General features: G+C 33.6%; 41 protein-coding genes and 2 tRNA genes. 21 read left to right on the plus strand and 22 right to left on the minus strand.

Going from position 1 to position 46,966, the window contains the following annotated elements:
- Positions 1-283: 283 nt before the first annotated feature.
- Positions 284-760: a hypothetical protein gene (locus A3SG_RS0104790; protein ID WP_016988884.1), complete on the minus strand. Its 477-nt coding sequence runs from the start codon at positions 758-760 to the stop codon at positions 284-286.
- Positions 761-1,405: 645 nt separating this feature from the next.
- On the opposite strand from A3SG_RS0104790, the gene A3SG_RS0104795 reads away from it, so the two are divergent.
- Positions 1,406-1,804 carry a DUF2452 domain-containing protein gene (locus A3SG_RS0104795; protein WP_016988886.1) on the plus strand — a complete coding sequence of 133 codons (399 nt, stop codon included), beginning with the start codon at positions 1,406-1,408 and terminating at the stop codon, positions 1,802-1,804.
- Between the two features lie 575 nt (positions 1,805-2,379).
- Here the strand turns inward: A3SG_RS0104795 and A3SG_RS0104810 are convergent.
- Positions 2,380-2,451: transfer RNA gene (locus tag A3SG_RS0104810), tRNA-Arg, on the minus strand.
- 217 nt (positions 2,452-2,668) lie between these two features.
- On the opposite strand from A3SG_RS0104810, the gene A3SG_RS0104815 reads away from it, so the two are divergent.
- The 5 genes from A3SG_RS0104815 to A3SG_RS0104830 are packed head-to-tail and all read left to right on the plus strand — an operon-like array spanning position 2,669 to position 8,157.
- Positions 2,669-3,715, plus strand: coding sequence for a cysteine desulfurase family protein (locus A3SG_RS0104815; RefSeq protein ID WP_016988889.1), 1,047 nt, complete (start codon positions 2,669-2,671; stop codon positions 3,713-3,715).
- Complete coding sequence (locus tag A3SG_RS20705; RefSeq protein ID WP_016988890.1) at positions 3,715-4,179, plus strand: hypothetical protein; 465 nt, start codon at positions 3,715-3,717, stop codon at positions 4,177-4,179. The genes A3SG_RS0104815 and A3SG_RS20705 overlap by 1 nt, the downstream gene beginning before the upstream one ends.
- Positions 4,154-5,332, plus strand: coding sequence for a DEAD/DEAH box helicase (locus A3SG_RS19145; RefSeq protein WP_016988891.1), 1,179 nt, complete (start codon positions 4,154-4,156; stop codon positions 5,330-5,332). Before A3SG_RS20705 ends, A3SG_RS19145 begins: the two co-directional genes overlap by 26 nt.
- Positions 5,333-5,356: 24 nt before the next feature.
- Positions 5,357-7,192: an ATP-binding protein gene (locus A3SG_RS0104825; protein ID WP_016988892.1), complete on the plus strand. Its 1,836-nt coding sequence runs from the start codon at positions 5,357-5,359 to the stop codon at positions 7,190-7,192.
- An 11-nt stretch (positions 7,193-7,203) separates the two neighbouring features.
- Positions 7,204-8,157, plus strand: coding sequence for a hypothetical protein (locus tag A3SG_RS0104830; RefSeq protein WP_016988893.1), 954 nt, complete (start codon positions 7,204-7,206; stop codon positions 8,155-8,157).
- Positions 8,158-8,297: 140 nt separating this feature from the next.
- Here A3SG_RS0104830 and A3SG_RS0104840 read toward each other — a convergent pair whose 3' ends face one another.
- The 14 genes from A3SG_RS0104840 to A3SG_RS0104900 form a co-directional block, all read right to left on the minus strand.
- Entirely contained in the window at positions 8,298-9,422 is a 1,125-nt protein-coding gene (locus tag A3SG_RS0104840; protein WP_016988895.1) for a phosphoadenosine phosphosulfate reductase family protein, read from the minus strand.
- 5 nt (positions 9,423-9,427) lie between these two features.
- Positions 9,428-12,640: a hypothetical protein gene (locus tag A3SG_RS0104845; RefSeq protein ID WP_016988896.1), complete on the minus strand. Its 3,213-nt coding sequence runs from the start codon at positions 12,638-12,640 to the stop codon at positions 9,428-9,430.
- Positions 12,630-13,514: a DUF4007 family protein gene (locus A3SG_RS0104850; RefSeq protein ID WP_016988897.1), complete on the minus strand. Its 885-nt coding sequence runs from the start codon at positions 13,512-13,514 to the stop codon at positions 12,630-12,632. Before A3SG_RS0104850 ends, A3SG_RS0104845 begins: the two co-directional genes overlap by 11 nt.
- A 425-nt stretch (positions 13,515-13,939) precedes the next feature.
- Entirely contained in the window at positions 13,940-14,401 is a 462-nt protein-coding gene (locus tag A3SG_RS19150) for an NUMOD1 domain-containing DNA-binding protein (RefSeq protein ID WP_016988898.1), read from the minus strand.
- A 69-nt stretch (positions 14,402-14,470) separates the two neighbouring features.
- Positions 14,471-14,584, minus strand: a complete 114-nt coding sequence (locus A3SG_RS22220) for a GIY-YIG nuclease family protein (protein WP_016988899.1) — start codon at positions 14,582-14,584, stop codon at positions 14,471-14,473.
- The gene (locus A3SG_RS0104860; protein ID WP_016988900.1) at positions 14,574-16,010 is read right to left on the minus strand and encodes a primase-helicase family protein; all 1,437 of its coding nucleotides are present in this window, start codon (positions 16,008-16,010) and stop codon (positions 14,574-14,576) included. Before A3SG_RS0104860 ends, A3SG_RS22220 begins: the two co-directional genes overlap by 11 nt.
- 136 nt (positions 16,011-16,146) lie before the next feature.
- Positions 16,147-16,956 (minus strand): hypothetical protein, encoded by an 810-nt coding sequence (locus tag A3SG_RS0104865; RefSeq protein ID WP_016988901.1) that lies wholly within the window; start codon positions 16,954-16,956, stop codon positions 16,147-16,149.
- A 158-nt stretch (positions 16,957-17,114) separates the two neighbouring features.
- Entirely contained in the window at positions 17,115-17,378 is a 264-nt protein-coding gene (locus A3SG_RS19155) for a hypothetical protein (protein ID WP_016988902.1), read from the minus strand.
- A gap of 57 nt (positions 17,379-17,435) precedes the next feature.
- Positions 17,436-18,419, minus strand: coding sequence for a DUF3871 family protein (locus tag A3SG_RS0104875; protein ID WP_016988903.1), 984 nt, complete (start codon positions 18,417-18,419; stop codon positions 17,436-17,438).
- A complete protein-coding gene (locus tag A3SG_RS0104880; protein ID WP_016988904.1) occupies positions 18,403-19,293 on the minus strand; it encodes an AAA family ATPase in 891 nt (296 codons plus the stop codon). Before A3SG_RS0104880 ends, A3SG_RS0104875 begins: the two co-directional genes overlap by 17 nt.
- A gap of 110 nt (positions 19,294-19,403) precedes the next feature.
- The gene (locus tag A3SG_RS0104885; protein ID WP_157485303.1) at positions 19,404-19,748 is read right to left on the minus strand and encodes a hypothetical protein; all 345 of its coding nucleotides are present in this window, start codon (positions 19,746-19,748) and stop codon (positions 19,404-19,406) included.
- Positions 19,749-19,853: 105 nt separating this feature from the next.
- Entirely contained in the window at positions 19,854-20,648 is a 795-nt protein-coding gene (locus tag A3SG_RS0104890) for a hypothetical protein (RefSeq protein WP_016988906.1), read from the minus strand.
- A gap of 19 nt (positions 20,649-20,667) precedes the next feature.
- A complete protein-coding gene (locus A3SG_RS0104895; protein ID WP_016988907.1) occupies positions 20,668-20,988 on the minus strand; it encodes a hypothetical protein in 321 nt (106 codons plus the stop codon).
- Positions 20,989-21,082: 94 nt separating this feature from the next.
- Entirely contained in the window at positions 21,083-21,460 is a 378-nt protein-coding gene (locus tag A3SG_RS0104900) for a hypothetical protein (RefSeq protein ID WP_016988908.1), read from the minus strand.
- A 378-nt stretch (positions 21,461-21,838) separates the two neighbouring features.
- Between A3SG_RS0104900 and A3SG_RS0104905 the strand changes: the two genes are divergently transcribed.
- Positions 21,839-22,084: a helix-turn-helix domain-containing protein gene (locus tag A3SG_RS0104905; RefSeq protein ID WP_016988909.1), complete on the plus strand. Its 246-nt coding sequence runs from the start codon at positions 21,839-21,841 to the stop codon at positions 22,082-22,084.
- A 37-nt stretch (positions 22,085-22,121) separates the two neighbouring features.
- Here A3SG_RS0104905 and A3SG_RS0104910 read toward each other — a convergent pair whose 3' ends face one another.
- The 3 genes from A3SG_RS0104910 to rseP all read right to left on the minus strand — a co-directional run bounded on the left by A3SG_RS0104910 (position 22,122) and on the right by rseP (position 25,074).
- Positions 22,122-23,327 carry a site-specific integrase gene (locus tag A3SG_RS0104910; protein WP_016988910.1) on the minus strand — a complete coding sequence of 402 codons (1,206 nt, stop codon included), beginning with the start codon at positions 23,325-23,327 and terminating at the stop codon, positions 22,122-22,124.
- Positions 23,328-23,552: 225 nt separating this feature from the next.
- A tRNA-Asn gene (locus A3SG_RS0104915) sits at positions 23,553-23,626 on the minus strand.
- 104 nt (positions 23,627-23,730) lie between these two features.
- Complete coding sequence (rseP, locus tag A3SG_RS0104920) at positions 23,731-25,074, minus strand: RIP metalloprotease RseP (protein WP_016988911.1); 1,344 nt, start codon at positions 25,072-25,074, stop codon at positions 23,731-23,733.
- 202 nt (positions 25,075-25,276) lie between these two features.
- On the opposite strand from rseP, the gene A3SG_RS0104925 reads away from it, so the two are divergent.
- The 8 genes from A3SG_RS0104925 (at position 25,277) to A3SG_RS0104965 (ending at position 36,677) form a co-directional block, all read left to right on the plus strand.
- A complete protein-coding gene (locus tag A3SG_RS0104925; RefSeq protein ID WP_029596616.1) occupies positions 25,277-26,347 on the plus strand; it encodes an NADH:flavin oxidoreductase/NADH oxidase in 1,071 nt (356 codons plus the stop codon).
- A gap of 430 nt (positions 26,348-26,777) precedes the next feature.
- Entirely contained in the window at positions 26,778-27,818 is a 1,041-nt protein-coding gene (locus A3SG_RS0104930; protein WP_016988913.1) for a Gfo/Idh/MocA family oxidoreductase, read from the plus strand.
- 1,128 nt (positions 27,819-28,946) lie between these two features.
- Entirely contained in the window at positions 28,947-29,699 is a 753-nt protein-coding gene (locus tag A3SG_RS0104940) for a hypothetical protein (protein WP_016988915.1), read from the plus strand.
- A 27-nt stretch (positions 29,700-29,726) separates the two neighbouring features.
- Positions 29,727-31,409: an SWIM zinc finger domain-containing protein gene (locus A3SG_RS0104945; RefSeq protein WP_016988916.1), complete on the plus strand. Its 1,683-nt coding sequence runs from the start codon at positions 29,727-29,729 to the stop codon at positions 31,407-31,409.
- Positions 31,410-31,922: 513 nt separating this feature from the next.
- Positions 31,923-33,350, plus strand: a complete 1,428-nt coding sequence (locus A3SG_RS22885) for a carboxypeptidase-like regulatory domain-containing protein (RefSeq protein ID WP_016988918.1) — start codon at positions 31,923-31,925, stop codon at positions 33,348-33,350.
- A gap of 51 nt (positions 33,351-33,401) precedes the next feature.
- On the plus strand, positions 33,402-34,760 hold the full coding sequence (locus tag A3SG_RS22890; RefSeq protein WP_316945178.1) for a hypothetical protein: 1,359 nt from the start codon (positions 33,402-33,404) through the stop codon (positions 34,758-34,760).
- Positions 34,761-34,778: 18 nt separating this feature from the next.
- Positions 34,779-36,131, plus strand: coding sequence for a DUF5689 domain-containing protein (locus A3SG_RS0104960; protein WP_016988920.1), 1,353 nt, complete (start codon positions 34,779-34,781; stop codon positions 36,129-36,131).
- 84 nt (positions 36,132-36,215) lie between these two features.
- Positions 36,216-36,677 (plus strand): FKBP-type peptidyl-prolyl cis-trans isomerase, encoded by a 462-nt coding sequence (locus A3SG_RS0104965; RefSeq protein WP_016988921.1) that lies wholly within the window; start codon positions 36,216-36,218, stop codon positions 36,675-36,677.
- A gap of 201 nt (positions 36,678-36,878) precedes the next feature.
- Here the strand turns inward: A3SG_RS0104965 and A3SG_RS0104970 are convergent, their stop codons facing one another.
- The 3 genes from A3SG_RS0104970 to A3SG_RS21100 form a co-directional block, all read right to left on the minus strand.
- On the minus strand, positions 36,879-38,996 hold the full coding sequence (locus tag A3SG_RS0104970) for a glycoside hydrolase family 97 protein (RefSeq protein WP_016988922.1): 2,118 nt from the start codon (positions 38,994-38,996) through the stop codon (positions 36,879-36,881).
- Between the two features lie 272 nt (positions 38,997-39,268).
- Positions 39,269-40,222, minus strand: coding sequence for a DUF6377 domain-containing protein (locus tag A3SG_RS21095; protein ID WP_157485305.1), 954 nt, complete (start codon positions 40,220-40,222; stop codon positions 39,269-39,271).
- A complete protein-coding gene (locus A3SG_RS21100; RefSeq protein ID WP_157485307.1) occupies positions 40,140-40,904 on the minus strand; it encodes a hypothetical protein in 765 nt (254 codons plus the stop codon). Before A3SG_RS21100 ends, A3SG_RS21095 begins: the two co-directional genes overlap by 83 nt.
- 266 nt (positions 40,905-41,170) lie before the next feature.
- On the opposite strand from A3SG_RS21100, the gene hflX reads away from it, so the two are divergent.
- The 6 genes from hflX (at position 41,171) to A3SG_RS22225 (ending at position 46,742) form a co-directional block, all read left to right on the plus strand.
- Positions 41,171-42,421 carry a GTPase HflX gene (gene hflX, locus A3SG_RS0104980; RefSeq protein WP_016988923.1) on the plus strand — a complete coding sequence of 417 codons (1,251 nt, stop codon included), beginning with the start codon at positions 41,171-41,173 and terminating at the stop codon, positions 42,419-42,421.
- Positions 42,422-42,923: 502 nt separating this feature from the next.
- Entirely contained in the window at positions 42,924-44,372 is a 1,449-nt protein-coding gene (locus A3SG_RS0104985; RefSeq protein ID WP_016988924.1) for a hypothetical protein, read from the plus strand.
- 13 nt (positions 44,373-44,385) lie between these two features.
- Positions 44,386-44,706 carry a hypothetical protein gene (locus A3SG_RS0104990; RefSeq protein ID WP_016988925.1) on the plus strand — a complete coding sequence of 107 codons (321 nt, stop codon included), beginning with the start codon at positions 44,386-44,388 and terminating at the stop codon, positions 44,704-44,706.
- Between the two features lie 19 nt (positions 44,707-44,725).
- A complete protein-coding gene (locus tag A3SG_RS0104995; RefSeq protein WP_157485309.1) occupies positions 44,726-44,986 on the plus strand; it encodes a hypothetical protein in 261 nt (86 codons plus the stop codon).
- A 530-nt stretch (positions 44,987-45,516) separates the two neighbouring features.
- A complete protein-coding gene (locus tag A3SG_RS0105000; protein ID WP_016988927.1) occupies positions 45,517-46,071 on the plus strand; it encodes a hypothetical protein in 555 nt (184 codons plus the stop codon).
- A 308-nt stretch (positions 46,072-46,379) separates the two neighbouring features.
- Entirely contained in the window at positions 46,380-46,742 is a 363-nt protein-coding gene (locus A3SG_RS22225; protein WP_050979820.1) for a hypothetical protein, read from the plus strand.
- Positions 46,743-46,966: the final 224 nt, after the last annotated feature.

A 46,966-nucleotide genomic window follows, 5' to 3' on the forward strand; every position in this document is an offset into this window, starting at 1 on the left:
GAAAAGAGTAAAAAATAAAAAAAGGGGAACAAAAAAACCATCGGTAAGGATGGTTTTTGGTTAGATGCAGATTGTTTGTATTGTTATGTTGCTAGGAACAGGAAATGATCCCTTTTGATTTTTTTGCGGCAAGTAGCAACGGTATGATTTTTTAGTCATGCATCGTGTCAAGGGATTTTGATGTAATAAAGTAGCTCTGAGGGAGTAATTATTAGCCGATTATACAGCATGACAAAAGCAATGAACATCCATTTGTTAGTTGCTCGTTCAAAGAGACGTTGATCTAAAGTTTAACGAACCATTTATAATTAATCATAGCCCATCCTTCATAAGTTTCTTTCCTATTTACATAGGGATATTCATGTTTCCAACCGTCAATAAGTAAGCTTCCATCGTCTTTGAGTTCATATGTTTGTACTGGTTCATCTGAGAGATTACTTTGAATAGTTTCAACATTTTCCTTTGTCAATTCACATCTTGGACAGGTGATGATAGTTCCATCATCAAAATAAGCACGTAGGTCCACATTTGAATAGTGCAAAAACCGTAATTTTCTTATCTTTAGATTTTTCTTGTATTTTTTGTTAACTATTGGAGGTATTTGTGGATCTACATCGGCTGCTTTTATATCCGAATTGTATTGGGTTGTATCTGCTTTCTCTGTAGGAAGTTCTTGTCCTTGAGGTTGCTGTTCCTTTGATTTATTATTGCAACTGAAAAGGGTTAAAGAAAGTACAATAATTATTAGTAGTCTTTTCATTTTGTTTTTTTATTTAATCGCATCATGTTTAAAATCACTGTGTTTCGGTTATTGGGTCCGTTAAACGGATCCAATCTATCCAAAATCGAGTATTTTTTAGCCATAAACGAGCTTAATTTAATATTAGGCAAGATATTGATTATTTAATCAACAACAGCAATAGGTATTCCCTCTTTTAGCGCTATTTCAATTTCTATATCTTAGCACTAATTTGCTTAAGCACTATTTTTTTATACGCCTCTTGTGTGACAATCCTATTTGGGTAAACTAACAACGCTAAAATGATTTCCATTGGCATACAATGACAGAGAGGTACGGTTACGGTATAGTTAGCCTTTTTAAAGAAAACGGGAGGTCATTTCTTGTTCTACAGTAATGCTGGTGCGGTTTTTAAGGTAGTACTTAAACTTCTAAATATAGGTCGATAAGGACATCCGATTGCTTGTGAACTAAATCAATGTCTTTTTTGTGGCTGATGTAATTGGGTTTTAATCAATACATTATTTCTTTAAATAAATTAATTTCCCAAAAGAGAACTGATTATTTTTGTTTAACTTTGCTTAATAAATGTTAAACAACTAATTATTTTCTTTTTATTAATAATTTGTGGTAGTCATTTAATAATAAATTTTAAAAGCAAATAGCATGGAAAGTAAAAAACCAGACAATGTTGTATATTCAGATGACGAAGGATTTAATGCAAGTGTATTGCCATATGGAACTAATGTAGGGGCACCGGTGATTAGAATGGATGATGTTGTCTCGTGGAAGAGTAGAGGAATTAGCAATGTAAACAAACAGTTTGAAAGTAAGTTTAACGAGCTAAAAATACAGTATCAAAATCTAATGGAAGAATACGAATGGAATGAATTAGTTTATAATTCGAAATTTTCATTTGAGCCGGTTATTGGCGAAATCTATCATTTATATAGAGACGCTGCTGGGCTAAACTTTCTTTCGTTGATAGGGCCGCAAGAATGGAATAAAGAACACATAGGTACTTTTAAATTAAATAGCGAAAAAAAATGGATATTATTCAATTAAAAAAATGTGGTACGACAGCAAATAATAAGCTGTTAGTTCTAATTATTAAAAGCCAGTTAAATAAAAAAAGCACAAAGTCAGGAATGCAGACCAGTGCAAAATGTTGCATTTTACAAAGCGCATTTAAAATTGCTGGGAAAGTATTGATTAAAAAATTAGAACGATCTTATAAGTAATGAGCCTGGGTAGTTCTTGTTTGCGGTTGCTTAGTCAATCTTGTATTGTTATACCAAAAGGGTTTAGGTTTTAGTCCAGAGTGTTTTTATTTACTGCTGATGTACTATGAAAATTGTACAATATAATTGGATTATATTGAATATACAATTGGTAGTACTAAACAAGAAAGAGAGCGACTGTGGTAAGTTCTATGATGGCTCAATGGCTGTGCAAAATTATAAATTAAGGATGCCTATAGTCTCAGACTATGGGCTTTTTTTGTTCTTTAAGTATATGGATTGCGCTTTTTAACAAGAAGAGCTAGTTATACTAAAGAACGCAGCATATTTAAATTTAAACCGGATTAGTAAATCACTATTGCACACCAAAAGAAGGAGTGCTTATTTCTACTGGTTTCGTAGCCCCGCCGAGAATCGAACTCGGATCAAAAGTTTAGGAAACTCCCATTCTATCCGTTGAACTACGGGGCTAAAACTAAAGAAAGCCTTTACATTGCTGTAAAGGCTTTCTGGATTTTGCTCCCTCTCTTGGGCTCGAACCAAGGAGTGTGACTAGCAGTTAAATCAATACTTTACGTTATTTTACTTTTTTATGTTACCGAATTGTATGCCTTTTTTAATATTTTTCCTATCTTTAAAATTTAATTTTTACTTACTAAAAATAAATTTACAATATTTTTAATAATATATGATTACTTATCTAGATACTGCTTCTACAACTAAAGTAGATGAAAGGGTTTTAAATGAAATGACGCCTTATTTTACTGAAATATTTGGTAATGCTTCTAGCAACCATGATTTTGGTAAAAAAGCTAAAAATGCAATTGATCTTTCCAGAAAACAAGTAGCAAAATTGATTAACTCGAATGAAAATGATATAATTTTTACTTCAGGAGCGACAGAATCGATTAATATGGCATTAAAAGGGTTTGTTGATGCAAATTATTCTAAAGGGAATCATATCATTACTGTAAAAACTGAACACAAAGCAGTTCTTGCAACATGTAATTATTTAGAGGAACGTGGTGTTGAAGTTACTTACCTTGATGTTAATAAAAACGGTTTACTTTCATTAGAGGAACTAAAAAAAGCTTTAAGACCTAATACATTATTGATATGTGTCATGCTTGTTAATAATGAGACTGGAGTAATACAACCAATAGATGATATTGTTGCAGTTGCTAAAGAAAATAATATTACTTTTTTCTGTGATGCCACTCAAGCAATTGGTAAAATATCTGTTGACGTTAATAAAAACAATATTGATATGTTGTGTTTTAGTGGTCATAAATTAAATGGACCAAAAGGAATCGGAGTGCTTTATAAAAAAAAGGAAATACAGTTAACCCCATTAATACACGGCGGAGGGCAAGAAAACGGCCTACGATCAGGAACCTATAACACTCCCTTAATTGTGGGTTTAGGAAAAGCGTGCGAATTAGCTACAGTTGAATTTGAGGAAAAGATTAATGACATACTTAAAGCTAGAAATGAATTTGAAAATGCAATTGAAGAAAAGCAGATTGGACTAGTTTGTTTTAAGGAAACCAATCGTGTACCGCATATTTCATGTATCAAATTAAACAATGAGGATGCTGAAAAGTTTCTTTTAATGAATAGTGATGTCTTTATTGCATCAAATGGTTCTGCTTGCAATACAGCACTAATCGAAGTCTCTCACGTCTACAAAGAAATATTCGATGAGCCTAACAAAATAATTAGAATTAGTTTTTAATGGAAATACAATTAGAAAAGATAATATCAAGACTTGATATTGAAGCATACCAAGATATATTAGGTAAAGAAGTTATAGGCACATTAGGTCTATTGGGTGCGAATTATTTATATGACGAAGGCCTATACAAAATTTTAAAAAATACGTTTTCAAACGAAGAATTATTAAAAAAAAGTACTTCACGGAATTATTTTATTGACGCATTAAGAAAGGAAGAGATAGAGATACTTAAACAAAATCTTAATTTGGACATCAACGATAATTATTGGAATCAAGTAAAGAGTATTGATTTCAAAGGCGAAAACTTATCTATATTATTTGATTTTTTTGGAGAAAACCTATCTATAGATAGTGAAATACTGTGGATTCAAGAAGCAAATATTTTACCTAGATACCCATTATACCCTTACCAAAGAGAGGTTTTAAAAAAAATCAAGAATGTTCTTTCAACTAGAAAAAAATAGAGTTTTATTGCATATGCCTACCGGTTCAGGAAAAACCAGAACTTCTATCAATTACATATGCAACCATTTTATAGAAAACGATAATTCAAATGTCGTATGGTTTGCGAATACTGTTGAATTGTTAGAGCAAGCCTACAGCGAATTTGTAAAAGCATGGGTTAATCTTGGTAATAGAGAAATTAAAGTTGTAAAATATTGGGGGAAATCAACAATTGACTTATCAAAATTAAAAGGTTGTTTCATTGTCGCTGGATTAGACAAAACATATAATGCCCTTCTAAAAGATGTCGGTAAAATGAGTGATTTTTCAAATAATTGTTCACTTGTAATAATGGACGAAGCTCATCAAGCAGTTGCGCCAACTTACTCATTATTAATTAATGCAATGCTAATTGTTAATAATGCATCATTAATTGGATTATCCGCAACTCCAGGCAGAACTTGGAATGATCCCGAAGAGGATTTAAAATTAGCTAATTTTTTCTTTAAGCAAAAAGCTAAAATTATTATAGAAGGATATGAGAACCCTGTCGATTATCTTATAGAAAAAAAATATTTAGCGCGAACAATTAATACCCCACTTCTTCATAAGTCTGGGATTCATTTAACGACTCAAGACTTAAACTATCTCAAAGTTAATTATGTGTTATCAAACGATATTCTGAAAAGAATATCATTGGACAGATTGAGGAATTTAGCTATCATAACTAAAATAAAGCTATTAGTAAAAACACATCAAAGAATTATTCTTTTTGCAATTACTAAATCACATGCTATTGTTTTGAACAGTTTACTTACAGCAATTGACATACAATCGAGTGTCGTAACATCCGACACTATGCCTAATGAAAGGACTAAAATTATTGATAATTTTAAAGTTTCAAGAAAAGATAATCCTGAATCTTTAATTCTATGTAATTATGGCATATTAACAACGGGATTTGATGCTCCTGAAACCAGCTGTGCTGTTATTGCTAGACCAACTGATTCTTTAGTATTATATAGTCAAATGGTTGGTAGAGCAATCAGAGGTGAAGAATCAGGAGGAAATCAAGAAGCAGAGATTGTGACAGTTATTGATGAAGATTTGCCAGGATTTGGCAATGTAGCCGATGCTTTTACTAATTGGGACGATGTTTGGGAAGAAATTTAAATAATGATAAAAAAATAAAAAAATATGAGTAATTCTATAGTACCTGTAAATTTAGTAGTCAAATCGATGCGTGATAATGGCTATAAAAACACCGCATATGCCATTGCAGAATTGATTGATAATTCAATCCAATTTGGAGCAAAAAAAGTTGATTTAATCTGCTTGGAAAAAGATATATTATTAGGCTCTAGAAATGTTTCTAGAATCCACGAAATAGCTGTACTTGACAATGGTGATGGGATGGATAAAGACACTCTTAGAAAAGCGCTTCAATTTGGGAATGGTACAAATTTAGATAAAAGCTCTCAAACACATATTGGAAAATTTGGAATGGGACTTCCCTCATCTTCAATTTCTCAAGCTTTAAGAGTTGATGTTTGGACTTGGCAAAATGACAGCAAAAAAGCCTTTTATTCATATCTCGACGTTAACGAAATAATTAATGGTGTATTGACTGAAGTACCTGAACCTATTGACATGGAAGTTCCGTCAAAATGGTCTAAGATAAGCGGTGAATTTGGAGATTCAGGAACTTTGGTGGTATGGTCTCAATTAGATAGATGTCTTTGGAGAACTGGAAAAACTATAATTGATCATTCTGAATTTATTGTTGGTAGAATGTATCGCAAATTTATAAATTCTGGAAAATGCATTATTAATGCTATTGTAGTAAATGACAATAATTATACAAAACCAGAAATACACAAAGCTTTCTTAGCAAATGACCCTCTGTACTTAATGCAAAACACTAGTGTTTCACAAGTATTAAAAGAATTAAATCTAAACGATCCTATGTTTGTAAAACATGGTGGAGATGACGGATATCAAAAATCCTATACCATAAATTTAGATGGTGAAAAGCATAATGTTTTTGTTAGATATTCTATTGCTACTGAACAAACAAGAAGAGGGATTAATGCTGGTTCAAATAAACATGGAAGTCATGCTAGGGAAAATGTTGGAGTATCAGTTATAAGAGCTGGGAGAGAATTAGAATTAGATACAAGTTGGACTAATAGATATGATTCAAGAGAAAGATGGTGGGGAGTTGAAATCGATTTTCCACCAGCTTTAGATGATGTTTTTGGAGTAACCAATAATAAACAATATGCAAATAATTTTAAAGAGTTAGGTAGCTTAGATATTGAAAACTTAGTAAAAGAAAGAGGGCAAACTATATCAGAATTTAAGCAAGAGCTAATAGATGATAATGACCCTAAAGTTCATTTGATTGAAATCGCTGTAGACATAAAAAATCAAATAAAATCCCTTAGAGGCATTTTAGTAGCTCAAGCATCAAGATTAGAGAAAGCTGATAAAACTACAAGACATGAGCAGACAGAAAATGAGGCGGAAAAACACGCTACTGAAGTAACAGAGCATAGAAAAGAAGAAGGTTATACCGGTGAAAGTGAAACTAAAGCTGAAGGTAAGAGTGAAAATGAAAAATTAGAAGAAATTTTATCCGAATTAGTTGGTGATGATGTTCCTGAGGCTAAAGAATATGCTGATGAAATTCACAACTCAAAAATACTATATCAATTCGTTAATGCTAATTTAGAGTCAAGAGCTTTTTTCTCTGTAAGTCCAGTTGGAGGTAAAATAATTATTAAATTAAATACTAACCATCCAGCCTATCAACAATTTGTAGAAATTTTGAATGATGATGTTGAAGTAGATTCAGAAAAAGAAGATTTAATTCGAAGACTTCGTTTAGCAAAAGATGGAATGAAACTATTACTGATGGCTTGGGCAAGATATGAAGATGAACAACCAGATGGTAAATTAAAAGAAAGTGTAAAAGACGCTAGAATGGATTGGGGGAAAATGGCAGCAGAATTTATGCGTATAGATGATTAAATAATAAATAAATGTTACACAAAAGCGGTATAAATCTATTTTCTAGTACATCTGATTTTTTTAATAACGAAGAATTAGTAATTCTTTTTTCTGCCTATATCAAAACGGATATTATTAAGCAATTAAATTCAAATCATAATATCAAACAGATTATTGTGCGTTGGGAAATTGAGGATTTAGTAAAGGGAGTTTCAGATATAGATTTATATCTCTATTGTAAAGACAATAATATTCAATTATTTAGGAATACTCGAATACATTTAAAAACAGCCTGGAATTTTGATTGTAAAATTTTATTTGGTTCAGCTAACTATACCAACAGAGGGGTAGGAGAATCAAATAATTACAACTATGAACTATCTGGTACTAATGAAAATATTTCTTTTAGTGACAAAATCTATTTGAATACTATAATTAAATCTAGTAGAATAGTAGATGATAATTATTATAATCAACTCAAAAAAATAGTTGATTCTGTTGAGAAAACTCCAAAAAACGTTTATCCAGAACTTGAAGAAAATATAATTGAAACTAACTCTTTTTTATTATCCGAATTACCTATGAGTTTATCGCCTGACGACTTATATGATGTTGCCATTCGTTCGGAAGATTATGATAGTCTAAACCATAACTGTGCTGCTCATGATATTGCTTTATATCAAATAGATGTTTTTCAAGATTACTCTTCTTTTAAACTTCAGCTGAAAGATAATTTTAACTTTCACCCATTTATATTAGCATTGAAAGATCACATAAAGGCACAAAGTTCTAAATCTTTAAATTATGGTCGTATTGTGCAGTGGATTAGAGAAAATACTACAACAGTTCCTACCCCTAGAAGTTGGGAAATAAAAGAACAGCAGATTGTAAATATTCTATATACATGGATTTGTTGCTTAGATGAAGAATATACTTGGGATGTTCCAGGAAATAGAAGTGAAGTGATTTATTATTATGGAAAATAAAAAAGGGGGTTTTAATTGGCTGACATCTAAAGAAACAAAATCCCTTTTAAAAATAAGTGATTGCAAATTAATGCACTTACGTTTAAAAGGGGAAATTGAGTTTAAAAAAGAAGGTAAATCTTTTTTGTATAACATAAAATCTAAATAAAACAGCTAGCGCATCCCTCCCCTTCTGAAGCTAAGATTTCATCTTGCCAACTAGTAGTCGTTTTAGCGTTTAATTTGTTACGAGTCATTCTTAAATAATGTTCTTTTTTAATTGCATTTACACGCTCAGGTTTTTTTAATTCACCTAAAGGTTCTTCCATCCAATTATATCCTTCTTTTTCGTAAACTATTGCTTCTTCATACAAATCTGCATGTTGTTCTAATAACCAAACCCATTCTATTTTTTGTTGATAAAAACAGAAGAAACAGCCAGAACGACTACGAGAGTAAGTACCTGTTTTGACTTCTCCATCAATCTCAACGCTATATTCTATAGGCTTATAATAAGCAGGAATACCTACTCCGCTCTCATCAAGGATTCTAAAGACATCATCAATTCCAATATTTTCTTCATTGTCAATCAATGAAAAACTCTCCAATTTACCAATAGGGTAATCGGTTGTTTTAAGCCATTCAAACACTACTCTGTTGAACAGTTTAATATCAGCATCAAGTAAAGCGTTTAATTTTTGTTTCTGCGTAAAACGCATTGAAATTGGCTGACCCACATAATCTAAAATCAGCGTTAGATTAATTGGATTAAATTCCTTGTATTTAGTTATGATAAATTCAAGATTTGAATTGGATAAAAACTTTTTAATTACATCTTCACTCCAAATATTTTTCCTAAAAGGGAATATGGATTGAATATTTTCTCTTTTAGAAATATAACCCTCCCTGTTTTCATCACCACGAATTCCAACATAGGAAATCGTTGGCGTGTCACCAATTTCATTTTCAAAAGGTTCTAACTTCATCTTTCCAGTACACCAACGAGCTGTTGCTGATGGTAAATAACCACCGTACATGGCAAGGAAATGGTCAAAAGGATTCTTCTCTGGAGAATTAACTTCATCAATTGACTTATATAGCTTTATATTTTTACCCAATACAGAATTTAACTTACCAATTAATTCATAAGTTTCATTCAATTCTTTCCCTGTATCGCAGGTGTAATATTCCACATTTATATCAGGATGTTTTTGGCTCATATAAATTGCCAAAGCGGCACTATCTTTTCCGCCAGAAATTCCTAAAACATGTTTGATTGCGTTCATGTTTATTATTTTTTATTTATTTCTAATGTAAGTAATTCAAACAGCAGTTGCTTTCTAACACTAACATCTAAACTACCTATTTTTTTAGAAAATTCTTCTTTCACTTTAGAGTATTCTCCATTTAATTTAGAATCTAGTACAATTTTTTCAGTAAAAAGGTCTCCTCTTTCATCAACAAACTCAATAGATACTAATTTATCCGTATTCAATTTATTAAATTCATGAATATTTGAAGCTTTAATTAACCCAAAGACAAATGCTTTGATGTTATTCATTAAAAGTATTTCTTCTTCATCAATCATTTTATCGATTGATTTACCCAAAGCCACATCAGCAATCGATTTTAACCATGACATTCTATCATCTAAAGGAGAAAAAACTCTTTTAAAAAATATATTTTGCTCTGTACTTAATAGATTAGCATCAATACTACTCAACTTAGACGTAATTGATTTTTTATAATCTATGAAGGAAAGCCCTTTACAATCTAGAGATTCCGTTATGGTAACTTCTATTCTATCCATTAACGCATCATAACAACTTCTCAATTCTCTTATGGCATCTTGAATATGAATTGTATAGTTTTTCAAAACCTCTTCATCCTCTTTTAATGATAAGCTATGAAAACCTAATGCATTTGGAAACTGATTAAACAATGCGTCCTCCGGGTCTTTAGCAGTTTTAATTGCTTCTCTTAATTTTATTGATTTGTCCGATAACTTTTTTGTTGAAATAGAATAGTCATTTAATCCTCTATAAAATCGTAAGAAATTACCAAATATGGACAAGAAAGTACTTTTAGCTCCATTTACATCATCACTCACATTGACTAACTCTTTATACCCTTCTAAAAGATTAATATTTAGACCTGAAACATCGTAGCTCTTTATAGAGTAATTTGAGGGTGACTTGTGAATTAAGTCTAACACATCATCTGAAATAAAAGGCACGAAACCATTAGTCTCATGGAATAAAGCATAGTCCTCTTTTTTAATAATTAAAAATAATGGAATCCAAAATTCAACAAAACCTTTTTTTAATTTGAACGGTTTAGTTTTAAGTATTTCATATAATTCACCGAGGTTTCGTTTAGAGGATTTGGCAGAATTTAAAAATGACAAACATTCCTCCCAAAGGGGTAAAAATGATAAATCAATTGGTAAATCATATCCATAAATACCATTATTAAGACGATGTATGCCTGTGTTTTTAAGCAAGCTTAGATATATAGATTTTTCAGGTGGAAATTTAGTATTGTCAAAACCTAGCATAGCATCGTTTTCAAATTCTAATATTTTTCGCATTAGAAATTTACGAGCAGTATTGATTTGTGGGCTAAGGTTTTCTCTATTAAAAAGTTCATTTTTTAAATTTGGAGCACTTGTAAATTCAAGATCGCAAATTTCTGATAATAAATGATTTAAATCTTTTTTAGAACAAATGGTTTTTTGAACACCTAAATAAAACCATAAATTTTCCTCAGTCTCAGTATAAAGATTTTGAAGTACAAACCAATGTAATTTATTCACATGATGCTGCAATTCTTCCATTAGTAGTTTAGAAGCATTTACATCCGAGGTGAATTTCTTTAATAAGAGTTTGTATTTATTTATGGTAAATATTTCGTTGTAAATTTCATCTGAATTTTCGTAAAGCACAAATAGATTACTTTCCGATTTTTTAGAGGCTTCTTTTACTTCTATATCTTTAATTTTAGCATTAAAAATCAGGTTTATATAACCATCTAAAGATCCCTCAGCATATTTTATTTCTTTAATATCATTAAGAATTCTGTATTCAAAATAACGAGGTGTTCCCGTCTCGAAAGAATGCCTTTTAGCATTTTCTAGTGGAAAGGTTATTATTTTGGCCAACTCTTCTGCTATGGAAAAATCGGCTTCTATTTCTTTAGTAATATCTGTTAACTCTTGTTCAATGTCAATATCAGTACCTTCAAGAAAATTAAGCTTATTACTATGTTTGTAGAATCGTATGATTCCAGATTTCTCCAACTTATCGATAGCTTTAGTTATGACTTCGGAATGAATTTTCGTTGTAGACTCTAAATAGTTAACAGCAAATTCTTTGTTGAATTTACCTCCAGATTTTCCGAAAATATTGACTAAACAAATTGTTTTAATTATTTGTGATGCAATTGGATAATCTTCTGAAAAGTTTAATTCTGCTCTTTCTAATGCTCTCATTGAAGAAAGCCATTGTGGTCTATGTGGATTATTATAGTTTTGAATATCACTCGATAGAGTATTTATCAAGTAATCATAAACACAACTTACATTAAAATATAAAGCATCATCATTTTTCTCTAAATTATTAAAATCATTTAAAAAAGTAAATAATGACCTTTCATTTTGCCCATAACGTTGTAATGCTTGAACCAAAACGTTGGCTGATAGCCAATCCAAAGGAAATAGTTTTTCAGACAATCCTAAATTACTGTTTTGGCTAAAGTTCACCAAATTCGATTTAATAATATCTTCATTGAGTTTGTAAAACCCTTCTTTTAAATTTTCAGGTATTTCAATTTTTTCTAGTTGGCTACTAGCGAAAAACAATAACTGTTCAACAGGCTCATTGAATAGCAAATCAATAAATCTCCCTTTAATTTTTTCCCATTCTTGCCTGTCGATATTGTCTAATGAAGACGAATAGGAAACAAAATTTTGATGAAGTGTAATAATGAAATGAGTGTTTTTTTCGGTGTCATTCACCCATTCAGAAACTAATTGCAATAAATACAAATCGTTATTTGCCTTATTCTTATTGATGTGCTCTAAAAATTTTCCAAACTCATCAATTATAATAACATATCCATTTTTCTTTTTTTCAGCAGCTTTTCGTTTCTTTTCGAGTGCTTCTAATATTTCTCTAGATGTTGTATTTGTGTCTAATCCAAGAACTTTTTGAAAAGCAAAAGTTAAGCTGGTTGCGTCACCCAAAATCTTCAAAAATTGATACGACTTGTTTTTTTCATTTAGTTTTGCGCTAAAAAACATCTTTTCTTTAAGCAAATTCTTCTCTAAAGCCCATAAAAAGGTTGACTTACCCGTACCATAGTTTCCAATTACAGTAAACGATTTATTGGAATTGTTATTTGTGCTAAAAATTCTTTCAAATATTTTTGTAGCATTTGGAGTTACAACATATTTCAAATTTTTAGATTGATCGCGCAATATGTTAGTTGATATATTAAACTCCATAATAATAGTTTTGTAATAATTGTAATTTGAAATTTTCGTTATTTGCTTTCAATTGAATCTGCCTGATTCCTGCATCTTCATTGAAAACAAATTCGGAATATTTAGAACATAATTTTTCAATTATGACTTCTAATCCTTCATTTGTTAAAACGAAAAAAGACCCAAGTGTTTGTCTAATTTCTTTAAATTCTATTGCAGTTTCGTTATCATATAAATCAAACAAACAATATCCAAAAATTTCTAATGGGAAATTATTTCTATTTTCTTTGTTTAGCTTATAGGTTATAACACCATTTTCTCTATTTAAAGCGGATATTAGGTTCAACTCTATTAATGGAGAATTGAAATCATCCTCCAAAGATTTTGAACCTCTAATTCCAGCAAAATAACTTTGAATAAACACTTTAAAATCACTGATTAATGTGTTTTCGCTCGTTTCTCTATTTGAAGTTTCAGCAATTTTTAATTTGATGAAGTTTAAAATTTGTCTTTCGTCAAATTCATAACTAATTCTTTCTTTAGAATAGTCCGAGAAAATTAATTTATAAATACTAGCAATATCCGTACGGCAAATTAAATATTGTAGCAACCATAAAGTCCCTTCGTTCTCTAAATATCTATCATAACCATTTTCTTCAGAAAAAATAATTTCAGCGAGATCTGTAGTGTTTTTATCGTCGTCAATGAGCCCAAAAGCTCTCAACCAATATTGAATTGCTTGAACCATATTTTTACCAACACCTAAATTTAAGATTGCTTCTTCAAGATTATTAAAACCATTAAGTTCTTCGTTGTCAATAAGTTCAATGCCTTTTAATAGCCATTGTTGCCTGCAGTGAAAGGTGTCATGCCCTGAAAATTTTAAATTTTTCATAAATCGAATTTGATTCTGCAATTTACTAAATTATCAATGGATGAAGTCACCCAATATTAAAAATAGGTATTTTTTTTCAAAACAATGACTGTCAGTATGTTATGAAAAATCAACTAATATTTATTTTGATTTTAATACTTTTAAGTAAACTTTAATAATATATTAATTGATTTTCCTAGTATTTCAATACAAGTTTATTGAAAGAACTTTTTTCTTGCTGCTTCTTACATTAAGATAAATCGGTCCAATATAATAGTTATTATAAATTTTAGATCCATTTCTTACGCTATATATTCATATTGCCTTAAAAATTTCACTTTAGATTGAAAATCTTTGAAGACAAATCAACGAGTAACTATGAGAAAGAATAAATTGGTTTTTAATGTAAAAAAAGGCGGTTTTTGCACCGCCTTTGATTTCAATATTTAAGAGTAATTCCAGATAAACCCACCACTTTTTTCTCGTTCACCTCTACAACATCGAGTAATACAGGTTTTAGAGATTCCAGTTTTTCTGGATGCCTCAGATGCTGATTTAAAATTTTCAATAAATTCAAAATTTAAAGAATATTGATTGACAGGTTTAACCCGTAAATCTGTTTTTGGAGTAATCTTTTCTAGTTGTCTGTAAGACCAGAAACTGCCATCATACATCGTTGAATTTAAACAGGCATTTGAAATTCGTTGTTTGTCTATTCCTAACGTTTCTTTAATTTCAGTTAAACTGTTATACGTTTCAATTAGATTTCCATTTTCATCGTATTGGTAAACTATCTTTTGAAAACCTCCGCCAGAATCTCCATTATAGCCTTCCTCTTGCGCCTTAAATTCGTAGATGTACTTTTTTTCCTTTTCTGCTAATTCATTTGGATCAATGGCTGTGTCCAATTGTTCCCAAGTGAAAGCCTCGGGACCATAAGTCCCGATTGCTTCTTGAAAATATCCGCCAACTTTTTTCTAAGCTTTTTGGATGTGGTCTTGCTTTCGCTCTTCTAAAGATTTGGTAGTTGCACCGATGTAAATCTCACCAGTTTGAGTGTTTTCAGCTTTATAAATTATACTATATTTCATTGTGCCCTTTATTAGAGGTTAAAGTAAAATTATAGTATCCGCCAGAGGAAGTAGATGAGTATGTAACACCTTTTTTTGCCGCATATATTTGTAACCATTTCGTTATTTGATGCGATGATGTAGTTGCCATTTCCGGGTACAAGCTCTTAAAGTTGCTGAAAAGAGCTCTTTTATTCAATGTAGTATCGTTTTGAACATAACTATCTGCAAAAGCAACAAACTGTTCAGCCATTCCATCTGAAAATTTATTTTGTAATAAGTTGATGTGCGGTACTTGATACAAACCTTGTTGCAGGTATGTCTTACAACAATCCATCATGAAATGATAAAACCTACTCCACTCTGATTCATCCCATTGTGTCCCAAAAAAACGATTGCCAAATTCTACTTCTGGTGTGAAATCTTGGTCATAATAATTACTCAATTCAAATTCATGTCTTCTCCTAATATCAGAGCTTCCTCCAGGACCTAAGACTTGAAAATTTGATGAAACTAAAATTTTTGGTGATTCTTCTGCTTTTAGAGTACTCTCGTTTTGCCCTTTTTTTTCAATTACAAATCCAGAAGTTGCCATAGAGTATAATAATTCTAGTGAAAATTTACGGTCTACATCATCAAAACATACAATATCAGTGGTGTTATTGATTCTTTGATTGTTAAACCTTGAATCCCTTTTCATGTTTTTCCCATCCATTAAAACGGTTTCAACACAATGGGAGAGTGCCTTAGACAGTAGGCTTTTACCTGTTCCGCCGTTAGTCTGTCCACCCATTGTTGCATTTTCATCCAAAAAAATAACAACTTTAGTTACAGCAGGATTGTTGTATCGGTGCAATAAATAGCCAAGTGTTGCTTTAAGAACTTTAAACCTCTCTGGATCTTCCTTTGATAATTTGTGACAAAAGTCCTCAAAATGTCCATTTTTAAAATTGACTAGATTAAATTCTTTTTGAACTATCCTATTAGCCCATATTTTGTGAGGAAGTTTTTCATAAGGCACTAATTCTATATTAGTTTCAGTAACTTTTACTGCTGTGTTTTTGAAATAAAGCCAAGCACAATCCTTTGGATCCTTGTCACTGATTCCTTTTACTTTAGGGAGCAATTCATATTTTTTTTTGTTTAAGTAGCTACCTATACCTCTTACAAAAGCTTCTAAGACCTCCGGTTCTTTTATAGAGATCAGATAGTTTCTAATAAAACACGATAAATCGCCTTCACTCACGTCACTTACAATATTGTCAACAATCCTCACTAACCTTGTCACACCTCCAATATTCATGTTGGCAAAACCATTTTTACCTAAAAACTTGATTAACTCAAAGTGAATAATCTTAGTAACGCCATTGTCATTGTGGTAAAACCCCGCGGGTTTTTTTAACTTTTGTTTTCCAACATCAGTTTTTAATTTTTTTTCCTTTACCATACATCTCTTCTTTACTTAAGCCCTTTTAATTAGTTCGTTGTTCGTAGGGCGATAACGATATCAACAGGGCAAAGATATTGGGAGAGAGAAATGTGGATGGGTAATAAAATTTATACCCAAGACAAACAAATAAGTTTTATTCAAGATTAAATAAGTCTCTCATACAAAAAATTTCCTCTAGAGATTGTAGTGTGTTTTCAGCAGACTTACTGTATTTATCACTCAGTAACTCATCTGCTGCTTTTTTAGATTTTTTTATTTCTTTGAATTTCAGTTTTTTATCATCATAGTATGTAAAGAAGGCTTCAATTAAGCGGTGTAAATGTAACGGGTTTATTTCTCCGATTATTTTATTACTATGAAGTAAAGTGAATAAAACTACTACTTGATTTTTTGGTAGTTTAAACGGAATTTTTACTGGTATATCTAAAGTTTCTGCAAGATGCACGGTATTAATATACTCATAAAGCTTTTCAAGCTCTTTTATGATTTTAAATTTAAATGATGAATCTAGATAGCACGAATTGTTTAAATCATCAATTAATTTTGCTAAAGTTTTAAGTTTATTACTGCAGAATCTTTGGATTGCAGTTGTTTCGTATATTGCTTTAGCTTTGATTTCTTTTTCAAATGATTGTTTTAAATAATCTAACTGATTTTTCATCTTTGGATACAGATAATCATCATAGAAGTTCATTGAATACTCTACATCAACAGTATTGCTTTTTCCACTGTACGACTCTCCATAACTAACTAACTCAAAATCATCGATAGTTTCTTTTTCAAAAATTACATTAATACGATTTATTGAATCATCAATTATCACACTTTCACTACCTTTAGTATATCGAATAGATTGATAAACAATATCTTGCAGTAAAAATTCTCTTTTTAGCTTATAAAATCTTTCTTCGTTTAATATTTGTTTGAATGAGATTCTGTCCATGTCTGTCTAATGTTATTTATTAAATGCGGTAGAATTGATTACTACCGCATTCAAAAGTAATAATTGCAATTGCTTTTTCATTGGTTTTATTGATAAAGGAGAAGCCAACGTAAAAGATTGGGTATTCAAAATACAGCATAACTCCTTGCTTAATATAGTTACTCTGTAATGTCCTCAATAAGGATGTCAAAAGAGTGGTAATGGTAAGCATTACCATTTATTATAAAAATTGTTTTTAATGCTGTTGTCACTTTAACCTCATTAACCCAGACTAATTGCCCTTTTCTTAGTAGTCCAACGTGGGACAATACTTTGACTCTAAAAGGGCAAAAAAGTAATCTGAGTGCATTATAGTAGGTGATTACATAAAGTTCTTTAGGTGAACTGAATTTTAGTACATCTGCTAATTCATGGTCTTCCATAATTTCTTCTTTCTCTACCTCCCGTTAAGTGTTCCTTGCTAAACAAAAGAGCTATTGTTAATAATGGAGGAACCAATTGGGATTGTTGTTTTGGATCGATTTACCTAGGTCATTGATTAGTTCGTATGCGTTGACATTTCTTTGTAAGTTGTTATCGATGTAAGATGATTTGTTTGCTTCTGTAAATAAGTTGTACAGATTCCAGAAACTTATCGAACCATCAGGACTTCTTGAGAAGTTGGGACACTGGTAATAGTCTTTCACAATATTGTTTATTTGACTGTCATTCAATGAAATTGGGAAGATTGATTTCTGTGTGTGTTTGTCTAAGTGCGTAAACATTCTGAATTTTCCAATTAGATGCGCAAATTGCATTTCAGACAACTTGTATTCAATCATTCGCTCCAACATTTTAAGGTGATGGTCTCTCTTGTAATTAGAGAAAAGTTCAATCATCTTGTCTTCTAACTCATGTATAGATGATATCCTTATTTCATTCGAAAAGCCATCTGTACTAATACACAGGTTGGTGCATACCTTATTCTTGAAGCCAATAAAGACTTTGAATTTCTCCATCGATTTTTTGCTATAAAGGTTTTCCTGATTATAGGATCTAACTCCACCAATGCTCAATGTAAGCTCATTTCCGTTAACAATTTGCTTTGTCGAGGGTAAGTCTATCATGAAGGCACATCGTTCGTAATAAATGGTTTTTTCGTGTTCTTCAAGGTCTTTTGCAGGTTTGCCGATTGCTGAAGGAATTCTTCCTTTTACTACGTGGCTTACTCTAATATCTGGCGATTTCTGAAGTACACCAGGCAGTAATTTTTGAATTATTTGTTGGCATTTATCTACAAACTGGAAATGACTGATTGTTGACTCGTTATCCTTTGAGAATACAGGGATTATACAATCTTTTTCCAAATGTTCTAAACTCACTATTTCTGTGTTGGCCTCAATAAAGCTGCTTGATGGTTTATTTATTATCTCGTTTTCATCTACTAGATGTTCGTTGATGCTACTATTAAGTACTAATTCCATGGGTTTCTTCAATTAATGGTTTTACAATTTCTTTTTCATCGACTAGGTGACTAGCGATGTTTTCTATCTGATTTTTTCTATTGATAATGGCATTGTGGATCTGCTTTTGAAGCGAAGGATATTTTGAATATACATGCTTCAATCCTTCAATGTTCTCACACGCATTGATTTCAGACATAGCGATTTCAATTGAAACCCCCAGATTACACCATTCAATAAGCTTCTTACCTGTGGATGAATTAATGACGAATTCAGGTTTCCCAGAAAATAAACCAGTTCTATCTTTAGAAGCGGTTACAAGATGATTGTCATTGATAAGCTCAAAATTGACTGTCAGCTCATATTCAAATCCGTCTCTTGTAATTTCCTTAGTTCCTAGCTTCATCACTTTAGTCTTACCATTACCATCTTTATCAAGACTATAATCCGTTTTGCGTCGTACGGTAGTAATGACATGGCAGTTTGAATTCAATATTTTATCGATAAAAGCTTGATGTCGCGGAGTTATTTTTGCCCAATCTTGAAATCTTCCTCCAAGCTGTTCGTGTAGTTCTAAGCATCCTCCTTTACCAGACCATTCGTGTGTGATGCTGTCAATTATAACTACTTCAATTTCTTCTTTTTCACAAACCTCTATGGCTTGAATATAACGCTCTGGAGCGTATGGCTCATTCAATGACAATACATTGAAATCTCCTAAATGAGAGTAGAGACTGGCACTGTTGTTTTCCGTATCAATTATAGCTATTTTAGTCCAATCGTTAGTGATTCCGTAAGCTAATAGTAAGGCTGAATACGACTTGCCAAAGCCACTTGCTCCACTTAAACCCAGTCTTAATTTCACTTGGTTTCTTTCTGCTTTTTGTAGTTTCATACTAATGTTATTTAATGTTGTTATTGGTCGTTATTCGACATAATAAATTATTGTTATAAAAAAAAAGGAACTCCTTTTGAGAGTTCCTTAATTACTTATATTGAGGTGTTTTAGTACACCATTTCGTTTTTTAGCACGTTGCTATCGACGATACTTTCTTCTTCTGAAAGGTATTCGTATCGGTGAGACATTTTGATTATTTCACCTGTTTCCCGAACGGTAAATTCGTAGGGATCTACTGTTACCTTTTTTATCGTTCCGGGCATTTGAGTACCTACAAGTGCTTTACAGGTTGGCTCATTAAACGTGCACGGTACTTTAGTTGCTCGCGCTGTAAAGTAAGTCTTTCCAGTTTCCTTACTTTTTACTGATTCGATTCCTCCTTGCACTTCAAGAGCATAGAAGCTTTCCCCATTCTCTCTTTGATATTGTTTGTAATCTACAATTGTTACCATAGTCTTTATAATTTTAAGATTAAACATTGACGGGCATATCCCAAAATATAAAAAGAGTAGGGGGTGAAGTGTGGTTTAGTAAGTGTATGGCTTAAAAATTTTTTTTTAAAAATTACTATTGTAAATACTATCTTTCTTTGAGTTTTCTTTATTGAGTTCCCTGCGTTCAGTATTTTGTCTCGTTACCTCTTTTTTTAGTCTCTCGTTCTCTCTTTTATCTTCGAGTTTACCGTCTTTGATTCTTTTTTGTAGGTCTGAAAGTTCATGATAAACGATCATTGTTTGAATGAACTCCTGAGAATGGTCACATAGCATGTTACAAGGAACGCTTACTTTACCTGAATGAACCAACTTGTTAAGATTATTTGATTCAGTCAATTCAATTACTATTCCGTCTTTTATCCAAGTTGCTCCATGATCCGTTACACTATTAAACTGTTCTTCTTTATCTTCATATTCACACATTGGTCTTCCATATCTTCCTTGCAGAATTTTGTAATAGGCTTCGTAGTAATATTTAGGGTCGTACGAATTGGAATTTTTATTGAATTTCAATACATGTCGAAGGTGTATTATTTTTAATTGATTGTTTTCCATTACATGAGTGATTTTAAAATCACACCCTTTCTCCAAAGTTAGGTAAAGGGTGTCTTTATTGATTTTCATTTTGCTCTCTCTAATGTTTTTTCTTGTAACGCTATCAAATTCGGCTTCTGTCATATTTAAATGATAATTCATAAAAAGAATTTGATTTTTCTTTGGGGTAGATTTACTATTTAAAGTTATTTCAGTTATTTCATCATAATAATCTACAAAGGAGGCTAGTTTTTCATTTTCATTTTCATTTTGTTTGCAGCATGCTAGAGTTATTATCAGGAAAAATAAGATTGTGTTTTTCATTATGATGTGATTTAAAATTTTAAAATGGCATTACACTTAAAGTTACTTGATTGTTGTTTTCTTTAACTAAGAGTGAAAGGAGGGGAGATTTATGGGTTTTATCATAAAAATTGTAATTAAGCTGTTCTGTATCTGCGTCCAAAGTTGGCTGCTCTATTTTCAATAGAAGTTCTCCTTCTGAACATTCATGAGCTTGATTAATCATTCCTTTAAAAAATTGGTAAAAATCCTTTTTATTAGGTGCTTCTGTCTCTACCTCCGCTAACATTAGAAAAGGCAAAAATGATTCTGGATCGTTATTGATGCATGATGAAATCAATTGCGTCTTAATTTTTTGCATTGATGTTGTCTCTTTCTTGTTGTTGTCAAATCATTATTAGCCATCATTAAAGATTAGTTATCTTATTTAATTGTGTTAGCTAATTCTTTTGCTGTTAGTCGTGAAATACAAGGTTCATGACATTGACTCCATCTGAAGTAGTTAGAATCATAAAAGGTTTTCCAGATAAATCTAGACTAAGAATTGCTTTGCTCTCATCTACTCTATCGATCAACGCATAACGCACTGAATCTTGAAAGTGATCTATGTGGTCGCACGTGAATATTTTTGGCGAATTTCCGTTATTAAAGTTTATAGAAACTGTTGCATTAGGTTCTGAATGCTTTGGTAATTTTACCAAAATATCTGAATCTAGGGACTTACCGTCTATTAGGTTCATTTGGCTGAACCTAAACTCATAAGTTTCAGTATTAGTCTGAGCGTTTGCAACTAATGACAGTAAGATCGCTAGCAAGAAGAATGTTTTTTTCATGATTTTTATTGTTAAATAATAATTCCTTTAGAAAGTGAATTATATTAAAATAAACCTAACTCACTTAATTAGTAGTATTTTACGGTTTCTTTTAAATGGATGTGTTATTTATTTAAGAATGGTCATTTACTAACAAAGAAACATTTATTACTTTCTGCTCACAATACCCACTTTAAGTGATTTGTTTGCAAAATAACTCCTTTTCAAAATTACTTCGTTACGGGTTTCCTCATTCTGTAAAATAAATCGTTATTCTTTTAGATTAGTGTATTGTATCACTCACGGATTTTATATCACTACACAAATCTAACTTAATTTTCGACTTATAAGTCGATAGCTGAAGAGAATTTTGATTTAGTCATTTGTTTTCTTTGTTCGATGCAGAAGCATCTAGAACAGATAGAACATGAATTAGTCAAAAGGATCTACAAAGAGTTCCTTGTAAAATTCGATGGGAATAAATCTGAGTTTGCCAGAGCAGCATTATGTTCAGAAACTACCGTAAGAAGAGTATTTAGAAACGAACAAAGAATGACTGTTGATTTATTATTGAGATTCTGTTTAGCTTTGGGTATAGAAGTAAATGAACTTTTTGAAGGGGTAAACATTTTAAATGAAAAATGAGCCTAAAACTTGTTAGATGCGTTAGACTCATTCTATACTATTTTAATTTGTCCTTAAGATTAGCCATCGCTTCACTAACTTTCTTCTGCACTACCTTTCCGTAACTTTCCTGTGTAATAAGCATATTAGAATGACCCAGTAGTTCTGATACAATTTCCATTGGAACGTCATTATAAAGTAATACAGTTGAAGCAAATGTTTTTCTGGCAATGTGGTGCGTCAATCTTTTTTCAATTCCAGTTATAGCTGAAATTTCCTTGAGATAAGAATTGAATTTTTGATTACTTATTGGAGGGAATATGCGATTACTATCGGTTGAGTATTTCTCAATGATTTCTTGAGCTTTTGGTAGAATTGGAATTGAGATTTGACGTTGCGTTTTCTCTCTCTTCATCTGAATCCAGTTCATGTCATCAAACCCTTTCTGAATGTTCTGCTTCTCAAGATTTGCCATTTCATTATAGGCTAGTCCTGTGTAACAGCAGAAAATAAATAAGTCTTGAATGGTGCTTAATCTCTTTTGTTTTAAAACTGCTTCCTCAAGGGTTTTAAGTTCTTCTGTAGTAAGGAATATAACTGTTTTGCGGACTGTTTTAGATTTGTGAAGTATAAATGGGTCTCTATCTAGATAACCTTCTGAAATCGCTTGTTTAATAGGTGTTCTAAGTCTTTGAATGGTTTTGTTGATGGTGATTTGCACCTGATTTTTCTCTGTCTTTAAATAGTAATCAAAATCGTCTAGAAATTGCAAACTCAACTCATCCATTGGGAAATCTCCCTTTTTAAACTTCCATTTTATAAATGACTCTAGATGGTTACCCACGTAAACAAATTTGTTGTAGGTACTGTCTTTGATTTCTAGTCCTACTAACTTTTTTATTTTGATTAGATACTGTTTGTAGTAGGAAAGGACAAATTCCTTCTTTTTGATTTCCACACCAATGAATGTATTGTAGATGTTGTCAAGAGTGCAATCACCACCTTGAAGTTGAAATACTAAAATAATGTTGTTTATCTTAATTTGAACTTGTTCAATCTGAGCATTAATAAATTTGTAGTTTGTGTCTTGTACGCTTGCTTTTTGAAGCTTGTTTTCCCAATAGTTTGGATTTACGAATAGTCCAGTAGAGAATTGTTTTCGCTCCTTGTTAAGAGTGATTCTACAATAAAGGGGACATAGTCCTTTAGAGTTTGTCTTTACGCCACTTATTACGAATAAGATGGTTACTTTTTTTTGGTTCATTTCCAATTGTGTTTGAGTTAAACAATTGGCATTACAATCAGTAAAATGGGGGTCACCTTTAAAATTTAGATGGTCACCTTATGGTCACCCTTTTTTTTCCTAAAATAAGTTGGCAAGTTGTCAAATGACAAAACCCACTATTCTCAGTATAACTCTGTGAAGTACTGATTCCATTCACTTTATTCCAAAAAAAAAGCCCGACATTGCTGTCAGGCTTTTAAAAAGCTCCCTCTCTTGGGCTCGAACCAAGGACCCTCTGATTAACAGTCAGATGCTCTAACCAACTGAGCTAAGAAGGAAACTGAGCAATAAAATTGTAACGTTTGTTACAGTTGTAAAGCGGTGCAAAGATAGGCTATCATTTGATTTGTGCAAACAAAAATTAAACTTTTTTTAATTTTTTTTACTTCCCTACAATTGCTTTGTAAATATCGTTTCCGTTAGCAAATAACAACAGCGATATAAGTAATACGAAACCAACCATTTGTGCGTTTTCAAGGAACTTGTCACTTGGTTTCTTACCGCTGATAATTTCATATAATAAAAACATAACATGACCTCCATCGAGTGCAGGAATAGGCAATAAGTTCATAACCCCAAGCATAATTGATAATAAAGCCGTGATAGTCCAGAACGTTTCCCAACTCCATGTACTTGGAAAAATATCAAATATGGCTTTAAAACCACCCACTTGTTTGTAGGCTCCCGTACTTGGACTGAAAATCATTTTTAGTTGTTTTCCGTATCCTACCACTTGGTTTTTTCCTTTCATGATTCCTACTGGAATCGATTCTAAGAAACCAAATTCTTCTTGGCTCACTTTGTAATATCCTAATTTTTCCATGGAAGCAAAACTCAAACCGGCAAGTTGAACGCCTAACATTCCGTCGTTGTTTACCGCAACCTGGATTTGCTCTTCTTTTTGATCGCGCAATACCATTGCAGAAATGGTTTTTCCTTTGTTGTTTTCTAATATAGCTTTTGCCTGATCTATGTACTTCGCAGCTTGACCATTAAGGGTAACCACAACATCTTTGGCTTGTAATTCTTCATTGGTAGACTCGTCAGTAACCGCACCAATGACAAATGGCCTTCTGATGTCCAGTAAGGTTCCTTTTTCATATTTAGACAATTGATCGATAAAATCAATAGGCATTTTTATGGTTTGCTGGGTTCCGTTTCTTTCGATAAGGATTGCTTTTCCCAAAACAACTTTCATGTTGATGTCATTGTCAAACTTCATTATTTTTGTACCATCAACCGAAATGATCTTATCACCCGTTTTGAAACCGGCGTTTAGCATGGCTTGATTTTCAATTAACAGCCCGTCTTTCATATCTGCATTAGCAATATAAGTGTCTCCGTAAGCAAAGGCCATCCCAATATAGATGATGAAAGCTAAAATGAAGTTGACCGTCACTCCACCTAACATGATAATCAAACGCTGGTAAGCAGGCTTAGAGCGAAATTCCCAAGGTTGTGGTGGCAAAGCCATTTGTTCCTTGTCCATACTCTCGTCAATCATCCCTGAGATTTTAACGTATCCGCCCAGAGGCAACCATCCGATACCATACTCTGTATCGCCAATTTTCTTTTTAAGAAGAGAATATTTAACGTCAAAAAACAAATAGAATTTTTCGACTCTGGTTTTAAATAATTTAGCGGGAATAAAGTGTCCTAATTCGTGAAGTACTATTAGTAATGATAAACTCATTAAAAATTGTGAAAGCTTGATAAATATATCCATTTTTTATTTTAAGTTCTTATTTGAATTGCACAAAAGTAGCGTTTTCTATTTTATTTTGAAAGCCTTATAATGGTGCTATTTTACAATTGCTTAGTCAACAATTATGCCATATGGTTTTTTACTTGGCTGGATGTCGCGTAACTTTACAGTGTCGCATTTAGACTGATCAAATTTTCAACACATATCTTATAAAATCATCATTATGTCATCACTATTATATTCCCCCTTACAAATAAAAAGTCTTTCGCTTAAAAACAGAATCGTTATCTCACCGATGTGTCAATATTCGGCTGTCGATGGCTTTGCTAATGATTGGCATTTGGTGCATTTGGGTAGTCGTGCCACGGGTGGCGCAGGGTTGATAATTCAGGAGGCTACCAGTGTTTCTCCAGAAGGAAGAATTTCCCCAGAAGATTTAGGCCTTTGGAAAGAGGAGCATATAGAAAAATTAGCGCAAATCAATCAATTTATTGTGAGTCAAAATGCGGTTCCTGGAATTCAATTGGCGCATGCCGGTAGAAAAGCTAGTGCAGCATCTCCATGGAATGGTGGACGAAAAGTAGCTGCTGACGAAGGAGGTTGGGATTCAGTAGCTCCTAGTGGTATTGCTTATCATGAATCAGAAAAAGCACCTATTGCATTAGATAAAAATGGTATTCAGAAAGTGATTGCTGATTTTAAGACAGCGACCATAAGGTCGGTAAAAGCAGGGTATCAGGTTATGGAAATTCATGCGGCTCACGGGTATTTATTGCATCAGTTTCTTTCTCCTTTATCTAATGTTAGAACGGATGAATATGGAGGGAGTTTTGAAAACAGAATTCGTTTGACACTGGAGGTGCTCGAAGCAGTACAATCGGAATGGCCAAAAGACTTGCCGTTGTTTGTTCGTATTTCAGCGACAGACTGGGCTGACGGAGGTTGGAACGCAGAAGAATCTGTACAGCTTTCTATAATCTTAAAAGATAAAGGAGTTGATTTAATAGATGTTTCGTCTGGTGCCTTGGTACCTTACCAAAAGATTCCTGTAGCTCCTAATTACCAAGTGCCTTTTGCTGTACAAATCAAAAAAGAAAGCGGGATCCTAACTGGAGCCGTAGGTCTATTAACTGAAGCCCATCAAGCAGAAGAAATTATCAGCGCTGGTAAAGCAGATTTGGTTTTGTTTGCTAGAGAATCGTTAAGAAACCCTTATTTAGCATTAACCTTTGCTCAAGATTTAAATGAAGATGTCTCTTGGCCAAAGCAGTACGAACGAGCTAAAACAAAATAGTCAGAGACTTTCGTTACATTGATGCTGATTATTTTTTGTACTATATCGAAATATAGAATTTATAAGCCTTTCAAGGCGTTTCGTTTTTTTTGAAATAGCATAGCTATGTTACCCGATAGCAAATGTTGAAAACACAAAATATTTTAAACTTGACTTTTAAAAGTATCCGGATTCTTAAATAAAAGATCAATAATATATAATAATTGTCATCTATGTCAAAGCGAAGCTTTCTCAGCCCAATCAAAATAATCTATGTTGCTATGTGGTAAAAAAAAGAATACAATTTGAGCTTGACTTTTAAAAGCGCCTGAGTAATTTAATAAAAAGCTAAGAATGAGTGTCCTCTATTTCAAAGCGAAGCTTTCTCAGTCCAATTAAAAAAATGATATTTCTGTGTGGTAAAAAACCGTAGCTCGATAAAATAAAAATTATGCAAAAAATAAAAACGGCCTTACTATCCTACGGTATGTCTGGAAAAGTATTCCATGCCCCATTTCTCGAATTCCACTCTGGATTTGAATTACTTGGTTCTTGGGAGCGAAGTAAAAAATTGATTCAACAGGATTATCCCAGTGTGAATAGTTATGCCACTTTGAAGGATCTTCTGGCATCTGATGCTCAATTAGTCATCGTGAATACGCCGGTGGGAACCCATTTTGAATATGCTAAAAAAGTACTAGTGGCTGGAAAACATGCCATAGTCGAAAAAGCCTTTACTACTACTGTAGCCGAAGCAGAGGAGCTGGTTGCTCTGGCGACGGAAAAAAAAGTAAAACTTTCTGTTTTCCAAAATAGGAGATGGGACAGCGATCTTAAAACAGTGCGGCAGATTCTTTTGGATGGCGTATTGGGCGACATCGTCGAAGCCGAATTCCATTTTGATCGGTATAATCCCCTATTGAGTCCGAAGCAACACAAAGAAACCGCTAATGCCGGTGCCGGGATTTTGAAAGACCTAGGCCCACATTTAATTGATCAGGCGGTGTATTTGTTTGGCTTTCCGCAAAGTGTTTATGCTGATATTCGCACGACACGTGAACACTCTCTGGTGGATGATTGGATTGACATTTTACTGTATTATACCAATTTTAGAGTCCGATTAAAAGCAAGTTTTTTTGTTCGGGAAGCGATTCCGGCTTACACTATTCATGGTAAAAAAGGATCTTTCCTGAAACCGCGAGGCGACGTGCAAGAAGACCACTTGAAACTAGGTAGAAAACCAAATCTGGAGAGTTGGGGAACGGAGTCTATCGAAAAGGAAGGACTCTTGCATACCGAAATTGACAGCAAAATAGTACAGGGAAAAATACCAACAGTGCAGGGGAATTATTATACTTTTTTTGATGAGGTTTACAATTCTATTGTAAATAATAAAAAAGAACCCGTTACCGGACAAGATGGACTGAGGGTAATGCAAATTATCGAAGCAGCCATTCAAAGTAGCGCTCAAAAAAAAGCAATCGATTTATAGGTAGATTATGGAGAATTAAGAAATTGAAGTATTGATTGAGTATCAAGCTCAATTCTTTAATTGTTAAAAAAAAAGCTTTCTAAGTTCCTCAAAAACAAACACGTGTCTTTTACAAGTGCTAATTCATCTTTCACAAACAATATTATTTTGATTTAGTGTCATAATGGTTTTTCAGAACCATAGCGCAGCTTTTTTTATTTTTAAGTTTTTCAAAGAATAAAACGAACTTTTTTCTCTGAGAGGGATTCGTTTGACTGTTTTGGCTTTTTTTTGGCAATAAGATTGTCTTTTGCAACTGGAGGGTAATAAAATCCCAGATAATAAGATAGCGTTGGGCTTAATTGCTGCTGATTTGCGAACTACCTTATTCGCTTTCAGTGGTGTTTTGAGAATCTTAATGTTGAGCCGAATCAAAGCTATTCAGGAAGTTTATAGGAGCATTACTTTTTATTTACCGCAGTAACGAATCACCCGCTTTTTGCTGTATCCACGCCCCAAAAGCGTGGGATGCCGCTACAATCGGGGATATTTATTGCGTGCGGTGGTTTTAACTGCGAACTAAAAAGCGTTTGAAGATCGTCTTTAATTATAAAATATAATTGTTTTGTCACGACAGCACTGGCCTTTATCAGAAATAAAGTGTCACTGTTAATGCAAGCACGCCTAAAAAACTACTGTTCAAACGATGTGCAAGAACCATCAAATCAAATCAAATCAAATAATAAATTTGTTTGTTAATGGAATACTTGGCTTTACAGAAACACGAACCAGCAGTCAACGAAATGTTGAAAAGTTGGAGGATAAATTATTAGATCATAAAAGAAGACCTCTTATATTTGACTATTATTGTTAAGTAAAATTAATCAATTGACAAGTTGACTGTCGTGCACAAATAAAAAACAGCAAATTAGTAGGGCAAACTTCTCAGAGACAAAAGAAAAGACCATTTGCTACTTATGGTGGTTGAAGTCTGCTTAAACGGTGATTTAGCAGATGAAATCCTAGGATGTTTCAAGAAAACAGTAATCAAAAATAAATTGACAAAGAATCTGTTTTGGATACCGCCAAAAAACAGAGCATAAAACACGATATAAAAGATAATTTTAAAACATTTTAGAAAAGATAAAAATGAAAAATAAAGTCATTAATTTATTTGGAGATAAAAATATTGTCCAAAACCAAGGCATAAAATATTCGTCATTATTAGAACAATTTTTAAGCCCTTTTGTTAAGGATTTTGATGATGCTGAATATTATGAAGATATTTTTGACTTTGCCATTAGAGCGTGGAATTTTGGCAATATGAGAGCTATTTTACCAGAGGGGGATGGCGATGCTGCAATTAATGCTGTAGAGGGGGAAAATATAAATACGGGTCTTCTAAATCGAATGATTGATGCTAAAGTGACCAAATTTAAAGAATTCACTAACTTCATTGTCGATTATGAGTTAAAAGAAACAACAGGTGATCCTGTTTTATCAGTAGTTACGAAAGAAAAGGATGACTACCTCGCGGCCATGTTAGAAGAGTTGGAAGGCCAAGATTCTGAAGACGATTTTAAAGAAAACTTTATCGATCGTATTGCAATTATTGTAAAACCATTGCAGCCATTTTTGGATTGGCTTTTTAAGCTTTATCCTGAGCATGCAGATGAAAAGTTTGAAGTAAATACCTATTTGTTAAGTGAAGATATTGAGGATGTGGAAGCCTGGCTTAAAAAGAAATACGACAAATTATTTATGATTGAATTAGAAGCTTGGCATACTAATAAAAAAGAGTGGCCACAAAAACGCAATTACAAAATGTTTAAACAATGGTTTCAAGTAGAAGTATCAACAATGGTTTACGATTTAGAAAAGGAGCCCGTTTATAAATCATAATAGAAGAAACACAATAAATGGAACTGTATGCAGATACCTTTAAACGAATTTGAGCAAATTATTGAAGAACCCATTTTAAAAAGAGGATTATCCTATTTTAAAAGCGGTGCTGTTTTAGATTTTTTAGAAATTGCTAAAGAAGAATATGAAGCCGTTGTCTCTGGAACGGAAAATTATATGGTTCAGTTAAAAATAAAAAATAATACGATAACTGAATATTATTGCGATTGCCCTTATGATTTAGGTCCTGTTTGCAAACACATCCTGGCTGCCATTTTTTATTTAAAACAAGACGAGTTGCACTTAAATGAGCCAAAACTTAAAAAAGTAAGAAAGGAAAAAACCACTTCGGTTGCCCAACAAATAAAAGAATTATTAAAAACCATTTCGCACAAAGAACTGGTTGAATTTGTACTAGAAAACAGTAAAAAAGACAAGAAATTTACAAACGTTTTTTTAGCGTCATTTGGTCATTTAAGTCAAACCCAATCTAAAGAATTTTATCAAAACCAAATTCATTCTATTTTAAAAACTGCCGCGGGAAGAGACGGTTGGATTGGTTGGTCAGATATGAAATATGTTGTAAATACAACACAACCATTTTTAGAAAATGCCAATAAATTTTTAGCGAATACTAATTATGAAAATGTGTTTTTTATTAGTACCGCTTTGTTAGAAGAAATGACCGAAGCTTTTCAATTTGGCGATGATAGTAACGGTGATCTTGGTTATTTTATAGAAATGGCAATGGAATTACTTTCAAAATTAGCTCAGGAAAAACTGCCTGATACGCTTAAACAAGAAATCTTTGAATACTGTATTTCGTCCTTTAACCAAAAAATATTTGAAGGGTGGGACTGGCATTTAGGAATGCTGGATCTTGCTGTCGACTTGATTAAAGAAGAATCAGATGCCAATATAATTTTGGATTGCTTAGAAACTGTTTCTGGAAAATATGAAATAGAAGAAGCCCAATCTCTTAAGTTAGATCTGTTAAGACGATTTAAAGAGGAAGCTGAAGTTGAAAAGTATATCAATAGGCACATTTCAAATTCCGAAATCAGAAAAAAAGAGATCGAAATAGCATTTAAAAATGAAAACTTTAAACGAGTAATTGAACTTGCTATAGACGGAATAAAACAGGATGAACAGGACAAGCCAGGATTAGTAAAAGTATGGTACAACTGGATGTTAAAAGTGGCCCAATCTCAAAAAGACACTCCTAGAATTATAGAGTATTCAAGATTTTTATTTATTAATAATTTCTATCCAGAACAAGACTATTATCAAATTTTAAAATACACAATTGCATCTGATAGATGGAATGATTTTTTAGAAGATTTGATAAAAGAACTCTCAACAAAAAAGAGATGGTCTGACGATGAATTAATTAGAAAAATTTATATTACCGAACAATCGTGGGATAGACTATTTCTCCTGTTAAAACAAAATTGTTCTTTAGAAAGCATCAAAAATAATGAAGCCTATTTATCTACCGATTATAAAAGCGAATTAATTCAAATGTATAGCAAAAGATTGATTGCTTATGTTGACAAGTATGTTGGGAGAAACCATTACCAAACAGCTTGCACTTACTTACGAAGAATGAAAAAGTTAGGCGGTAATGAGGAAGTAAACAATTTGATAGCATTATTTATAAAACAATATCCACAACGAAAAGCATTATTGGACGAATTAAGCCGGGTTTAAATAACTAGATTAAGAGCCATACTCTCCTGCTTTTAAGGCAGGTTTGTGATTATTCCCAGTTTTTAAATGATTGTGGAGTTCGTGATTACTTCGTAGATTTCCCTAGCCAGCATCGCATCAAAAATTGTAGATAACCAGGGTTTTCAGCAAACGCAACTGATAAGGGAAGTGTCTCGTATTCGTCTCTTTATATAGGTATTAGTGTTAAATTAACATTAATAAATATTATTTAATTAAATATTAACAATACAATTAAATTTTAATTACATTTACGAGTTGAAAAAAGAATATAACTATTCTTTTGGTTTTTAAATACCACTTTAGAACCGCTTTCAAATTAGTCCTTTTGGTTTTAAACCAAATTTTCCAAAAACACTTTTCTTTTATTGCCGATGCCTTATCCTGATTTGGATAATTTTTTGTGTTCTGTAGTAAAACCAATCCTATTTTATTTAAAAGATAAAGTCCTCAAATCGGTTGGGGATTTATTACAGTCATAAAGAAAATAGATTTATGAAAAAAGCGGGGCTAGTGTTTTTTATTGTTTTACAAATGGGGTTTGCTTTCGCACAAAACAAAACGGGAGTTTCAGGGATAGTATTGGATGCCAAAACCCAGCGGCCTTTAGCTTATGTAGTTGTTTCTATTCAAAACACGAATGTCATGCAGCTGACCGCCATAGACGGAAAATTCAATTTTGACGACTTAATTGTGGGTGATCAATTGTTACTTTTTCACAGTCAAGGCTACAAGGATGCGCTGTTTCCGGTAATAATTGAGGCAGGACAACGACTCGACTTAGGAACGATAATGCTCGAAGAAGATGAGATTTTAGATCAGCAAAGGAGTTTAATTCGGCTTTTCGAAAATGAGTTAACTGATGACAATAGCGGTTCAGAGAGTACTTCAGGATTGTTACAGTCTTCTAGAGATGCTTTTCAACAAGCCGCCGCTTTCAATTGGGGTCAGGCACGTTTCCGGATTCGGGGATTGGATAGTGAAAATGCGATGACTATGATTAATGGGGTTTCCATGAATAAATCTTATGATGGCAGGCCGCAGTGGGGCAATTGGGGCGGACTTAACGACGCCATCCGAAATCAGGAATTTACTATTGGTACTGCCCCTTCTGATTATACTTTTGGCGGAATATTAGGGACTCAGGAGATCAATACCCGCGCTTCTATTTATAGAACAGGAACAAGAATTACGGTATCGGGAACTAACACTAATTATAGAGGGCGCATCATGGGCATCTTTGCGTCCGGAATGAATAGCAGTGGTTGGGCCTTCGTAGTTTCGGCAGGAAAAAGATATGCAGATGAAGGCTATTTTGAAGGAACGACTTACGATGGTAATTCTCTCTTTTTGAGTGTCGAAAAGAAATTAAACGACAATCATTTCCTTAATTTCACTGGGTTCTACACCCCAAACAGCCGAGGGAAGAATTCACCAAACAGTACAGAAGTAACTGAATTGACCGGTGAAACCTACAATTCCTATTGGGGATATCAGGACGGGAAGAAAAGAAACGCCAGAGTAAAAACAATCGAAGAACCCATCTTGATGCTCAATCATTATTTTAAGATCAATGATCACAGCAATCTTAATTCTAGTGTGATGTTTCAGCTTGGCAAAATAGGCAACAGCAACCTTGATTATCAAAATGCCAACAGCCCAGACCCCACTTATTTTAGAAAATTACCCAGTTATTATAGCTCCATGTACGGCAAAGACGAGGGAGAATATTCGGGTGCTTTTATGCCGGATAATGAAAATGCCGAAAAGAGTAGCATTCAGTTTTTAGCAAATCCTCAAATTGATTGGAATTCCCTGTATCGGGCCAACCAAAATCCGGTAGTGGATTCCAATGGCAATATTACGGGCTATGAAGCAGCTAAAAGTCACTATGTTTTATACGAAGACCGGACAGACGATTAAACGGTGGTGGCTTCTTCCAATTTTAGTACGCAAATAAATGAAAATCTTATTATGAATGCGGGAGGGTCGTTGCGGAATTTGAAATCGCATAATTACCAACTCCTTTTGGATCTGTTAGGTGGTGCCTATTTTGAGGATATCGATGGTTTCTATGGTGGAAATCAGGCTGAATCTGATTTGAATAATCCAAATAGGCAGGTTGTTGTAGGGGACGCCTATGGATATAATTACAAGTATACAGCCACTGTTTTTGATGCATTTACACAGTTTAAATTTTCTTATGATAAAATTGATTTCTATTTGGCACAATCCTTCTCTAATACGAATTACCAAAGAGAGGGTCTGTATAAAAATGGCATCTACGAAACGATTTCCTTCGGTAAAAGAGAGAAAGTACCCTTTGAGAATTTTGGTTTTAAAGGGGGAGTTCTATTTAAAATCTCAGGCAAGCAATCATTGAATTTCAATGGTGCGCATTTGTCTAAAGCACCCACAATCCGTAATACCTTCCCAAATGCACGATTGAATAATTCTATAGTAGACGGGTTACAAAGTGAAGCTTTAAACAGCCTCGATGCGACCTATGTTTTTCGTTCACCAAAACTAAAAGCGCGATTGACGGCTTATTATTCGACAATAAAAGAAGCTACTAAAACTTCCTTTTTTTATGCAGAAGGCATTTTTGACAATGGCGCAGGATATACAAATACGAATGCTTTCGTCAGCCAAACGCTGACTCATTTAGACCGAAAGAATATCGGTGCAGAATTCAGTTTTGAATACCAAATTACTAGTACGCTAAAAGGAAGTTTATCAGCAGGATACGGCCAGTTTACCTACGACAGTAATCCTACTGTGAGTATCAATAACGATGCTGTAGCTACTGTTGAAAATACAAATCCGTCATTCGATTTTGGAACAGCGCTTCTAAAAAATTACAAACAGGCAGGCATGCCGCAACAGGCTTACGGTTTAGGAGTAGACTACCGAGACCCTAAATATTGGTGGGTAGGAATCAATATTAATTACTTGGCAGACAGCTATATTGATATTTCACCAATTGTAAGGACGGCTGGTTTTTATACTAATCCCGCTAGTGGGTTTCCATTCCCGGAAGCCACAGAAGAAAGAGCGAGAGAGTTATTGAAACAGGAAAAATTTGATCCGGCGGTATTACTTAATCTTATAGGCGGTAAATCGTGGCGAATCAAAGGAAAAAATCTAGGGCTCTTCGCGAGCGTCAATAATGTGCTCGCCAGCAACTATAAAACGGGTGGCTACGAGCAAGCGAGAAATGCTAACTTCAGACAACTCAATCAGGATGTTTCTAGTGGAACTCCCTCTTTTGGGAACAAATATTTTTATGGTTATGGAAGAACCTATTTCGTTAACCTCTACTTTAATTTTTAAATATTAAAAATCCATCTTATGAAATCTACTTTCTATAGCTTCCTTTTTTTGACGGTATTTATCGCTATTTTCTTTAGCTGTGCAAATGATGCGACAGAGATACCCCAACTGCGTTGTACGCAGCCAGATTTTGCCACAAATAAGACGGTAGTGGAAATTCGTACCAATGCGGGCGCAATTGTCACACAATACACCTACGATGATATCATTGAAGCGTATGTGGTTTCTAGTGATGAAGCCGGCAATTTTTTTAAAGCTATTTCTTTACAGACTTTAGGAACAACCACCACTCCTGCAGTAGGGTTTAGCGTACCTGTAGATGCTAGTAATACTTACGTTGATTTTAGAGTAGGAAATAAAGTATATGTAAAACTAAAAAATCAGTACACGGATATCAACTACGGAAGTCTTCGTATCGGGGGGATTTATGTCAATTCCTATAACGAAGGTGCAGTGGGTCGACTTTCACAGAACGATTATAAAAATGTGCTTAATGCATCCTGTACTACTTTAGGGGACGATGTTTTGGTTCGGCGACTGACGATTTCAGATTTGGTTTTCGATGCCAATTTAAATACTTTAGTCGAATTGTCTGATGTTCAGTTTACCGAGATGGCAATTGGCCGGCACTATTTTGAAGAGACCAATAACGTGGGTGGAGCGACTAACTGGAGCTTGATCGATAAATTTGGGAATCAGGTGCTTTTTAGAACGAGCAGTTATGCTGATTTTGCTCAAAAGATGGTTCCCGGTGGCAACGGAAAGGTGAGAGGGGTTTTGACCAAATTCGGTTCGGATTATCAGTTGCTGGCCCGCTCCGAAAAAGATGTGGTGATGACTGCGCCAAGAACAGTTCCTTTTTTCTCTCAAGATTTCCAAGCGGTGGTCGATAAAACTAATTTGAGTCTTCCTGGATGGGCAAATATTGTTCAGACTGGCAGAACCTTCTGGAAAGGGACTGTGTATTCTGGTAATGGATACGCAGAGTTCAATACTACGGGAGCTAAAGTGCTGTCTAATATCGCTTGGTTGATTTCGCCAAAAATTGATATGGATATACACACTGATGAAATACTGACTTTTAGAACCGCCCAACATCATCTTGATGTGGATTCTCCGTTAAATTCGCTGGAAGTATTTGTTTCCACTAATTTTGACGGGTTGAATGTTGCTAAGGCAACTTGGACATCACTCAATGTGATTTTACCTAAACAAGCCACGCCTTGGTATCAGTTTGTGGGTTCTGGCGGTGTCGACTTATCTTCTTACACGGGGAAAATCAATATCGCTTTTAGGTATACTGGTTCTGGAAGGAATCTAGCTTTGGATGGTGCTTTTCAAGTAGATGATGTGCAGGTTTTTGGGAAGTAAATTGCTTATGAGACAATAAAAGATATGCGATTTATGTAGCGTGTAATTTTACTATATTTGCAGCTCTATTAATAAAATTAAATTATGAAATCTATTTTAGTATTACTTGTTTCTTTACTATTTATTTCTTGTCTATCAGATACAGAAAAACAAACAAATACTGATTACACAGTTCAAAATGAAAAAGAAATTGTCGACTATATTGCGGCAAACAAATTAATTGCGCAAAAAAGCAGCACGGGTTTGTATTATGTGATTAACGAAGCTGGATCTGGAGCTCAACCTACAGCATCATCTAATGTAACGGTAGCTTACAAAGGATATTATACTAATGGAACTGTGTTTGATCAAAGTAATTCCAGCGGAATTACATTTCCATTACAAGGTGTTATAAAAGGTTGGACCGAAGGGATTCCTTATTTTAAAGTTGGGGGTAGTGGAATGCTATTAGTACCAGCCCATTTAGGATATGGAAGCAGTGATAGCAATGGGATTCCAGGTGGCTCAGTGCTCGTTTTTGATGTTAAATTAATCTCCGTAAACTAATACGACTACAATTTTAGTAGCTAATTTCTAGTTTATACCGATTGTTTTATAATAAAAGAGGCTGTCTAATTTTAGACAGCCTCTTTGTATTTTATATCAAACGAATTTATATTTTAGTCCAAATCATTTTGGTATAATGCCGTTGTAATATGAAAAAAGTATAATGTAATTGGACTAAATTGAATATACAATCGGTATTAATTACTTTTTAATTTCAATGATGCTAACGGCATAACCTCCGCCTGGCGCACTCAATTGAGATAGTTTTGACTTGTTAGTCACCACTACTTTACGAATGACATAGGCTTGCGGATTTGTTTTATAATGTGCCTCTTTCGCATCGGCATAGATAGTTGCGGTGTATTTCTTTCCTTTCTCTAAGAAGTCAAATTTAATATTTGACGTACGAGGTGTTTCACCATTTACATTCCCTATAAACCAGTTGCTGGTTCCTTTCGCTTTACGAGCGACGGTTATGTATTGTCCTGGCTCTGCTTCTAGATAGTTACTTTCTGACCAATCGATTGCTACGTCTTTTATGAATTGAAAAGCATCCAAAAAGCGATTGTAGTTCTCCGGTAAATCGGCCGCCATTTGTAGCGGACTGTACATTGTCACATATAAAGCCAATTGGTTTGCTATCGTGCTGTTTACATGCGAATGATTGTCTGGATTTAATTTGCTCAAATCCATTTCGAAAATCCCCGGCGTATAATCCATTGGACCTCCGATTAATCGGGTAAAAGGCAATAGGGTAACATGGTTGGGTTTAGAACCACCAAAAGATTGGTACTCTGTTCCTCTAGCGGATTCATTCCCAATTAAGTTGGGATACGTTCTAGATATTCCAGTAGGGCGAACGGCCTCATGCGCATTCACCATAATTTTATATTCGGCGGCTTTCTCTAATGCATATTGGTAATGGTTTACAACCCATTGATTGTAATGATTTTCCCCTTGTGGCAAAATATTACCTACATAACCACTTTTTACGGCATCATATCCATTGTCTTTCATAAATTGATACGCTTTATCCATGTGGCGTTCGTAGTTGCGAACCGATCCTGAAGTTTCATGGTGCATTATCATTTTAACTCCTTTAGATTTGGCATACGCTTGGATTCCTTTTACATCAAAATCTGGGTAAGGCGTTACGAAGTCAAAAACATAGTCTTTAGAATGACCAAACCAGTCTTCCCATCCTTCATTCCATCCTTCTACTAAAACACCACCAAAACCATGTTCAGCAGCAAAATCAATATATTTCTTGACATTTTTTGTAGTTGCTCCATGCGTGCCATTCGGTTTTGCTTTTGAAAAATCAGTCACTCCTAATTGAACAGCAGGATAATCATTCGTATACGACCAAGAACTTTTCCCGGTAATCATTTCCCACCAAACACCAACATATTTGACTGGTTTAATCCAAGAGCTGTCCTCAATTTTACAAGGCTCGTTTAAGTTCAATGTCATTTTTGAAGCCAAAATATCTCGGGCATCATCGCTTACCATGATAGTACGCCAAGGAGAAGTATTTGGCGCTTGCATATATCCTTTGTCTCCTATTGCATCTGGAGTTAACCAAGATTCAAAAATCATATTTTTATCATCTAAATTCAAATGCATACAAGAATAATTAATCAATGCAGCTTCGTGTAGGTTGATGTACAATCCATCCGATGTTTTCATCATTAATGAAGTCTGCACTCCCGTCGTTGAAAACGAAGTTTGGGATACATTGGCTGTTTTTGCTTTTTCACTTAACCCTCTAATTTCAGATAATTTGGAAGTAGTAAAATCATATTCTTGGGTGTCGTAATCTCCAGGGATCCAAAAAGCGGTATGATCCCCTGCCATCGCAAATTGAGTTCTTTCTTCTTTGATGACAAAATAGCTAAGATTTTTTTGAGATGGAAACTCATAACGGAAACCGAGGCCTTCGTCAAACAAACGAAAACGAATTAGGATTTGTCTGTCTGTTCCTTTTTGGTTTAAAGTCACAGCTAGTTCATTGTAATGATTGCGTATCTCGGCAACTTCACCCCAAACTGGTTTCCAGCTTTCATCAAAAGTAGCCGTTTTTGTGTCCACTACCGTAAAGTCATTTAGCAATGATTTTGCATCATTTTTAAGCGATAAACCTAGCTTACTGGTTTTTATAACTTCCCTGTTTTTATATTGTAAGGCATAGGTAGGCGTTCCGTCATTTTGCAACGAAAAGTCCATTGTAAAGGCTTCATTCGGTGATTTTAACTGTTGCGCATGGGCACCACTGAATAAGGCAAGCCAGATAAGGGAAGTGAAAATTAAATGTTTCATTTTTTGGAATAAATTAAAGATTACTATTTTTTGGGCGTAGTATATTTTTTGTTCTTACGTAACTTCGAGATAGTAAATATATGCTCTTTATGCCTTGAATGTTTTTGTGATTTTTAAAAAGTAGATTGCATAATGTCTTTAAACAATTAAATATCTGACAGACAAATATTTATAATTATTTTGTAATGAAAAAAAGTAATGTATTTTTAATCTAAAAAGGGAACAATCAGACTGTTTTAACGATCAAATGTACTTTTAGTATTAAGGTTTCGTTATTTTATACCCGTTCCTATTCGCATGACATTAGCCTCGAATTCCTCGCGAGGACCGTTTGATTTGTTTTTGATTTGGGATCGATAATTATAAATAGTAGATACAGAGTAGCGAAGAAAAATAGCAATTTTAGCGCTGTCCTTAATACCCAAACGAATCAGTGCCACAATTCTTAATTCGGTGTTCAGAAACTCTCCTTCTTTCAGTTGAGTCAATTCAGTATCTATAAGCAACCCTTCAAATTCGTTGATAAAGTCAGGAAATAGCAGTAAAAAGGTTTTGTCAAAATTAGTGTAAAACTCTTTTAATTCGGCTTCAATAAACTGTTTTGATTTAATGGCGCTGATGAGGTTATTCATTTTACCGGCGGTTGCCATCACATTCAGTTTTCGGCGATAACCTTCTAATTTCCCAATATAATCCGAACATTGATCCATGTATTTACCAATGTAAATCTCTTTTACAAGGTTGGCTTCCGTAAGCGTACTGTTCGTCTCCTTTAGTTTTAAATTAATGGCTTGTAAGGCAATATTTAGTTCTAACAATTGTGAATTTGCATTGTTCAGATCCTTTTGAGCAATCTTCAATTTTTTCATTTGCTTGAAAAGCAGAATCAGTACAATTAACAAAATAACAGTCAATAGACTTACACTTACTAGAAATAACCAAAGTTGTTTTTGATTCTTCTGATTCTGATGTTCATACGCTTCACTGATGATGGGCATCATTTTAGATATCTCGTAGGTTCTTAAACGCGCGTTACAAAAGAGCGCATCTTCTAGAGAGCGCTGTATGTAGTTGTAAGCCCTGTCGATATCGCCTTCTTCATATAATAAAAAGGCTAGATTCCGGAGTGAAATATTTTCTTTTTTAGCCAATTTCAAATCGGAAATAGCAGAGATGGCCAACCATCTTTTTTCCGCTTCCCTGTCTTTTTTTTGTATGATAAGCATGAGAAATGATGTAGGCAAAAACGGCTCTATCTGGATCAGAAAGAGAAATAGTGGGGAACACAGCAAGCAACCGTCGTAGTGATCGGTCTTCTTGTCCTTTTTCTATTAATAGTTCCGCTTGAATAATGAGGTGTTGCCGCGACTGTTTGGGTAAATATTGTAGTGATGAATCGCGATATTTTTGTGTTAATTTGGCATATTTTTCTTTTTCATAAACGGAGGTAGCATAATCATACATGTAGCCATATAGCGCGCGGTTCACAACATAGTAAGATCCTTTTATTTCTGGAGAACGGTTCCCGGGGTTTTTAGCAAGAATATCGGTAGCCTCTTTGTACATACCTAAAGTAGCCATTATGGAAGCGAGGTTCAATGCCGCTTGATTACTTTTGTTTATATCGTTCCCATTGATTGCAATTTGCCTGCTTTTTCGGGCAAAAATCAAGGCGGAATCTGATTTATACACCCGGTACTCTTCATATAGTTGACCATAAATCTCCTGTTTTTGAAGGTCGCTCATAGCGGGCCTTAAAAGCTGTTTAAGGGAGTCAATTGTATTTTCTTTTTGGTTGGAATAGAATTGATGATTCCTGATTGTTTGATCTAATTCTTGCAATAAAGACGACTGGTTTTCTTGAGCCGCAAGTAATACAGGAAAAAGTAGAATAAAAAAGAATGGCAAAAATCGATGCATTAAAGGCTAGTTGAATTTGGGTAAAATTAAATAAAAATACAAAGGAATTCGTGATTCTGATGGCTAAATATAGAATAGAAGTATTAGTTGGTAACCACAGTGAAATAACAATTAGTTAAGCTTACTCTTGCAGCAGTAGTATTTAGGTTCTTAAACCAGTATATGCTATCATTTTTCACGGGTTTCGGTTTTTATAAAGGCATATATTCTGAATATAGCGCGCAAATCATTAAATTTGTAACTTATTCAATTATATGTTAGAAAAAGAAGTATTAAATTTCGAAAAAACAGCCATTGTTGGGATTGTAACTCAAAATCAAAGTGAAGAGAAGCTTAAAGAATATCTTGACGAATTAGAGTTTCTAACCTTTACAGCAGGTGGAGAAGTAGTTAAGCGTTTTTCGCAAAAAATGGAACGACCAAATCCTAAAACATTTGTCGGGACGGGAAAAATAGAAGAAATTCATCAATATGTAAAAGAGAATGCAATTTCAACATTAATTTTTGATGATGAATTGACGCCTTCACAGCAAAAAAATATTTCCAAAGTTATAGTGGAATGCAAAATTCTGGATAGAACACACCTTATCTTAGATATATTTGCGCAAAGAGCAGAGACTTCTTATGCTAGAACTCAAGTAGAATTGGCGCAATGCCAATATCTTTTACCTCGACTTTCTGGTATGTGGACTCACTTAGAACGACAAAAAGGAGGAATCGGTATGCGTGGTCCTGGTGAAACAGAAATTGAAACAGACAGACGTATCGTAAGAGATAGGATTTCCTTATTGAAAGATAAAATCAAAGCGATTGACAAACAAATGGGCACACAGCGCGGTAATCGTGGGGCTATGGTTCGAGTGGCTTTGGTGGGATATACTAATGTTGGAAAATCAACCTTGATGAATGCCATAGGGAAAAGTGATGTTTTTGTTGAAAACAAGCTTTTCGCCACCTTGGACACTACAGTTAGAAAAGTAGTGATTAAAAACCTGCCTTTTTTGCTTTCTGACACGGTAGGTTTCATTCGAAAATTACCTACACAACTAGTAGATTCTTTTAAAAGTACGCTAGATGAGGTTCGTGAGGCTGATCTATTGTTGCATGTTGTTGATATTTCACATCCTGAATTTGAAGATCATATTGCCTCGGTAAATCAAACGTTAATGGATATCAAAGCAAGTGACAAACCGGTTATTATGGTTTTTAATAAAATTGATGCCTATTCCCATTTGACGATTGATGATGATGATTTAATGACCGAAAAAACACCAAGACACAATACACTTCAAGAGTGGAAGTCCACTTGGATGAGTCGAGTAGGTGAGGATAATGCTTTGTTCATTTCGGCAACAAACAAAGAAAATTTTGAAGAATTAAGAGAACGTTTGTATGAGGTGGTAAGACAAATTCATATTACCCGTTTTCCGTATAATAAGTTTTTGTATCCGGATTATAAAGACGCGGTCGAGAAAGAAGATAAAGAAGAAACCGAAGAAGAATAAGCAATTTCTTTTAGTATAAAACACAAAGTCCCTTTTGAATTTCAAAAGGGATTTTTTTTGGGCATGTCCCAGCTTCCACTACGTTACAGCTGCGTCGCGCTGTACGTTGCAATCTTTTATTCCGCTGCGCTGCATAAAAGGATTTCCACTACCATCCCTCATGCGAGGCTTGTATGACTTATTTATAGCTAGTTTTTTAGTATTGTTTCAGATATCAAAGGATATCTACTTTAATGACTTCAAGTCGTACTTGTGGTTCAATTTCCAGTCTCTTCTAGTAGGATTGTTGTTACCAATTGCGCATCACATGACTCCTAAATCTAGTTTTCATTAAATAAGGCTCAACTATAAATTAACAAAAAAACGGCACTTGTAGTTTTATTAAGAATGGTTTTTTTATATTAGCGAGTGTAATACAATCGAATCTGCTAACTTACAACCAATTAATGATGAATAAAAAACGACTTACCCCCCCCATTACTTAGGAATTTTATTGACTCTCTTGTTCATAAGTGCAAGTTGTTCTATTGAAGAGTCTATTCCTAAAGATACTGCAGCCATCAAATACCAACCCATAGCTACTAATGAAGCGGCTAACTTTTTTAGTGGGTCTACACCTAAATCAATAAGTAGCAAAACGGCCAATAATCTAAATCTAATTATTGATAATACATCATTGAGTTTTCAATCCATAGAAAACACAGATGTGCAAATACCTGTTTTCAAGGCTACTACTAAAAATGCAAACATTATAAGTGAAGTATTTTTGGTTAAGGTTAAAGATACTATTCTTCCCTTTTTGCTAAACAGAATACCTGATGAACAAGGCCAAAGCGAACAATTCTCAGGAACCATTAGCATTACAGAGTTAAATGGGCATTTTGTAAATGGTTATAGAATTGTAAATGGTATTTTTGTGTCTCAATTTGTTAGAAACAGGTTAGCATCAAAAAACAGCCGAACCTCGAGAATGATGACAGAACCTGAAATAGGTTGCGATGAAAGTTTAGATCCCTTTAGCATATTTTGTAGTCAACAACTAAGCTCAGTTTCAATCACCTCACCAAAGACGAGCACTTTCAGTTTTGGCCCTAGAGGTATTGACGCTTCTGGTTGGAATATTTCAGCCCCATACAGCGGCGGTTCTACTGGCGATGGAGGTGGTTATGGTGGTTATGGAGGGACTGATGGTCTTGGAAACCAAAATGTGTTTCCATGCGATGACCCTATTCATGGTTGTGACCATGAATACGTTGATGATGTTGCGGCCGCCATTGAAGATAGAATAAATGATACATTACTTGATGCTTGTACGAAAGGAATTCTAGCTAAATTGAAAAATCTAACCCAAAATGATATTGCGAGTATTTTCGAAAAATTTGGAACTCCAAAGGACAGCGCATATAATATAACTATTAAATTAGGCATACCTTATCGTTCAGATGCACTCGCAGAGACTGTACCAATTAGCAAAAATAATTATCTCATAACAATAAGTGAGGAATATATTAAAGGAGCGTCTCATAATCTTATTAAACCTACAGATCTATCAATAGCTGCAGTAATAATTCACGAGCTAATACACGCTCATTTTCTTGCTTTATTTGACGATTTTCACAATAATGGGGATTTTTGTGCATACGAAAGTTTTGTTTGTCTATATGAGAAATACGTAACAAAGAATTATGAAGGAACAATTGATGCTCAACACGGACAAATGTTCGACAATTATATTCCTAAAATAGCGGCAATTTTGCAGGAGTTTAAGCCTGGTTCATCCTCGCAATTTTATGAAGACCTTGCAATGTCAACTATGTATGGTTTACAATATTTTGACGACAAATATCCTAAAGGTAGTGAAGGCAGAACTAGAATAGAAAATAATCGTATTGCTGAAGACAGCAATACTCCTAGAGGGGAGGCAACTCCAAAAGGAACTCCGTGTAAATAAAATAACGTAAACTATGAAAAATATAATCTATTTAATTTTTAGCGTTTTATTACTCTCTTGCTCCTCTTCCAAAATAGAAAAGCAGGTTTTAAACGATTTTATAAATGAACAATTTGTAAAAACCCCCTATATTAGGGTTGTGGTAAAACAACCAATCAGCCGCATGTTGCCTTTAGAGTTTTACGAAAAAGCCTATCAAGACAGAAATATTCGTTTGGGAGATATGATAAGAATCCGTCCAGACTCAAACCCTCCTTTCGAGTGGCCTATTGATACTTTAGAGATAAAAAAGTTAAAGGAAAAATATAAAAATGACACCGTTAATGAATTATAGGAAAAAAAGAGATTTTTATATGGCAAAATTAGAGTTAACTGATGCAAAAACTATACGCAAAAATGGAAGTCCACTTTTCGAGAAATATTTTGGGAATAATGGGTTAGAAATATCGAAGCCAGTAGTAACTACAAACAATAAATATGCATTTTTGTTTTTTCGTGCTTTTACTGTTGGAATTTATTTTGGGCATTCTACACATAGTGCCATATTAATGGAAAACATAGACAATAAGTGGAAAACTATTGAAACTTATTCGGAATTTGACAAATTTTATTAAAAGATGCTTTGGATTACGAGTTATTCTTTATAAGTATCGATCATACACAAACCCCTCATAAAATCTTCTGGTATAAATATTTAATCCCTAATTATAAGATTATTACAACCCCGATTGACTCTTTTGTCTTCTTGTTTTGGGGCTTGCTTGCAGTGAGTACCTACCTCATTTAAAAATACAAAGCGTAACGTTTGCAACGCGGATAATTAGTGCTAAAAAGTAAGTAGTTACTCGTTGCAAACTAGCACCAGAGGAAAATTATCGATCTAATTAATGAAAGTAAAAATGATCCGAATGAGAAAAGATGTGATTAATTTTTTTTGTGCTTTTACCTGTTTGTTTTGTTTTGGTCAAAATGATAAAAAGACCCTTCTAGCACTCGTTTGTCCACGTTATTTGGTGCTCGTCACAGACGAGCACCTACTTAAATTGAAAGACAAATCGTAGCGTTTGCAACGCGGATAGTTAAAACAAGAGTGCTTATAAACAAATAATTAAGAATTTCTTAAAATCAATATATTATAGAAAAAATGTCTGAGAAATATAAAGTCATCGATAGTGCAGTACCAACATTTATTACTATAACAGTTGTAGACTGGGCAGATTTATTTGTACGACCCAATTATTGTAACATTTTAGATGAATCCTTAAATTATTGCATCAAGGAAAAGGGATTGAGCGTGCATGCTTATGTATATATGACTAGTCATTTTCGTTTAATTGTAACGGCATTTGACGGAGAGTTACAAAATATTATTCGGGATTTTAAAAAATTTACATCAAAAAAACTGATAGAAGCTATAAAAGAAAATCCTGAGAGCAGGCGAGAATGGCTTTTGCGTAAATTTAGTTCCGAAGCTCAAAAATTAGGAAGAGCTAAAAATTATAAAGTTTGGCAAGATTGTTTTCATCCAGTAATATTAGATACTTTAGAAAAAATAGAGCAGCGTGTAAACTACATACATTATAATCCAGTTGAAGCAGAAATCGTTTTTCATGAGAGAGATTATGTAAACAGCAGTTATAGGAACTTTGAAGAAGACAATACTGTTTTTTGTAATGTAAATGCTGAACCTTTGTGGTAATCTGTTTATATTAGTCGCGTTGCAAACGCTTTATCTAGTTCACATTTTTAAGTAGGTACTCTTCACAGACGAGCACCAGAGGAGGTTTGCAACGCGGATAGTTAAAACGGGAATTAAAGATTATGTAAACAGCAGTTATAGAAACTATGAAGAAGACAATACTTTTTTTGTAGTGTAAATGCTGAACCACTGTGGTAATCTGTTTATATTAGCCGCGTTGCAAACGCTTTATCTAGTTCACATATGTAAGTAGGTACTCGTCACAGACGAGCATCAGAGAGGTACATTATGTGCAAAATAATTTTACTATGAAACAATTACGAATAATAACGGTTATAATTTCTTTTTTGATGCTTTCTTGTGCCGCGCCCTATATGCATAATTATGAGCCCATAAAAGCTTTTTTGGAAACAGAAAAAGTAGATAAAAACAAATTTCTTTTTCTTCAAAGAGATAAAATAAGTAATATTCAAACTTTACGTGTTTTTAATGGTGCCGAAGGCCCTGATTACAATGGCCCATTAGACGGAACCGATGAGTTATTCAATTCGAAACAATGGAAAAAAGTATATAAAAAATATGCAAAAAATACGATTATAAAGTATTGGAAAAAAGAAGATTTTGACGAATATAATTTTACCCTTGAGAATAGCAAATTGATATTTAGTTAGGCTTTTGACAAGAAATATCCTAACGATTTTCTCAATATTGATATAATATTTTTAACGGAGCCTTTGTATTATCATAATAAAAAATACGTTTTGTTTTATTATGATAAAGACTTTAGATATGGTAGTAACTATCCCCGCGTGATTGTGATGAAGAAAGAAAATAAAAAATGGGTTGTCGTCAGAACCATATTAGAGTATATAAGTAATGGTTAAAATTTAATGTT

It is taken from the genome of Flavobacterium sp. ACAM 123 (genome assembly GCF_000264055.1).
Classification (GTDB): Bacteria; Bacteroidota; Bacteroidia; order Flavobacteriales; family Flavobacteriaceae; genus Flavobacterium.

Excerpts from the sequence above, each read along its gene's own strand:
- A3SG_RS22885 (WP_016988918.1), top strand. The coding sequence starts at position 31,923 with ATGAAAAAAGCGGGGCTAGTGTTTTTTATTGTTTTACAAATGGGGTTT.
- A3SG_RS22890 (WP_316945178.1), top strand. The coding sequence starts at position 33,402 with ATGAATGCGGGAGGGTCGTTGCGGAATTTGAAATCGCATAATTACCAA.
- rseP (WP_016988911.1), bottom strand. The coding sequence starts at position 25,074 with ATGGATATATTTATCAAGCTTTCACAATTTTTAATGAGTTTATCATTA.
- A3SG_RS22220 (WP_016988899.1), bottom strand. The coding sequence starts at position 14,584 with ATGAAATATAGTATAATTTATAAAGCTGAAAACACTCAAACTGGTGAG.
- A3SG_RS0104900 (WP_016988908.1), bottom strand. The coding sequence starts at position 21,460 with ATGAAAAAAACATTCTTCTTGCTAGCGATCTTACTGTCATTAGTTGCA.
- A3SG_RS0104970 (WP_016988922.1), bottom strand. The coding sequence starts at position 38,996 with ATGAAACATTTAATTTTCACTTCCCTTATCTGGCTTGCCTTATTCAGT.
- hflX (WP_016988923.1), top strand. The coding sequence starts at position 41,171 with ATGTTAGAAAAAGAAGTATTAAATTTCGAAAAAACAGCCATTGTTGGG.
- A3SG_RS0104825 (WP_016988892.1), top strand. The coding sequence starts at position 5,357 with ATGAGTAATTCTATAGTACCTGTAAATTTAGTAGTCAAATCGATGCGT.
- A3SG_RS0104925 (WP_029596616.1), top strand. The coding sequence starts at position 25,277 with ATGTCATCACTATTATATTCCCCCTTACAAATAAAAAGTCTTTCGCTT.
- A3SG_RS0104960 (WP_016988920.1), top strand. The coding sequence starts at position 34,779 with ATGAAATCTACTTTCTATAGCTTCCTTTTTTTGACGGTATTTATCGCT.
- A3SG_RS0104845 (WP_016988896.1), bottom strand. The coding sequence starts at position 12,640 with ATGGAGTTTAATATATCAACTAACATATTGCGCGATCAATCTAAAAAT.
- A3SG_RS20705 (WP_016988890.1), top strand. The coding sequence starts at position 3,715 with ATGGAAATACAATTAGAAAAGATAATATCAAGACTTGATATTGAAGCA.
- A3SG_RS0104790 (WP_016988884.1), bottom strand. The coding sequence starts at position 760 with ATGAAAAGACTACTAATAATTATTGTACTTTCTTTAACCCTTTTCAGT.
- A3SG_RS0104890 (WP_016988906.1), bottom strand. The coding sequence starts at position 20,648 with ATGAAAAACACAATCTTATTTTTCCTGATAATAACTCTAGCATGCTGC.
- A3SG_RS0104880 (WP_016988904.1), bottom strand. The coding sequence starts at position 19,293 with ATGAAACTACAAAAAGCAGAAAGAAACCAAGTGAAATTAAGACTGGGT.
- A3SG_RS19155 (WP_016988902.1), bottom strand. The coding sequence starts at position 17,378 with ATGGAAGACCATGAATTAGCAGATGTACTAAAATTCAGTTCACCTAAA.
- A3SG_RS0104965 (WP_016988921.1), top strand. The coding sequence starts at position 36,216 with ATGAAATCTATTTTAGTATTACTTGTTTCTTTACTATTTATTTCTTGT.
- A3SG_RS0104930 (WP_016988913.1), top strand. The coding sequence starts at position 26,778 with ATGCAAAAAATAAAAACGGCCTTACTATCCTACGGTATGTCTGGAAAA.
- A3SG_RS0104945 (WP_016988916.1), top strand. The coding sequence starts at position 29,727 with ATGCAGATACCTTTAAACGAATTTGAGCAAATTATTGAAGAACCCATT.
- A3SG_RS0104865 (WP_016988901.1), bottom strand. The coding sequence starts at position 16,956 with ATGGACAGAATCTCATTCAAACAAATATTAAACGAAGAAAGATTTTAT.
- A3SG_RS0104795 (WP_016988886.1), top strand. The coding sequence starts at position 1,406 with ATGGAAAGTAAAAAACCAGACAATGTTGTATATTCAGATGACGAAGGA.
- A3SG_RS0104910 (WP_016988910.1), bottom strand. The coding sequence starts at position 23,327 with ATGAACCAAAAAAAAGTAACCATCTTATTCGTAATAAGTGGCGTAAAG.
- A3SG_RS0104815 (WP_016988889.1), top strand. The coding sequence starts at position 2,669 with ATGATTACTTATCTAGATACTGCTTCTACAACTAAAGTAGATGAAAGG.
- A3SG_RS21095 (WP_157485305.1), bottom strand. The coding sequence starts at position 40,222 with ATGCTTATCATACAAAAAAAAGACAGGGAAGCGGAAAAAAGATGGTTG.
- A3SG_RS0104875 (WP_016988903.1), bottom strand. The coding sequence starts at position 18,419 with ATGGAATTAGTACTTAATAGTAGCATCAACGAACATCTAGTAGATGAA.
- A3SG_RS0105000 (WP_016988927.1), top strand. The coding sequence starts at position 45,517 with ATGTCTGAGAAATATAAAGTCATCGATAGTGCAGTACCAACATTTATT.
- A3SG_RS0104850 (WP_016988897.1), bottom strand. The coding sequence starts at position 13,514 with ATGAAAAATTTAAAATTTTCAGGGCATGACACCTTTCACTGCAGGCAA.
- A3SG_RS0104885 (WP_157485303.1), bottom strand. The coding sequence starts at position 19,748 with ATGGTAACAATTGTAGATTACAAACAATATCAAAGAGAGAATGGGGAA.
- A3SG_RS22225 (WP_050979820.1), top strand. The coding sequence starts at position 46,380 with ATGAAACAATTACGAATAATAACGGTTATAATTTCTTTTTTGATGCTT.
- A3SG_RS19145 (WP_016988891.1), top strand. The coding sequence starts at position 4,154 with ATGTTCTTTCAACTAGAAAAAAATAGAGTTTTATTGCATATGCCTACC.
- A3SG_RS0104940 (WP_016988915.1), top strand. The coding sequence starts at position 28,947 with ATGAAAAATAAAGTCATTAATTTATTTGGAGATAAAAATATTGTCCAA.
- A3SG_RS0104995 (WP_157485309.1), top strand. The coding sequence starts at position 44,726 with ATGGCAAAATTAGAGTTAACTGATGCAAAAACTATACGCAAAAATGGA.
- A3SG_RS0104895 (WP_016988907.1), bottom strand. The coding sequence starts at position 20,988 with ATGCAAAAAATTAAGACGCAATTGATTTCATCATGCATCAATAACGAT.
- A3SG_RS0104860 (WP_016988900.1), bottom strand. The coding sequence starts at position 16,010 with ATGGTAAAGGAAAAAAAATTAAAAACTGATGTTGGAAAACAAAAGTTA.
- A3SG_RS0104830 (WP_016988893.1), top strand. The coding sequence starts at position 7,204 with ATGTTACACAAAAGCGGTATAAATCTATTTTCTAGTACATCTGATTTT.
- A3SG_RS0104990 (WP_016988925.1), top strand. The coding sequence starts at position 44,386 with ATGAAAAATATAATCTATTTAATTTTTAGCGTTTTATTACTCTCTTGC.
- A3SG_RS0104905 (WP_016988909.1), top strand. The coding sequence starts at position 21,839 with ATGCAGAAGCATCTAGAACAGATAGAACATGAATTAGTCAAAAGGATC.
- A3SG_RS0104840 (WP_016988895.1), bottom strand. The coding sequence starts at position 9,422 with ATGAACGCAATCAAACATGTTTTAGGAATTTCTGGCGGAAAAGATAGT.